The organism is Deltaproteobacteria bacterium RBG_16_64_85, from assembly GCA_001798885.1.
Taxonomy (GTDB): Bacteria; Desulfobacterota; Deferrimicrobia; order Deferrimicrobiales; family Deferrimicrobiaceae; genus FEB-35.
Map to the genome: position 1 here is coordinate 253 of MGQW01000015.1, position 57671 is coordinate 57923.

General features: G+C 64.6%; 48 protein-coding genes and 1 pseudogene (2 of these 49 only partly in view). 7 read left to right on the forward strand and 42 right to left on the reverse strand.

Annotated elements, in window-relative coordinates:
* From A2Z13_04590 to A2Z13_04670, 17 genes and pseudogenes are all read right to left on the reverse strand, one after another.
* A pseudogene (locus A2Z13_04590) lies at positions 1-19 on the reverse strand (hypothetical protein) (it extends 252 nt beyond the left edge of the window).
* The gene (locus A2Z13_04595) at positions 20-1150 is read right to left on the reverse strand and encodes a 2-oxoglutarate synthase subunit alpha (GenBank protein ID OGP80621.1); all 1131 of its coding nucleotides are present in this window, start codon (positions 1148-1150) and stop codon (positions 20-22) included. It abuts the pseudogene before it with no gap.
* 2 nt (positions 1151-1152) lie between these two features.
* Complete coding sequence (locus A2Z13_04600; GenBank protein ID OGP80622.1) at positions 1153-1455, reverse strand: hypothetical protein; 303 nt, start codon at positions 1453-1455, stop codon at positions 1153-1155.
* 19 nt (positions 1456-1474) lie between these two features.
* Positions 1475-2356, reverse strand: coding sequence for a succinate--CoA ligase subunit alpha (locus A2Z13_04605; protein ID OGP80623.1), 882 nt, complete (start codon positions 2354-2356; stop codon positions 1475-1477).
* Between the two features lie 11 nt (positions 2357-2367).
* Entirely contained in the window at positions 2368-3534 is a 1167-nt protein-coding gene (locus A2Z13_04610; GenBank protein ID OGP80624.1) for a succinate--CoA ligase subunit beta, read from the reverse strand.
* A 120-nt stretch (positions 3535-3654) separates the two neighbouring features.
* A complete protein-coding gene (locus tag A2Z13_04615; protein ID OGP80625.1) occupies positions 3655-4596 on the reverse strand; it encodes a malate dehydrogenase in 942 nt (313 codons plus the stop codon).
* A 344-nt stretch (positions 4597-4940) separates the two neighbouring features.
* The gene (locus A2Z13_04620) at positions 4941-6017 is read right to left on the reverse strand and encodes a hypothetical protein (protein OGP80626.1); all 1077 of its coding nucleotides are present in this window, start codon (positions 6015-6017) and stop codon (positions 4941-4943) included.
* Positions 6014-8119 carry a hypothetical protein gene (locus A2Z13_04625; GenBank protein OGP80671.1) on the reverse strand — a complete coding sequence of 702 codons (2106 nt, stop codon included), beginning with the start codon at positions 8117-8119 and terminating at the stop codon, positions 6014-6016. Before A2Z13_04625 ends, A2Z13_04620 begins: the two co-directional genes overlap by 4 nt.
* 244 nt (positions 8120-8363) lie before the next feature.
* Positions 8364-10154, reverse strand: a complete 1791-nt coding sequence (locus tag A2Z13_04630) for an aspartate--tRNA ligase (GenBank protein ID OGP80627.1) — start codon at positions 10152-10154, stop codon at positions 8364-8366.
* A 2-nt stretch (positions 10155-10156) separates the two neighbouring features.
* Positions 10157-11419, reverse strand: coding sequence for a histidine--tRNA ligase (locus tag A2Z13_04635; protein ID OGP80628.1), 1263 nt, complete (start codon positions 11417-11419; stop codon positions 10157-10159).
* On the reverse strand, positions 11416-12807 hold the full coding sequence (locus A2Z13_04640; GenBank protein ID OGP80629.1) for a hypothetical protein: 1392 nt from the start codon (positions 12805-12807) through the stop codon (positions 11416-11418). The genes A2Z13_04635 and A2Z13_04640 overlap by 4 nt, the downstream gene beginning before the upstream one ends.
* Before the next feature lie 46 nt (positions 12808-12853).
* Positions 12854-15232, reverse strand: coding sequence for a hypothetical protein (locus tag A2Z13_04645; protein OGP80630.1), 2379 nt, complete (start codon positions 15230-15232; stop codon positions 12854-12856).
* 150 nt (positions 15233-15382) lie between these two features.
* Positions 15383-17062, reverse strand: a complete 1680-nt coding sequence (locus A2Z13_04650; GenBank protein OGP80631.1) for an excinuclease ABC subunit C — start codon at positions 17060-17062, stop codon at positions 15383-15385.
* A gap of 4 nt (positions 17063-17066) precedes the next feature.
* On the reverse strand, positions 17067-19094 hold the full coding sequence (locus tag A2Z13_04655; protein ID OGP80672.1) for an excinuclease ABC subunit B: 2028 nt from the start codon (positions 19092-19094) through the stop codon (positions 17067-17069).
* Between the two features lie 406 nt (positions 19095-19500).
* Positions 19501-21012 (reverse strand): cysteine--tRNA ligase, encoded by a 1512-nt coding sequence (locus tag A2Z13_04660; protein ID OGP80632.1) that lies wholly within the window; start codon positions 21010-21012, stop codon positions 19501-19503.
* Positions 21013-22203, reverse strand: a complete 1191-nt coding sequence (locus tag A2Z13_04665; protein OGP80633.1) for a hypothetical protein — start codon at positions 22201-22203, stop codon at positions 21013-21015.
* Between the two features lie 144 nt (positions 22204-22347).
* Positions 22348-22836 (reverse strand): CarD family transcriptional regulator, encoded by a 489-nt coding sequence (locus A2Z13_04670; protein OGP80634.1) that lies wholly within the window; start codon positions 22834-22836, stop codon positions 22348-22350.
* A 100-nt stretch (positions 22837-22936) separates the two neighbouring features.
* Between A2Z13_04670 and A2Z13_04675 the strand changes: the two genes are divergently transcribed.
* A complete protein-coding gene (locus tag A2Z13_04675; protein ID OGP80673.1) occupies positions 22937-24004 on the forward strand; it encodes a 4Fe-4S ferredoxin in 1068 nt (355 codons plus the stop codon).
* Complete coding sequence (locus A2Z13_04680; protein ID OGP80635.1) at positions 24001-24801, forward strand: 2-hydroxyglutaryl-CoA dehydratase; 801 nt, start codon at positions 24001-24003, stop codon at positions 24799-24801. Before A2Z13_04675 ends, A2Z13_04680 begins: the two co-directional genes overlap by 4 nt.
* A 12-nt stretch (positions 24802-24813) precedes the next feature.
* On the opposite strand, the gene A2Z13_04685 is transcribed toward A2Z13_04680, so the two are convergent.
* Both A2Z13_04685 and A2Z13_04690 read right to left on the reverse strand, forming a co-directional pair.
* Complete coding sequence (locus A2Z13_04685) at positions 24814-25875, reverse strand: two-component system response regulator (GenBank protein OGP80636.1); 1062 nt, start codon at positions 25873-25875, stop codon at positions 24814-24816.
* Between the two features lie 35 nt (positions 25876-25910).
* Entirely contained in the window at positions 25911-27053 is a 1143-nt protein-coding gene (locus tag A2Z13_04690; protein ID OGP80674.1) for a hypothetical protein, read from the reverse strand.
* Between the two features lie 78 nt (positions 27054-27131).
* Here A2Z13_04690 and A2Z13_04695 point away from each other — a divergent pair, with 78 nt between their 5' ends.
* The 3 genes from A2Z13_04695 to A2Z13_04705 all read left to right on the forward strand — a co-directional run bounded on the left by A2Z13_04695 (position 27132) and on the right by A2Z13_04705 (position 29849).
* A complete protein-coding gene (locus A2Z13_04695) occupies positions 27132-27944 on the forward strand; it encodes an adenylyltransferase (protein OGP80637.1) in 813 nt (270 codons plus the stop codon).
* Positions 27941-28996, forward strand: coding sequence for a hypothetical protein (locus A2Z13_04700; protein OGP80638.1), 1056 nt, complete (start codon positions 27941-27943; stop codon positions 28994-28996). Before A2Z13_04695 ends, A2Z13_04700 begins: the two co-directional genes overlap by 4 nt.
* A gap of 73 nt (positions 28997-29069) precedes the next feature.
* Positions 29070-29849: a TIGR00268 family protein gene (locus A2Z13_04705; protein ID OGP80675.1), complete on the forward strand. Its 780-nt coding sequence runs from the start codon at positions 29070-29072 to the stop codon at positions 29847-29849.
* On the opposite strand, the gene A2Z13_04710 is transcribed toward A2Z13_04705, so the two are convergent.
* The 14 genes from A2Z13_04710 to A2Z13_04775 form a co-directional block, all read right to left on the reverse strand.
* The gene (locus tag A2Z13_04710; protein OGP80639.1) at positions 29839-31278 is read right to left on the reverse strand and encodes a hypothetical protein; all 1440 of its coding nucleotides are present in this window, start codon (positions 31276-31278) and stop codon (positions 29839-29841) included. The genes A2Z13_04705 and A2Z13_04710 overlap by 11 nt on opposite strands.
* 1 nt (position 31279) lies before the next feature.
* Positions 31280-32359 (reverse strand): hypothetical protein, encoded by a 1080-nt coding sequence (locus tag A2Z13_04715; GenBank protein OGP80640.1) that lies wholly within the window; start codon positions 32357-32359, stop codon positions 31280-31282.
* Between the two features lie 21 nt (positions 32360-32380).
* Complete coding sequence (locus tag A2Z13_04720) at positions 32381-32854, reverse strand: hypothetical protein (protein OGP80641.1); 474 nt, start codon at positions 32852-32854, stop codon at positions 32381-32383.
* Positions 32854-34938 (reverse strand): translation elongation factor G, encoded by a 2085-nt coding sequence (locus A2Z13_04725; GenBank protein ID OGP80642.1) that lies wholly within the window; start codon positions 34936-34938, stop codon positions 32854-32856. The genes A2Z13_04720 and A2Z13_04725 overlap by 1 nt, the downstream gene beginning before the upstream one ends.
* 41 nt (positions 34939-34979) lie before the next feature.
* On the reverse strand, positions 34980-35756 hold the full coding sequence (locus tag A2Z13_04730) for a pantothenate kinase (GenBank protein OGP80643.1): 777 nt from the start codon (positions 35754-35756) through the stop codon (positions 34980-34982).
* Between the two features lie 6 nt (positions 35757-35762).
* Positions 35763-36740, reverse strand: coding sequence for a biotin--[acetyl-CoA-carboxylase] ligase (locus A2Z13_04735; GenBank protein OGP80644.1), 978 nt, complete (start codon positions 36738-36740; stop codon positions 35763-35765).
* Between the two features lie 87 nt (positions 36741-36827).
* Complete coding sequence (locus A2Z13_04740) at positions 36828-37295, reverse strand: hypothetical protein (GenBank protein ID OGP80645.1); 468 nt, start codon at positions 37293-37295, stop codon at positions 36828-36830.
* A gap of 190 nt (positions 37296-37485) precedes the next feature.
* Positions 37486-39177, reverse strand: coding sequence for a methylmalonyl-CoA mutase (locus tag A2Z13_04745; GenBank protein ID OGP80646.1), 1692 nt, complete (start codon positions 39175-39177; stop codon positions 37486-37488).
* A 10-nt stretch (positions 39178-39187) separates the two neighbouring features.
* Positions 39188-39691, reverse strand: a complete 504-nt coding sequence (locus A2Z13_04750) for a hypothetical protein (GenBank protein OGP80647.1) — start codon at positions 39689-39691, stop codon at positions 39188-39190.
* A gap of 8 nt (positions 39692-39699) precedes the next feature.
* Positions 39700-41211: an acetyl-CoA carboxylase biotin carboxylase subunit gene (locus A2Z13_04755; protein OGP80648.1), complete on the reverse strand. Its 1512-nt coding sequence runs from the start codon at positions 41209-41211 to the stop codon at positions 39700-39702.
* Between the two features lie 11 nt (positions 41212-41222).
* Positions 41223-42767: a methylmalonyl-CoA carboxyltransferase gene (locus tag A2Z13_04760; GenBank protein ID OGP80649.1), complete on the reverse strand. Its 1545-nt coding sequence runs from the start codon at positions 42765-42767 to the stop codon at positions 41223-41225.
* 64 nt (positions 42768-42831) lie between these two features.
* Entirely contained in the window at positions 42832-44100 is a 1269-nt protein-coding gene (locus tag A2Z13_04765) for a hypothetical protein (protein OGP80650.1), read from the reverse strand.
* A complete protein-coding gene (locus A2Z13_04770; GenBank protein OGP80651.1) occupies positions 44097-45488 on the reverse strand; it encodes a glycolate oxidase subunit GlcD in 1392 nt (463 codons plus the stop codon). The genes A2Z13_04765 and A2Z13_04770 overlap by 4 nt, the downstream gene beginning before the upstream one ends.
* Before the next feature lie 443 nt (positions 45489-45931).
* A complete protein-coding gene (locus A2Z13_04775; GenBank protein ID OGP80652.1) occupies positions 45932-46696 on the reverse strand; it encodes a hypothetical protein in 765 nt (254 codons plus the stop codon).
* A gap of 141 nt (positions 46697-46837) precedes the next feature.
* On the opposite strand from A2Z13_04775, the gene A2Z13_04780 reads away from it, so the two are divergent.
* The gene (locus tag A2Z13_04780) at positions 46838-48856 is read left to right on the forward strand and encodes a hypothetical protein (GenBank protein ID OGP80653.1); all 2019 of its coding nucleotides are present in this window, start codon (positions 46838-46840) and stop codon (positions 48854-48856) included.
* Positions 48857-48995: 139 nt separating this feature from the next.
* Positions 48996-50663, forward strand: a complete 1668-nt coding sequence (locus A2Z13_04785; GenBank protein ID OGP80654.1) for a hypothetical protein — start codon at positions 48996-48998, stop codon at positions 50661-50663.
* On the opposite strand, the gene A2Z13_04790 is transcribed toward A2Z13_04785, so the two are convergent.
* From A2Z13_04790 to A2Z13_04830, 9 genes are all read right to left on the reverse strand, one after another.
* Positions 50650-51792 (reverse strand): acyl-CoA dehydrogenase, encoded by a 1143-nt coding sequence (locus A2Z13_04790; protein ID OGP80655.1) that lies wholly within the window; start codon positions 51790-51792, stop codon positions 50650-50652. The two genes, A2Z13_04785 and A2Z13_04790, sit on opposite strands and share 14 nt — an antisense overlap.
* The gene (locus A2Z13_04795; protein OGP80656.1) at positions 51789-52418 is read right to left on the reverse strand and encodes a hypothetical protein; all 630 of its coding nucleotides are present in this window, start codon (positions 52416-52418) and stop codon (positions 51789-51791) included. Before A2Z13_04795 ends, A2Z13_04790 begins: the two co-directional genes overlap by 4 nt.
* A 110-nt stretch (positions 52419-52528) precedes the next feature.
* Positions 52529-53308: an IclR family transcriptional regulator gene (locus A2Z13_04800; protein ID OGP80657.1), complete on the reverse strand. Its 780-nt coding sequence runs from the start codon at positions 53306-53308 to the stop codon at positions 52529-52531.
* Between the two features lie 211 nt (positions 53309-53519).
* The gene (locus A2Z13_04805; GenBank protein OGP80658.1) at positions 53520-54074 is read right to left on the reverse strand and encodes a hypothetical protein; all 555 of its coding nucleotides are present in this window, start codon (positions 54072-54074) and stop codon (positions 53520-53522) included.
* A 26-nt stretch (positions 54075-54100) separates the two neighbouring features.
* A complete protein-coding gene (locus A2Z13_04810) occupies positions 54101-54592 on the reverse strand; it encodes a 2-amino-4-hydroxy-6-hydroxymethyldihydropteridine diphosphokinase (GenBank protein OGP80676.1) in 492 nt (163 codons plus the stop codon).
* Complete coding sequence (locus tag A2Z13_04815; GenBank protein ID OGP80659.1) at positions 54586-55755, reverse strand: LL-diaminopimelate aminotransferase; 1170 nt, start codon at positions 55753-55755, stop codon at positions 54586-54588. Before A2Z13_04815 ends, A2Z13_04810 begins: the two co-directional genes overlap by 7 nt.
* 24 nt (positions 55756-55779) lie before the next feature.
* Entirely contained in the window at positions 55780-56544 is a 765-nt protein-coding gene (locus A2Z13_04820; GenBank protein ID OGP80660.1) for a 2-hydroxyhepta-2,4-diene-1,7-dioate isomerase, read from the reverse strand.
* Complete coding sequence (locus tag A2Z13_04825; GenBank protein ID OGP80661.1) at positions 56541-57353, reverse strand: 4-hydroxy-tetrahydrodipicolinate reductase; 813 nt, start codon at positions 57351-57353, stop codon at positions 56541-56543. The genes A2Z13_04820 and A2Z13_04825 overlap by 4 nt, the downstream gene beginning before the upstream one ends.
* Positions 57354-57361: 8 nt before the next feature.
* Positions 57362-57671 carry the end of a 4-hydroxy-tetrahydrodipicolinate synthase gene (locus A2Z13_04830; GenBank protein OGP80662.1) on the reverse strand. It continues 563 nt past the right edge of the window, so the window shows 310 of its 873 coding nt (coding positions 564-873); the start codon falls outside the window, past its right edge; its stop codon occupies positions 57362-57364.

A 57671-nucleotide genomic window follows, 5' to 3' on the forward strand; every position in this document is an offset into this window, starting at 1 on the left:
GGTCGTAGTTGAAGGACATCTATTTGACCTCCTTGATCTTATCGAGGATCTGGGTGGGCGTGATGGGGTCGCCGTCGACACGGTAGATCCCCTCCACCTTGCACTTCCCCTTCGCGCACCGGTCCACCTCGTAAATGATCTGGCCCAGCGACAGTTCCGGCACGACGATCGCGCTGACGCGGGAGGCCAGCGCCGCCACTTCCTCCTCCGGGAACGGCCAGATGGTGAGAGGCCGGAAGAGCCCCGCCTTGATCCCCGCAGCCCGCGCGAGCTCCACACCGCTCTTGCCGGAACGCCCGGAGACGCCGTAGGCGAAGACGGCCACCTCGGCGTCGTCGAGCATGACGGTTTCGTACCGGATGATGTCCTTCCTGTTCCCCTCGACCTTCCGGATGAGGCGCAGCTCGTCCGTATGGATCCGCGGGTCGGCGTTCACCGGGAACCCGTCGGAGTGATGGTTCAGGCCCGTGATGTGCTGGCGGTACCCGCTGAAGAAGTCGGCCACCGGAGGGACATCCCCCTTGGTCTCGTCGAACGGTTTGTATTCGGAGGGCGAACAGGTCGGCCGGCGGCGGTTCTCCAGCGGCAGGACCCCCTTGTCCGGAATTTCGATCTTCTCCCGCATGTGGCCCACGACCTCGTCGTAGGCCACGATCACGGGGGTGCGGTACCTCTCCGCGAGGTTGAACGCCCGCACCGTCTCGGAGAAGATCTCCTGTACGTACGCCGGAGTCAGGCAGATGACCGGGTGGTCGCCGTGCGTCCCCCACTTGCACTGCATGATGTCGCTCTGGCTGGGGCCGGTCGGGACCCCGGTCGACGGCCCGCCGCGCATCACGTCGACGATGACGCACGGGACCTCGCAGAGCATCCCGAAACCCATGTTCTCCTGCTTGAGCGAAAACCCGGGCCCGGAGGTGGCGGTCATCGATTTCCTGCCCGCCAGCGACGCGCCGATAATCGCGCCGACGGACGCGATCTCGTCCTCCATCTGCAGGATGACCCCGTCGATGAACGGGAGTTTCCGCGCCAGATACTCCGCCACCTCGGTGGCGGGGGTGATCGGGTACCCGGCGAAGAAGGTGCACCCCGCGTAGAGCGCCCCTTCCGCGCACGCCTCGTTGCCTTGAAGCAGTTTGAACGTGCCCACCGTTATTCTCCTTTTGGGATTTCTTGTTCTTCCGTTGTTTTCTTGTCGACGATTTTCTTGTCGATGATTTTCTTGTCGATGAAGATGGCAAAGTCGGGGCACCGCAGCTCGCACAACATACAGGCATTGCACTTGTCGATGTCGATCACCTTCACGAGGAACATCTCCATGCCCAGCACCAGCGTGGGGCAAAGCTTCACGCAGATCTCGCACCCCTTGCAGTAGCGCGGGATGATGCTGATCTTGACCTCCGGATTCTCTGTTGTCTCGATCTTTTCCGCCGTCGTCGCCTGCACGTTTGCCATTGCCTCCGTCCTTCCTTGATTAATGGACTTTCTTTCCAAGTCGTTTCGCCAGCGTGATCCCGAGGTCCGCCGGTGCCTCGGACACGGAGATCCCGGCCGCCTTGAACGCCTCAATCTTCTCCGCCGCAGTCCCCTTCCCGCCGGAGATGATGGCACCCGCGTGGCCCATCCGTTTCCCCTTCGGGGCGGTCTGGCCCGCGACGAAGCCGACGACCGGCTTGTTCATCTTCGCCTTCACGAACGCGGCGGCCTCTTCCTCCGCGGTCCCGCCGATCTCGCCGATCAGGATGACCGATTCGGTCTTCGGGTCGTTCTGGAAGGCCGACAGGACATCGATGAAGTTCGTCCCGTTGACCGGGTCCCCTCCGATCCCGACGCATGTGGACTGCCCCATCCCTAACATCGTCACCTGGTGCACGGCCTCGTAGGTGAGCGTTCCGGAGCGGGAGACGATCCCGACCGTCCCCGGCTTGTGGATGTAACCCGGCATGATCCCGATCTTGCACTCGCCGGGGGTGATGACGCCGGGGCAGTTGGGGCCGACCAGCCGGGTCTTCTTCCCTTCCATATACCGTTTTACCTTCACCATGTCCAGTATGGGGAGCCCCTCGGTGATGCAGACGGTGAGGTCCACTCCCGCGTCGACCGCCTCGCAGATCGCATCCGCGGCGAAGGCCGGCGGGACGTAGATGACCGTGGCGTTCGCGCCGGTCGCCTTGACGGCATCCGCCACCGTGTTGAATACGGGCACACCCTCCACCTTGGAGCCGGCCTTCCCCGGGGTGACGCCGCCGACGATCTTCGTGCCGTATTCCAGCATCTGTTTGGTGTGGAAAGCCCCCACCGCGCCGGTGATGCCCTGGACGAGAACCTTGGTTTCCTTGTTGATCCAGATGCTCATGTTCGTCCCCCCTACTTCGCCTGGCCGGCGGCGGCCACGACTTTTTGTGCCGCATCCCTCATGTCGGACGCGGAGATGATGTTGAGCTTCGATGCGGCGAGGATCTCCTTGCCCTTCTCTACGTTGGTCCCCTCGAGCCGGACGACCAGCGGCACCTTGAGGCCGAGCGTCTTGACGGCCAGGACGACGCCCTCGGCGATCACGTCGCACCGCATGATGCCCCCGAAGATGTTGACCAGGATCGCCTTGACCTTGGGGTCCGAGAGGATCAGCCGGAAGGCGTTGGTCACCTGCTCCGTGCTGGCGCCGCCGCCGACGTCGAGGAAGTTGGCCGGGGATCCGCCCGACATCTTGATCATGTCCATCGCCGCCATTGCGAGGCCGGCGCCGTTGACCATGCACCCGATGTTGCCGTCGAGGCTGATGTAGGTGATGTCGTACTTGGAGGCCTCCGTCTCCGTGGGGTCCTCCTCGTCGAAGTCGCGCATCGCCTGAATGTCCTTGTGGCGGAAGAGGCTGTTGCCGTCGAAGTTCATCTTCGCGTCCAGCGCGATGACGTCGCCGCCCTCGGTAATCACGAGCGGGTTGATCTCCGCAAGCGAGCAGTCCGTATCGACAAACGCGTTGTAGAGCCCCGTCATGAACTTCACCGCCTTGCCGGTCAGCTCCGGGGGAATGCCGAGGCCGAAGGCCAGCTTTCGCGCCTGGTTCGGCATGAGCCCCATGGCCGGGTCGACGTGCTCCTTCAGGATCTTTTCCGGAGTCCGGGCGGCGACGGTCTCGATCTCCATGCCGCCTTCGGTCGACGCCATCATGACGACCCGCGACACCGCGCGGTCGATGACCATCCCGAGGTAGAGCTCCCTCTTGATCGCGCTCGCCTGCTCGACGAGGACCCTCTTCACCCTCTTCCCCTGGGGGCCGGTCTGGTGGGTCACCAGGTTCATCCCGATGATCTGCTTGGCGAACTCCCGCGCCTCGTCGTGCGACTTGGCGAGCTTGATTCCCCCGCCCTTGCCGCGGCCCCCTGCGTGGATCTGCGCCTTGACTACGACCGGTGTCCCGAACTCCTTGGCGATGTCCTCCGCCTCGGCCGGTGTGTCCGCCACCTTGCCCCTGGGAACGGCCACACCGTACTTCGCCAGTACCGACTTGGCCTGATACTCGTGAATGTTCATGACCCTTCGGTTCCTCCCGGATAGAGTGTTATCGGATGTTCCGCAATGCCTGGATCAGCGCGACGGGGCCCAAATGGGACTTATTATAGCGGAGGGCCGGAATCCGCGCAAAAGACTTCCCTAGAACCCCATCCGGTCCACGGCGTCGCAGAGTTCCTTGACCGCCTCGGCCGATTTCGAAAGCGCCGCGGACTCCTCGGCGGCGAGCTTGAATTTCACCACCTCTTCGATGCCGTCCTGTCCCAGCTTCGCGGGGAGGCCGACGAACAGCCCGTCGCACCCTTCGTACTTGCCATGCGAGAGAACGGCGCACGGCAGGATCATCTTCTTGTCGAGGACGATGGACTCGCACATCTGCGCCACGGCCGCCGACGGGGCGTAGTAGGCCGAGCCGGTCTTCAGCAGCGCGACGATCTCGCCGCCGCCCTTGCGGGTGCGCTCCACGATCGCGTCGAGCTTCGCCTTGGGGATCAGGTCCTCCACCGGGATCCCGGCGACCGTCGTGTATTTCGTGGACGGCACCATCGTGTCGCCGTGCCCGCCGAGCACGAACGCGGTGATGTCCTTCACGGAGACACCGAGCTCCATCGCGATGAAGCAGCGGAACCGGGCGGAGTCCAGGATCCCCGCCATTCCCATCACCTTGTTCGCCGGCAGCCTGCTGTGCTTGTAAGCGACGTAGGTCATCGCGTCGAGGGGGTTCGAGATCACGATGACCATGGCCTTCGGGGACTTCGCGATCGACTTCAGGGTGACGTCCTTCACGATTCCCGCGTTGACCTTGAGGAGTTCGTCACGGCTCATCCCCGGCTTCCGGGGCAGTCCCGAGGTGATCACGACGATGTCGGAGTTCGCCGAATCGTCATAGCCGTTGGTGCCGGTGACCTTGCTGTCGTATCCGTACACCGGGCCGGACTGCATCAGGTCGAGCGCCTTCCCCTGGGGCATCCCCTCCACGATGTCGACCAGCACCACGTCGCAGAAGTCCTTTTCCGCCAACCGCTGCGCGGTGCTCGCCCCGACGTTTCCGGCGCCGATCACGGTGATCTTCTTCCGGCTCATCGGAATCCTCCCTTGAACCTGTCAGACGGATTCACGGCACCGCCTGCGCTACCTGCGGTACTTGCGGGCGGCTAGGGAATATCCCCAGTCCTTGAGGCCCCTTCGGTGAACTTCTTGGTGTTCCCCTTGTGGACCAGGTTGGCGGATCTTCTCTCCATCTTTGGGCGGAACCAAGGTCTTGAACGGGGCCATCTTGCCCTCCGCCGGCAATGGAAATTAAGGGGTGATTTCTAACCGGAATGGGTGATCCTTCCCCCAGACCGAGCATACAGTATACAATGGGGTTGGGGATGTCAAGTAAAACCGAGCGATTTCCCGCTTGGCGAAGCAGCGGCGGTTCGCCGCTATTTTCGCTTCGTTCCGCTCCCCCGAAGGGCCGCGAGAATCCCCGCCGTGTCGACCCGTTCGCCGACGAGGCTGACTCCCCGCTCGATCTTTTCCTTCTCCCGGATCCGAAGCCGGCCCATCAGGCGCTCGAATTTCTCCACCGTGAAGAGCGTGTCTTCCTGAACGACCAGGATCGGAACCCCCGCCTCCTGCGCGCGGGAACGGATGAGCTCGTTCGGGGCGACGCCCCCGGTCAGCACCATGCAGGTGGTGTCGGTTTCCAGGGCGGCGAGCTGGATGTCGGCCCGGTGCCCCCCCGTGATCACGGCCTTCCGGGGGGTGCGCCGGAAGACGCGCAGCGCGCTGTCCACATCCATCGCCCCGATGCAGAACCGCTCGATCATCGTGCCCAGGGCCTCCTCCCCGCAGGCGACGTCCGCGGAAAGGCTCTCGGAAAGCGTCTTCACGCTCACGCTGTCGAGCACCGCATCCGACGGCATCGCGCCGAACACGCGGAGGTTCCTCGCAGCGAAGTACGGGAGGACGGTTTCCCGGAGAAACGCCTCCTGCGCCTTCGCCACGCGGTTGAGCACCACTCCCAGGAGCCTCTCCCTGAGCTCGCCGGCGGCCCAGAGGATCTGATCCATCGACTTCTCGCCGGAGAACCTGTCCACGAGGAGGACCCTGCAGTCGAGCTCGGAAATCAGCGCCAGCGGGGAGATTCCCAGGAAGACACCGTCGCGCAGATTGGCCGCGCCCCCGAGCAGGAGCGCGTCGGTGCGGGAGGCGGCCTTTTCGACGGCGTCCAGGATGCGGTTCTTGAGGCGGAGAGGCTCGCCCCGGTACGCTGCCATAACGAGGTCCTGGGTGATGACGACCGGACAGACGGCTTCCGGCGGACCCGGGAGGCCGAGTTCGGACGCGAGGAAGGAAGCATCTTCATCGACCACCCTTCCCCCCTCCACCACCGGGATTTTCCCGAGAGGCTTGACGTATCCGACGGCAACCCCTTCGCGCGCCCAAAGCTTCGCCAGGGCGAGCGCGACGAGGGTTTTCCCTGCGAACGAAGAGGTCGACGCCACGTACAGTTTCATGTTTTCGCCTCCGCGATGGTCATCCGGCAGTCGATCGCCCGGATGCCGCGCCCTTTCGGCATCACCAGAACCGGATTGAGATCGAGTTCCTGGATCTCGGGGAAATCCAGGGACAGCCGCGAAACCCGGAGCAGTCCGTCGACGATCCCGCCTTCATCGGAGGGGGCACTTCCCCGGAAGGACGAGAGCAGCGGATAGGCCCGGATTTCCCGGACCATCTCCACGGCGTCCCGCCGCGACAACGGCGCAACCCGGAACGACACGTCCTTCAGGACCTCCACGTTGATTCCCCCCAGGCCGAACATGAGAAGGGGGCCGAACTGCGGGTCGCGGCTCATCCCCAGGATCACCTCCCGGCCTCCGGTCACCATCTCCTGGACGGATACGCCGGCGATCCAGGCGGACGGGACCATGCGCCGCGCCGTGGAGGTGATCTCCACGAACGCCCGGGCCACCGATTCCGCGTCCGACAGGTTCAGCCGGACCCCCCCGACGTCCGTCTTGTGCAGGATGTCCGGAGAGACGATCTTCATCGCCACCGGGCGCCGCAGCTCCTCGAACGCCCGGACCGCCTCCTGGCTCGTCTGCGCAAACGCGTGCCTCGGGAACCAGAATCCGTAGGCCTCCAGGATGGAGCGGCCCTCCTCCTCGCCCAGCGTCTTCTTCCCCGCGTCCAGCGCGGCCCGGATCGCCGCGCGCGCTTCCGCCTGCCGGATCCCCGCCAGTTCCGAGGAGTCCGGCGGAACCCCTCCCTGTACGCTGTGGTACCGGAGCATGGCGTGTAACGACCGCACGGCCCTCTCCGGGACGGGATAGTTGGGAATCCCGCCCGTGGAAAGTATCCTTCGGGCCTCCATCACGGAGGCTTCGCCGAGAAACGAGGCGAAGGCGGTCCTGCCGGATCCCGCAAGAGCCTGGACGGTGGCTTGTGCCGTTCCCTCCGGCTCGGTCATCGCCTGCGGGGTCAGAAGAACCAGAACGGCGTCGATCGAGGGATCCTCGCGGATGGCGGACAAGGCCTCCCGGTACCGGTCGGCCCGGGCGTCCCCGATAATATCCACGGGATTTCCCAGGCTCGCCGTGGAAGGGAGCTTCCCGGAAAGCCGCCCCCGCAGTCCCGGGGAGATCTCGGCGAGGGGAATGCCGAGTTTCTCCGCCGTGTCCGCCGCCAGGATCCCGGGCCCCCCGGCATTGGTGAGGATGAGCAGGCGGTCGCCTCGCGGCATGGGCTGCAGGGCAAACCCGAGGGCAAAGTCGAGCAGGTCCTCCACGGTTTCCGCCCGCAGGATTCCCCCCTGGCGGAACGCCGCCGCGTAGGCACGGTCCGAACCGGCCAGGCTTCCCGTGTGAGAGGATGCGGCCCTCGCCCCCGCGGCGGTGGATCCTGCCTTGACGAGGATGACCGGCTTTCTTGCCGTCACCTCCCGCGAGACGCGCAGGAAGCGGATCCCGTCGTCGATGCTTTCGACGTATCCCAGGATGACCCGGGTCTCCGGGTCGCTCGACAGGTATTCCATGACATCCGATTCCGAGATGTCCGCCTTGTTGCCGAGACTGACGAATTTCGAAAAGCCGACGTTCTCGCCGATCGCCCAGTCCAGGATGGCGGTGCACAGGGCGCCGGACTGCGAGAAGAAGGAAATCGCGCCCGTGGGAGGGGTTCCCGCGGCAAAGGATGCGTTGAGCCGGGCGTGCGTGTTGATGAGGCCGAGGCAATTGGGCCCCAGCACCCTGACCTTCGAACTCCGCGCGGTTTCGCGGAGAGCGCGTTCCAGGACCGCCCCCTCCCCGCCGGTTTCCTTGAATCCGGCGGAAATGACGATGGCGGCCCTCATCCCCTTTTCCGCCAGCCGGGGGAGGGCGTCGAGGATGGCCAGGGGAGGAACGACGAAGACCCCCAGATCGACGGGGCCGGGGATCCCTTCGACGGAGGCATGGATGGGCCGTCCGAGCACCTCTCCTCCCCCCGGATTCACCCCGTGGATCTCGCCGGGGAAACCAGCATGGATCAGGTTGGCGAACACGCCGTGGCCGACCTTCTCCGGCTTTCGGGAGGCCCCTACGACGACGACGGATTTCGGGTGAAACAGCTCGTCCGGGATCACAGGAGCAAATGTATTCTTATTTGTTGCTTCATGGTAGGGAAAAACCAAAAGGAGGGCTTTGCGGGAAGGGGCGCGAAATGAGGAATCGACATCTTCTTCTTTTCCTGGCGTTTCTTCTTGCGGTTTCCCAGGCCTCCGGGTGCGCCAAACGCCAACTGACCAAGAGCCAGGCCGACCGGTTGGACGCCAACGCGACCAAGATCGCGAAGGCGGAATTCGACAGCGGAAGGTGACGATCTCCCTATTTCTTTTCCGGGGCGGTCACCCGGATGTGAAGTTCCCTCAGCTGCCGGTTGTCCACGGGCGACGGGGCGTCGGTCATGAGGCAGGTCGCTTTCTGTGTCTTCGGGAAGGCGATCACGTCCCGGAGCGACCGGGCTCCGGAGAGAATCATCGCCAGGCGGTCCAGGCCGAAGGCGATCCCGCCGTGGGGCGGCGCGCCGAACTCCAGCGCCTCCAGAAGGAAGCCGAATTTCACCTTCGCCTCCTCCGGGCCGATGTTGAGAAGCCGGAACATCTTCGACTGGATGTCCTGCCGGTGGATCCGGATGCTTCCTCCCCCGATCTCGGAGCCGTTCAGCACCAGGTCGTAGGCCTTTGCGCGGGCCTTTCCCGGATCCGTGTCCAGGAGCGGGAGATCCCCGTCCAGCGGAGCGGTGAAGGGGTGGTGCATCGCCGCGTACCGCTTCTCCTCCTTGTCCCACTCCAGGAGCGGAAAATCGACGACCCACAGGAAGTCGTAGCGGGACGTGTCGACGAGGTTCAGTTTTTCGCCCAGGTGAAGCCGCAGACGCCCCAGGGAGTCGCAGGCGATGAGGAATTCATCCGCTACCATGAGGATCAGGTCCCCCGGCTTGGCGCCGCTTCGGGAGAGAAGGCCTTTCTGCTGCTCCTCCTTGTAATGCTTGGCAAGGGGGGAGGAAAGCCCCTGCGCGGTGACCTTCCACCAGGAGAGGCCTCGTGCGCCGCCGATCCTGGCCACCTCCTCCAGCGCCGCCAGCTCGGAGCGGCTCGCCTCGCCCATGCCGGGGACCGTGATCCCGCGGATCACGCCGCCCTTGACCGCCGCCTCTGCGAACACCCGGAATTCGGTGTCCTTGAGCAGGTCCGTGTATTCCGTGATCTCGAGGCCGAACCGGGTGTCCGGCTTGTCGACCCCGAAACGGTCCATCGCTTCCCGGTAGCCCATACGGGGAAACGGCAAAGGGATCCGTACATCCAGGACGTCCCGGAAAATCCTCGCCATCAACCCCTCCATCATCAGGAAGAGATCCTCCCGGTCGATGAACGACATCTCCACGTCGATCTGCGTGAATTCCGGCTGGCGGTCGGCGCGCAGGTCCTCGTCACGGAAGCATTTCACGATCTGGGCGTACCGGTCGTACCCGGCGATCATCAGGATCTGCTTGAATAGCTGCGGGGACTGCGGGAGGGCGAAAAACATCCCGGGGTTGACGCGCGAGGGCACCAGGTAGTCCCGCGCCCCTTCCGGGGTGCTCTTCGTCAGGACCGGCGTTTCGATTTCGAAGAACCCGTTCTCGAAGAAGTACTCCCGGACGGCCCTCGCCAGAACGGCCCGCGACCGGAAGACGCCCTGGATCGAGGGGCGGCGCAGGTCGAGATACCGGTACTTCAGGCGCACGTTCTCGGCGACGTCGGTCTCCTCCTCGAGCGCGAACGGGATCGGCCTGGACTCGTTGAGGATCGCCAGCGATGCGGCCGCCACCTCGACCTCCCCCGTGGGAAGGTTCGGGTTCTCCGTTCCCTTCGGCCGTCTCCGCACCGTCCCACGGATCGAGAGGACGTACTCCACCCGCAGCCCATCGGCTCTCTCGTGCGCCTCCGGGGAATCCCCGGGATTGAACACCACCTGAACCAGTCCTTCCCGGTCGCGCAGGTCGACGAACACGAGGCCGCCGTGGTCCCTGCGGCGGTGAACCCATCCGCAAAGGACGATCTCCTTCCCCACGTGGTCGGGGCGTACCTGCCCGCAGTAGTGGGTCCGTTTATGCTCCGGAAGGAACGCGTCCACCGTCACTCCTCCTTTGTCAGGCGGATGAGCCTGCGCATCGCTTCGTCCTTGGGGATCTCTTCCTGGCTCCCCGCCGCCATGTCGCGGAAACCAACGGCGCCGCGGGCGTCCTCGGAATCGCCAAAGACGACAACGGCACTCGCCCCCGACCGGTCCGCACGCCGGAACTGCGCCTTGACGCTGCGTCCCTCATAGTCCATCTCGGCGCGGACGCCCCTCCCGATCAGCTCCATCTTCCACCGGAACGCCTCGTCGAGAAATCTGGAATTCGACGTCACGAGGAAGACCTCCACGGCACGCCCCTCGCCTTCCCCTTCCCCCAGCAGCATCAGCAGGCGCTCCACGCCGATGGCAAACCCGATGGCCGGGATGCGCTCCTTCCCCCCGACCATTTCCGCCAGCCCGTCGTACCGTCCTCCCGCGGCCACGGTGTTCTGGGCCCCCATCCCGGGGATGACGAATTCGAACGTGGTCCTCCGGTAATAATCGAGCCCGCGAACCATCCGGGGATTCCGGGAAAACGGAATCCCGATCGCCGCGAGCTCCTTCTCGACGGACTCGAAGTGGAGCCGGCAGTCGTCGCAGAGGGAATCCAGGATCGACGGCGCGCCGGCCGTGGCCTGCATGCACCGGTCGGACTTGCAGTCGATCACCCGGAGCGGGTTCTGGACGCGGCGGCGCCGGCAGTCCTCGCACAGGGTTCCTTCCCGGGAGGCAAGGAAGGCGGAAAGCTTCCGATGGTATTGCGGGCGGCACGCGGGGTCCCCGAGGGAGTTGATCTCCAGGGAAACGGTGGTCAACCCTGTTTCCGCGAGAAACCCGGAGAGGAAGGTCAGCACCTCGACGTCCGCGTACGGCGAGTCGGTGCCGAACAGCTCCGCTCCGAACTGGTGGAACTGGCGCAGGCGCCCCTTCTGGGGACGTTCGTGGCGGAACATCGGGCCCGCGTAGCACAGGCGAACCGGCCATTCCGCAAGCCCGGCCCGATGCTCGAGGAGGGCGCGAACCACCGGCGCAGTCCCTTCCGGCCGCATCGTGAGGCCCTCTCCGGAGCGGTCGGTGAAGGAATACATCTCTTTCTCGACGATGTCGGTGCTCTCCCCCACGGCCCGGGCGAACAGCTCGGTTCTCTCCAGGATGGGGGTCCGGATCTGACGAAAGCCGAAACGCGCGGCATGCGCGAGATACGCGGCCTCAAGGGCGGCCCACCTTGCCGACTCGGGGGGAAGAATGTCCTTCATCCCCCGCACGGAGGGGACGGTCATGACACGTTTTGCGGGGTCGCGAGATAGACCACGTTGCGCGTGGAATCTTTTCCCCTGTACATCGCCTGATCGGCCATGCTGAGGAGGTTCTGCTTGGTGGACGCGTGCTCGGGAAAGGCCGCGATCCCGATGGAGAGGGTGAGGCGGATGGCGAGGCCGAAATCCTGTCCGAACGTCTTCCCTTCGACCATTTTGCGCATCCTTTCCGCGACGAGCAGCGCATCCTCGGCGTTCGTCTCCACGAGCAGGACCACGAACTCGTCCCCCCCGTAGCGAACAACGGTGTCCGTCTCGCGGACGCAGGAGCGCAATACCGCTCCGACCTCCACCAGGACCCGGCTGCCCACCAGGTGGCCGTAGGCGTCGTTCACGCGCTTGAAGAAGTCCAGGTCCATAAAAAGGACCGAAAAAAAGTTCCGGTACCGCTCGGACCGCTTCAGCTCCCTGTCCAGAACGACGTTCAGGTAGCGGCTATTGTACTGTTTCGTGAGATCGTCGATGTAGATCAGGTTCTGCGTCTCGACGCTGCGCTCGGCGTTCAGCAGAGCGAACCGGGCCTGGCGGTAGAAGAAGTTCAGGAACGGGCTGTCGAGGACGTCGATACCGGGGGTGCCTCGCATGGTGAGGACGACATACATCTGCGAGCCCGGGGACAGGTCGAACCGGATCGTGAAGAACGTCCGGTTCTCTCCCAACACGGCATCATCCTCCGGCCGGAGGGACCCCAGCAGGTCGGCCGAAAAAACCGCCGGAACCGGGCCGCTCTTCCGGACCAGGGCCCCGCCGAAGCGGAGCAGGAAGATTCCCGCGAGCGAATCGTCGGGGAAGCCCGCAGCGGCGACGATGGAATAGCCCTGCCCGCTCCCTTCCTGCTCGCGGAACAGGACGCCGAAGGACCCCCCGAGTGACTCCTTGAACATCTCGATGACGGTCAGGGACAGCAGGTCCATGTCGGTGGTGGTGATGACCGGAAAGCAGTAGTCGAACAGCTCGTCGTAGGAAGTCTTGCGCAGCAGGCCATACCCCTGAAAGAGATACTTCTCCAACGTGGAAATCAGCCCCCCGTCCAGGTCCTCATCGAAGAGGATTTCCGAGGCCCCCCCCCGCAAGGCCCCCAGAACGGACGGCCCGCCTTTCTTGGGCAGGATCAGGATCAGGGGGGTCTTGGGGGCAAGCCGGAGAATGCCGCGGACGAATTCCTCGGCGCTTTGCCGCTTGGAGAACTTCCGTGAGACGATCACCGAGAAGTTTTCCTTGGCGAGAACAGCCACTCCCTTGTCCCAATCGGAGAGAACCGTCAATGGGATGTCGGCGAAGGCGGACTTCCGTACCTTTAATGCGATGGCCCCCGGATCAGGAGCCATGATCAGTATGCGCTGTTTTGCCATTTCCTCATTCGGACAAGGTAGTTAGGTAAGCTTTTTCCTGTCGCTATCAAGGCAGGCGCCACAAAAGTTTCCAGGTCCGCGGTCCGCCCTCCTGTCCGCAGTATACCGCAACACCGTCCGAGAGCACAGTCAATGCCCCGTTTTCCAAGAGAAAACATCCCATCGAGGCTAGCAGATTTTCCCTGCCGAAACAAATTCTATTTTGGGAAATGACGACGGAGGGCCTGGCTGCGGCGATCCAGGATGCCGGGGCCGCGCCCGGAGAACCGTGGTGAGGAAGGAAGAGAATCCTTTCTTCATCGCATTTCCCCTCCACCCTTCCCCAGACAACGGGCCCCGTTTCCACATCGCCGGGCAGCCACACGGAAAGCCGGCCATGGCGGATTTCGAGGACGAGGCTTAGCTCATTGATGCCGGTGGAGTTCCCGCTTCTCCCGGCGCTGCGCACGGAGACTTCCGCCCTGCCAGCGGAGAAGACTTCCCCTCCGTATTTCCGCCGCACGAGGCAGGCCTTGCGCACGACCGCATCCCCGAAGGACGAGAGCGGAACCTCTCCGGGAATCCAGATCTCGTCGACGGGAAACCCGTCGAGGAGGGACGCAGCTCCACCGAAATGGTCCTCGTGGGGGTGGGTGAGGACCAGCACGTCCACTCTCCGCACCCCTCGGCTTCTCAGGAAGGGCGAGACGATTCTTCTCCCCGCATCCCCGTGCGCCGCACTGCCGCAATCGACGACCATGTGGCGCCCGTCGGGGAAGGAAATGACGTGCGCGGCCCCTTTTCCCACGTTGAGCGCAGTGACGCTCAGTCGGGGATCGGGGAGAGCCGCATACGGCAGGTGAATCCACACCAGAAAGGCCGAAGCCGCGGCCAGCGGAGCAGGCCACGAATTTCTTCCGAGTTTCCTGAGGGTAATCGTCCCCCATACGGCGGCCATCATGCAGCAAAACGGAGCGGCCGTTCCCGCCGGAGGAAGGGGAAAGTATCCCCACCCTTCGCCGGAGAGGCTAGCCAGCAAGGAAAGGGACGCGGTGAGGCCTTGCGCCACGAGGCGGACGGGCACCCCCAGGGCATCGATCGAGAGCGACCCGGCCACCGCGGCGAGGAATGCACCCATGACCCCCGCCGTCCCGAGGAGCGGTCCGAATGCCAGGTTCCAGAGAACGGCGCCGGCGGGGAAGGCCCCGAAAAAGGCGGCGCTGATCGGCAGCGTTCCCAGGAACGCGACCGCGGAGGCAACGAGAGCGTCCTTTCCCCACTCCGCCAGCCAGCGCGTCGGTGAGCGGGAGCGGGCCTTTTGCGGTCTTGCGGCAAAGGCGGCGATCAGGAAAAAGGTCGCCCCGTAGGACAGGAGGAAGGAGGGGGAAACGATCTGGAAGGGAGATGCGATGATCGTCAGGAAGAAAAGGAGCGACCACCCCAGGTCCGCTCTCCGGATGCCGCAGACGTTCCAGAGAAGCACGGCCAGCGTGATCATCCCTGCGGATCGGACGGCCGGGACCGGTGCACCCGCCATGAAAACGTACGCCCAGCAGACGGGGACGGAGAGAAGCGTCGAAATCCGATTGAGGTCCGGCGTTCCCTGCCTTCGCCGGAAGGCCCAGATCACGCCCCGCACCAGGAACGAATGGGTGATGAAGAAGATCGCGACGTTGATCCCGGAAATGGCCAGCAGGTGCGCCAGACCCGTCTTTCTCAGCAAGGTCACCATGGGATGCGAGGAGGGGGGAACTTCCCCAGTCGTCAGGGAGAGGAGGTAGAGGGCCCCGTCGGACCGTCCTGCGTGCCGACCCATCCAGCGCGACGTCCTTTCGCGGGCGCTCCGGAAAACGCTCCATACGCCGCCCCATCCTTCTTTCTGCCGCAGGAACACCGCTCGCGAGGCCTCCGTCGAAAACACGTACTGGATACCCATCGCCATCGCGCTCCACTCCCTGGGAAGCTCTTCGGGGTTGCCGAGGCTTCTCATCGCATGAAGGCGGCCAGTGGCCCGGACTTCGAACGGCAATCCGTCGGCACCGTACGGAGTCCGGACGGAAAGAAGCACCTTTCCCAGGACGACCGAGCCGGAGCCGTCCAGGCGGGAGACCGAGGCGTTCCCGGCCACGCCGCTCCAGCCGGCATCGTTGGGCCTCACCTCCTCCACGTCCGCCCGCAGGACCACCTCATTGTCCAGGAACCCTCGCAGCTGCGCCGGCTCCACGAGGGGGATCCTGCCGGCTGCCAGGGAGCCGCACAGGGCCATGACCGACAGGGCGGCGGCCAGGGGGAACTTTCCGAACGGCAGGCACAGGAAGGCGAGGAGAATGCCGCCCGCCGCCAGGGAGGGCCAGGCGGGCCCGGAGGCAAGCCCGAGGAACAGCCCGGCCATGTAGGCCAGAAGGAGAAGGAAGATGGGGCCGTGTCCCCGGAACGGATAATCCATCCCCGGGGGAGTGCAACCCCCGTTCCGGCTGGCGACGACTTAATCCGGCGACGTTCAAAATAACTTTGTCTGGGGGACGTTCTTAAACTTTTTAAATCGCTGTCGCCATCGCGAAAAAAGTTTAAGAACGTCCCCGAACTTCAGACAAAGTTATTTTGAAAATCCATGCGTTGAAGTCGTCGCCAGCCGGAACGCCCTCTTCGTCCTGCGGGCGCGGTGGAACGCGAGGGCGAACCGGTGTGCCTCGTCCCGCACGCGCATCAGCAGGAGCAGTACGGGATCGTTGGGGGGTAGGACAATGGGGTTCTTCCTGCCCGGCAGGAAGATCCTGTCGCGGAAGACTTTCGTACCGCCGCGCATCCGCTCCTTGGCCAAGGCGATGACGGGGAGGAAACCCACGCCGGCACCCCTCATCGCCGCCATCGCCGAGGAAAGCTGTCCCTTTCCCCCATCGATGAGGATCAGGTCCGGCATCCCCGCGAAGTCCTCGTCGTGCGCGAACCTGCGTCGGACCACCTGCTCCATCATCGCGAAGTCGTCCTGTCCCTCCATCCCCCGTACCGCGAACTTCCGGTACCACTTCTTCGCCGCCTTGCCTCCGACGAAAGCCACCATAGACCCGACCGGTTCCGTGCCGGAGAGGTTCGAGATGTCGAACCCATCGATCCGCAGGGGAGGCTTCGGAAGGTGGCACAAGGATGCCAGGCGGGAGGACAGCTCCTCGTAGGCTGCCTCCTTTTCTTTCCGCATCCGGTGCGCTTCCAAGGCGTTTGTATTGGCCAGGGCGGCCAGGCGGGCACGCTCCCCCGCGCCGGGAACCTTGATCCGGACCCGGTTCCCGGCCCTGTCGGAAAGAAGCGAGGCCAGGGGTTCGCGGTCCGGGATTTCCATCGGAAGGAGAATCTCCCCGGGGAAGTACGCCCCCTCGGCGTAATGCTGGAGGAGAAAGGAGGAGAGGGCCTCGTCCTCGGCCCCCTCCACTCGGAACGAGTAGCTGTGGGCGTCGGAGAGCCGCCCGGAGCGCACGTGGAGGACCGCCCCGGTCGCCTCGGGACCCTCGCGGTGCCAGCCGATCGCGTCCACGTCCCCGGGCACGGTGCGGACCACCCTCTGCCGGACAAGCGTCCCCTCCACGGTCGCGATCCGGTCGCGGATCTTCGCCGCCTCTTCGAACCTCCTCTCCCGCGCCATCCGCAACATCTCCTCCTTCCAGATTTTCGCGACGTCGCGGTAGTTTCCTTTCAGAAAGCGGATGGCGTTGTCCACAACGGGGAGATACTCCTCCCGGGTGATTTTCCCCGCGCACGCGCCGCCGCACCGCCCCATCTGGTAGTTGAGGCACGGCCTGCGCCGGGAGGCGAACTTCTTCGGGGAGCACGAGCAGAGAGGGAAGAGCCGGAACAGCAGGCGCAGCGTCTCCCGGATCCCCCGGGCGGAAGAATACGGCCCGAAGTAGGCGGTGCCGTCCTTCGCGACCCGCCGGACGAGCTCTGGTCGGGGGAACTCCTCCTTCCGGTCGATCCGCAGCAGGAGGTACTCCTTATCGTCCCTTAAAAAGACGTTGAACGGGGGGCGATGCTCCTTGATGAGAGTGTTTTCGAGGAGCAGCGCCTCCTTCTCCGTGGCCGTGACGATGCATCGTACGTCGGCAATGCGGCGCACTAGGTGCGGAATCTGGGGGCGGCCGTCGCCACCTGGCACCGTGTAGTTGTGGAGCCTCGCGCGCAACTCCTTCGCCTTCCCCACGTAGAGGACTTTCCCTCGGGCGTCCGACATGAGATAGACGCCGGGGGCGCGGGGAAACGTCTTCCAGTCGGAAAGGGCCGCCATCCCGCTACCTCGCCGAAAGCTCCAGCTTTTCCAGCGCCAGTAGACGGTCTCGGATCTCGGCCGCCAGCTCGAAGTCCAGCTTCTTCGCCGCCCGCTCCATCTCACGGCGCAGTTTCTTGAGTGTCTTCGCCAATTCCTCGTAGGAGGCGTACTTCCACATCTCCCCGGTTTCCACGGTGACGTAATCCGCCTCGCATACCTGGCCGATCGGTGCCGCGATGTTCTTCTTCACCGTCTCCGGCGTGATGCCGTGCCGCTCGTTGAACGCTCTCTGCTTCTCCCGTCGCCGCCCGGTCTCCGAGATCGCCTCCCGCATCGAATCCGTCACATGGTCGGCGTAGAGGATCACCTTTCCCAAGACGTTGCGGGACGCGCGGCCGAACGTCTGGATGAGCGAACGCGCCGACCGCAGGAACCCTTCCTTGTCGGCGTCCAGGATGGCGACGAGCGACACCTCCGGGAGGTCCAGCCCCTCCCGCAGGAGGTTGATCCCGATGAGGACGTCGAACTTCCCCAGGCGCAGGTTGCGGATGATGTTCACCCGCTCCAGAGTGTCGATGTCGGAGTGAAGGTACTCGACGCGAACGCCCTGCCCTTCGTAGTGCTCGGTAAGGTCCTCGGCCATCCGCTTGGTGAGCGTCGTCACCAGGACGCGCTCCCCCGCCGCCGCCCGCGTGCGGATTTCCTGGAGCAGATCGTCCACCTGCCTGCCGGCGGGCCGGACCTCAACCTCGGGGTCGACCAGACCCGTCGGCCGGATGATTTGTTCCGCGACCACCCCGCCGCTCTCCTGCAGCTCGTACGTCCCCGGCGTTGCCGAGACGAAGATCGTCTGGCCCGTGATCCGGTTGAACTCCTCGAACCGCAGCGGCCGGTTGTCGAGCGCCGAGGGGAGCCGGAACCCGAACTCGACGAGTGTCTCCTTTCTGGAGCGGTCGCCGTTGTACATCCCGTTGAGCTGGGGGACGGTGATGTGGGACTCGTCGATGAAGGTCAGGTGGCCGCTGGGGAAGTAGTCCAGGAGCGTGTGCGGCGGCTGTCCGGGCTTCCGGCCGTCGAGGTGGCGCGAGTAGTTTTCGATTCCGCTGCAGAACCCCATCTGCCGGATCATCTCCAGGTCGTAGGTGGTCCGCTGTCCGAGGCGCTCGACCTCCAAGATCTTGCCTTGAACCGAAAGCGCCTCCAGGCGCTCCGCGAGCTCCCCCTCGATTCCCTTGACGGCCCGTTCGAGGTGGTCCTCCGGGGTCACGTAATGGCTGGCCGGAAAGATGACTGTCTCCCGGACATCGACCAGCCGCGTCCCCCGAAGCGGCTCCACGTAACGGACCCGCGCGACCGTGTCCTCCTCGTATTCGATACGCAGGACCCGGTCCTCTTCGTACGCGGGGAACAGCTCCACCGCGTCGCCGCGTACCCGGAAGGTACCGCGGTGAAAGTCGATGTCGTTCCGTTCGTACTGGATTTCGACCAGCCGGCGCAGCAACGCGTTTCTCGGGAAGGGAGCCCCCTCCGAGACACGCACGGTCAGCCGGTTGTAGAACTCCGGGGAGCCCAGCCCGTAGATGCAGGACACGGACGCCACGACCACCACGTCGGTCCGCGTCATCACGGAGCGGGTGGCGCTGTGACGCATCTTGTCGATCTGCTCGTTGATCGACGAGTCCTTCTCGATGAAGGTGTCGGTCTGGGGAATGTACGCCTCGGGCTGGTAGTAGTCGTAGTAGGAGACGAAATACTCGACGGCGTTATCGGGGAACAGCTCCTTGAACTCGGCGAAGAGCTGGGCGGCGAGCGTTTTGTTGGGGGCGATGACCAGTGCAGGCCGGTTCGTCTCCGCGATGACGTTCGCCATCGTGAACGTCTTGCCGGAACCGGTCACGCCGAGCAGGACCTGGCGCGGCATGCCCTGCGAAAGGCCGGCCACGAGCGTACGGATCGCCTCCGGCTGGTCCCCCGACGGGGCGAACGGCGAATTCAGGCGGAACCGGTTCTCCAACGCGTAAACCCCCTCGTCACATTTACGGTGACCCATCGAGGCGCGCAGAAAGGCGCAGTGCCCAGCCTTCACGGAAGGCGCTGCGCCGCCGGGTGCGTCTTCGATACCGCAGCAGTGAGGTCTGAACGAGGCCTGCCGGCGGAGCCGCCGCAGGAGGGGGGCGCAGTGAGACCGGCCTTCAGGGTTCCGTTCCCGCAGAGGCCGTGCACCGAGAGGGTCGATGCGCCGCGTCCGGCGAGGCGCCCGACCGAAGCGTACCCGCTGCGGTACGGTGAGGGAGGGCAACGATGCCGGAGCGGATGCAGCGGCCCTCGAATGCCGGGATCTGAGGGAATGGAGCCCTGGAGGCCGGTGCGCAGCCGTGGGGGTCCACCGCACGGCGAGCCACGACCGGAGTCCCCCTCCGAGGCGGCGCAGCTGATCGCGGCGACTGGGCGGAACGCTATGTCTTGTACTTCCACGTCGTTCCGCCCTTGGAGTCCTCGAGCAGGATTCCCGACGCCTCGAGCTCCTTCCGGATCCGGTCGGCCTCCGCGAAGTCCTTCCTGGCGCGGGCGACCTTGCGGGCCTCGATGCGCCGGAGGATCTCCGCTTCACTGAGACGGTCTCCCGTACGTGAGCCGGGCGAATATCCGACTTCCGATTGCACGCTAATTTCGACGCTTATATTTCCAACGTGCGTGTAATCAAGCCGGAAGTAGTCCTTCGCCGACATCTGGAGGAGCCCCAGCACCCCGAACAGCGGCTCGAGGATCGCGTAACCCGCTAGGAATTGCCCGGCCTTCTCCTTCTCCGCGGCCGTGTCGGCGGGAGCCAGCCGGTTGAGCGCCCGCGCGGCGTCGAAGAGATACCCCAGGGCCGCGGCCGTGTTGAAGTCATCGTCCATCGCCTCTTCGAACTTCGCCGGCGCGTCCCGCAGAGGAGAGAACTCGCTCCCCTCCGGAAAGGAGGAGGCCCCGGCGGACGAGCAGCTCTCCGCCTTCTCCTTCACCCGGTAGAGGCGGTCCAGCCCCGCCTTCGCCTCGGCGAGGCTCCGGTCGGAATGGTCGATCGGGCTCCGGTAATGGCTCGACGCGAAGAAGAACCGGAGCACCTCGGGTTTTACCTTCTTCAGCACCTCGCGGAGGGTGAAGAAGTTCCCGAGCGACTTGCTCATCTTCTCCTGGTTGATGTTGACGAACCCGTTATGGATCCAGTAGCGGGCGAAAGGCTTTCCCGTCACTCCTTCCGACTGGGCGATCTCGTTCTCGTGATGGGGGAACACAAGGTCCTTCCCCCCCCCGTGGATATCGAACGTCTCCCCCAGGTGCTTCATCGCCATCGCGGAGCACTCGATGTGCCACCCCGGGCGCCCCGCCCCCCAGGGGCTGTCCCAGGAGGGCTCTCCAGGCTTCGACGACTTCCAGAGCGCGAAGTCGAGCGGGTCCCGTTTCCGCTCGTCCACGTCCACGCGCGCCCCGGCCAGCAGGTCTTCCGTGTTCTTCCCCGACAGCCTGCCGTATGCCGGGAATCCCTTGACGGAATAATAAACGTCCCTCCCGACAACATACGCCTTCTCCGTCGCGACCAGCCGATCCACGAGCCCGATGATCTCCGCAATATGCTTTGTCGCTCGCGGCTCGACATCAGGGCGCAGAAGCCCCATCCGGTCGAAGTCCTCGTAGAAGGCCTTGATATAGCGTTCCGCAATTTCTTCGGTCTTCATCCCCTCCTGGTTCGCCCGCCGGATGATCTTGTCGTCGATATCGGTGAAGTTGCGCACGAAGGTGACATCGTACCCGCGGTGCCGCAGATAGCGCACGAAGATGTCGAAAACCACGTTCGCGCGGGCATGCCCGACGTGGCAGAGATCATAGACCGTCACCCCGCAGACGTACATCTTCACTTTCCCCGGGGCGATCGGGACGAACGGCTCCTTCCGGTTTCCCAAGGTGTTGAAAACGGTCAACGCCATTCAGGAGGTACCCCTTTCGATCGTGGAGATCGGCCGGAACCCCGCAAGCAGAGCCACGGCCCATGCCGAGATGCCTTCCCCTCTCCCCTCGAAGCCCATCCCCTCCGTTGTCTTCCCCTTCAGACTTACGCGCTCGGCGCCCACGGACAGGATCTCCGCGATGGAGGCGCGCAGCGCCTGGGCGATCGGCGCGATCCGGGGCTCCTCGCAAACGACCACGGCGTCGAGCCCAACGAGAGCGTAGCCCAGCTCCTCCATCCTCCCGCGTGTGTGCTCGAGGATTTTCCGGCCGGGGATCCCCCGGGTCTCCTCCAGGTCGGGGGGAAAGTGGTGCCCGATGTCACGGTCGCCCATCGCCCCGTAAAGGGCGTCGGCGATCGCGTGGAGAAGGACGTCTCCGTCGGAGTGCCCCAAGAGCCCTTTCGCGTGCTCCACTTTGACTCCTCCGAGCCAAAGCTCCCTACCCTCGACGAGCCGGTGGGCGTCGCCCCCCAGGCCGATCCGGAATTCGGCCTCCTCGCGGAGCAGTCCCTCCGCCATCCGAAGCTCCTCCGGAATCGTGATCTTGATGTTCGCCTCTTCCCCGGGGATCGGGGTCACCGGGTATCCGGCCGCTTCCACGAGCGACGCGTCATCGGTCCCCCGACGTCCTGCGGCGCCCGCCTTCTCGTAGGCCCTCCGGAGAATCCCGGCGCGGAAAGCCTGCGGAGTCTGTGCGCGGTACAGCAGGGACCGGTCGACGGTGGAAAGCGTCTTCCCCTTCCGGTCCCACTCCTTCACGGTTTCCCGGACGGGAAGGACGGGCACGACGGCGCCGTGCTCCCTGGCCAGCTCCACGCATCGCGCCAGAAGATCGCAGGAAACAAACGGCCGCACAGCATCATGGACGAGGATCACCTCCGCCTCTCCCGGCACGGCCGCGAGGGCAATGCGGACGGAGTCCTGCCGCTCGGCTCCGCCGTCGACCACCTGCAGCACCTTCGGCCGGCCGCGGTACGACACCTTGACGTCCCCTGGAAAGTGGGGGGGAAGAGCCAGGAGGATCCCGTCGATCTGCGGCGAGGCCGCGAGCGTGGAAATCGTCCGATCGACGATCGGGCGTCCGCCGAGGAGGAGGAACTGCTTCGGAACAGTTGCCCCCATCCGCATTCCCGCCCCGCCGGCGACCACAATGGCGACGACCCTAGCCATTTCCCCTCCGTGCGGAAACGTTGCCCCGACCCGTGCAGCAACTCCTCATCGTGCACGGACGCATCATCTTCATGTTCTTCGACAGGCCCGGCGGTTGCGGGCAGACGTTGGGAAAAATGCCGAACGCCAACGTGCGGAGGAGGCTTACAGGTTCAGGAAGCGGCGCAGGTCCTCCTCGACGGCTTCCTCCGTTACGGCCTTGGCGAGAGAGATTTCCTTGACGAGGAGGGAACGGGCCGTGTCCAGCATCTTCCGCTCCCCGAAGGACAGGGCCTTCTCCCCCTTCAGCAGGAGCAGGTTGCGCAGGACCTCGGCGATTTCGAACGGGGATCCGGATTTGAGCTTGTCCATGTACTGGCGGTAGCGGCGGTTCCACGGCTTGGGCTCGACATCCATCTCCCGCGCCCGGAGGATCTTGTAGACCGAGGTGACGGCCCGGCTATCCATGATGCGGCGCAGGCCTACCTGGTTCGTATTGTTGACCGGAACCATGATCGTGATCCCCGTGTCCAGGATGCGTAAAACGTAAAACGATTCCCGCCTCCCCCCCGAGATCGACTTCGTTTCGATCGCCTGGATGATTCCGACGCCGTGAGCCGGATAGACTGCCATATCCCCAACCTTGAAGCTCATTGGACTCTGACCTCCGAGGAGTTTCGGGAAGTGTCTTGGAGCTGCTCCGAATAATGTATTATAATTGCCGAATTCCCATCCGTCAATGCGGGGTTTCTGCATGCAGTCGACAGTTTGGTTCACGGACCTGTCCGCGCCGCCCGGGAAAAGCCTCCTCGACAAGACGGGGAATCTCCTGCGCGCCGCCGGGCTCTCCGAAAGGATCGAGCCTGGCGACCTGACGGCGGTGAAGCTTCACTTCGGGGAGACGGGAAATACCGCCTTCCTCCGCCCCATTTTCGTCCGCAAGGTCGTCGAGGAGGTCGCTGCCGCGGGCGGAAAACCCTTCCTCACCGACACCAACACGCTTTACCTGGGCGGACGGAGCAACGCCGTCGATCACCTCCGGACGGCCGTCACGAACGGATTCGCATACGCCGTGGCGGATGCTCCCATCGTCATCGCGGACGGACTGCGGGGCGAGAGCGCCGTCCCGGTTCCCGTCGGAGGGAGGATCTTCCGCGAGGTCTCCATCGGTGCCGAGATCGTCAACGCCGATGCCATGGTCGTGCTCACGCACTTCAAGGGGCACGAGCTTTCCGGGTTCGGCGGCGCCATCAAGAACCTCGGAATGGGGTGCGCTTCCCGGGCGGGAAAACTCGCCCAGCACTCGACCGTATCGCCGTTCGTCGACCCGGCGAACTGCACGGGCTGCGGAACGTGCGCAGCCCACTGCCCCTCGGGCGCCATCTCGGTCCTCTCGGTCAAGGCGCTCATCGATTCGAAAACCTGCATCGGCTGCGCGGACTGCATTGTGGTCTGCCCCGAGCACACGGTGAAGATCGACTGGAACGAGGCAGCGCCCATGGTGCAGAAAAAGATGGTGGAGCATGCCCTTGGTGCTCTCGAGGGGAAGAGGGACTCCATCCTGTTCCTCACCTTCGTCATGCAGATCTCCCCCTACTGCGACTGCTACGGCAACAGCGACCGGCCGATCGCGCCGGACGTCGGGATCCTCGCTTCCTGCGATCCGGTCGCCATCGACCAGGCATCCGCGGATCTCGTGATCCGGGCGGCGGGTTCGGATCCCTTCCGGAAAACCCACCCCTCCATCGACTGGACGACCCAGCTGTCCTACGGCGAGGAAATGGGACTCGGCTCACGGAAGTACGAGCTCACGACGCTGTGACTCCGCGCCGGGTTCTCTTCGCCGGGATCGACGTCGGGTCCCTCACCACCGACGTGGTCCTCCTCGACGGGAAGGGAACGGTGGCCGGGCACGCCATCGTCGCCACCGGCGTCTCCACGCAAAAAGCATCCGGGGAGGCCCTTTCCCGTGCTCTCGCGATCTCCGGGGGAACCGCGACCGACATCGCAATCACCGTTTCGACGGGCTACGGACGCGAGAGGGTGCCCGCTGCCGACCTGAATGTCACCGAGATCACCTGCCACGCGCGGGGGGCCCGCCACCTGTTCCCCTTCGCTGCGACGGTGCTCGACATCGGGGGGCAGGACAGCAAGGTCATCCGGCTCTCCCCGGATGGCCGGGTGGTCGACTTCGCGATGAACGACAAGTGCGCTGCAGGCACAGGGCGGTTCCTGGAAGTGATGGCGCGGACCCTGGAGATGGACCTGGATCAGATGGGGCCACTCGCCCTGCTCTCCCGAAGGTCGCTGTCCGTCAGTTCGATGTGCACGGTGTTCGCCGAGTCGGAGGTCGTCTCCCTGATCGCGACGGGGGCCTCCGCCGAGGACATCGCATGGGGAGTGCACCTGGCCATAGCGAACCGGATCGCGGCGCTCGCCGAGCGGGTCGGCTGCGAAGCCCCCGCCGTCATGACGGGAGGGGTCGCGAAAAACCCCGCTGCCCGCAAGGCCCTCGAGGACCGGTTCGGCATCCCGCTCCTGGTTCCCGAAGAGCCTCAGCTGGCGGGAGCGCTGGGGGCGGCTCTCATCGCGCGGGAGAAGAGCCGGCCCCGCCACTGACCCCCTTTTCCCCTACCACGATTGGTGGGTTTCGAAGATCTCGCGGAACTTCTCCGCGCTATCCTTGAAGATCTGGAGGATCCGGGGATCGAAATGGCCCGGGTTCGTGCGGTGCCCCCCCCCGGTCAGGATCGCCACGGCGCGCTCGTGGTCGAACGGGGGCTTGTAGGGACGCTTGCTTCTCAGGGCGTCGTACTGGTCAATCAGGTTCATGATCCGCCCCTCGATCGGGATCGCTTCCCCCTTGAGCCCCTGCGGATAGCCAGTGCCGTCCCACCGCTCGTGGTGGCACAGCGCGAACCGCTCCGCCGACTTCAGGTAGGGGCTGCCGGACCCGCGCAGGATCCTCGCCCCGATCGTGGTGTGGGTCTTCATGATCTCGAATTCCTCGTCCGTCAGGATCCCGGGCTTGAGCAGGATGGCGTCCGGAATGCCGACCTTTCCGATGTCGTGCATCGGGCTCGCATAGAACATGATGTCGGCCTCCTCCCCCGAGATGCCGAGGCTCTTCACGACGACTTCGGTGTAGTAGCTGATCCGCTTGACGTGGACATAGGAGTCGACGTCCCGGTACTCCGAGGCGAGCGTCAGCCGCTGGACGGTTTCCAGCAGGGACTCCATGAGCTGCCGGGTCCTCTCCTGGACTTGCCGCTCGAGGATCCTGCCCTGTTCCTCGAGGGAGTCCTGGTACCGCTTCGTCTTCAGGAGGTTGTTCGCCCGGACGACCAGCTCCGTGTTGTCGACCGGCTTCGTGAGGAAGTCGTTCGCGCCCGCCTCCAGCGCCTTGATCCTGGACTCCCGGTCCGTGTCGGCCGTGAGCATGACCACCGGGATCTTGCGGGTAACCGAGTCCTCCCTGAGTCTGCGGCACGTCTGGAAACCGTCCATCCCCGGCATCGAGATGTCGAGGAAGATGAGATCGGGATGCAGGTCCCTGGCCTTCAGCAGCCCCTCGACTCCGTCGGACGCGCTCTCGAACCGGAACCCGTTGCTCCGGAGAACCGCGCCGATGACCTCCGTGACAAGAGCATCGTCATCGACCATCAGGATCTTTTCATGGGGCTCGTGGCTCATCGCCTGGCGCCTACCTCCTCATCCGGTAGTATCCTTCAGAGGCGACCGATTTCCTCGGCGAGAATCTCGAAGAACCGGGCGATCTCTTCGGGCGTGTTGTAGAAGTGCGGGGAGACGCGGATCCCCCCAGAGCGGGGCGAACAGACCACGTTCCTCGCGAGGAGCGCTTTCCAGAGGGGGTGCGGATCGGCGCCCGGAACCCGGAAGGTGACGATGCCCGAGCGGTCCTCCGGGTGCCGCGGCGAAACGACCTCGTACCCCTGCCGCAAGGCGGTCTCGATCGCTCCGTCGGTCAACCGGCGCACCCTTTCCCAGATCCGGTCCACCCCGATCGACAACAGCAGTTCGAGCGACGCGTTGAATGCGGCCAGGCCGACGGTGTTGAAGCTTCCCGGCTCGAAGCGGCGGGCGTCGGGGGAGAGACGAAAATCGTAGTTTTCGAAGTCGAAGCGATTCTGGACCGAGTGCCATCCCAGCTCGACCGGCTCCACCATCTCCATCACCTCCCTGGAGATGTAGAACCCCCCGATCCCTTCCGGCGAGAGCAGCCACTTGTGCCCGTCCGCGGAGAGGGAGTCGATTCCGTACGACCGGACGTCGATCGGCAGGACCCCCAGGCTCTGGATCGCGTCCACGTTGAAGAAGATCCCTTTCTTCTGGCAGAACTCCCCGATTCCGGGGAGGTCGTTGCGGTACCCGTTGGCGAACTCCACCGAGGAGAGCGTGATCAGGCGGGTCTTCCCGTCGCACGCGGCGAAAAGGTCCTCCTTGCGGACCCTGCCCTCGCGGGCCGTCACCATCCGCACCTCGACGTTGCGCGACGCCAGCCGCATCCAGGGGTAGACGTTCGCGGGGAACTCGACGTTGGCGGTGACCAGGTTGTCCCCTTCCTTCCACGGGAACCCTGCGGCGATGAAGGAAAGCCCCTCGGAGGTGTTCTTGATGAAGGCGACCTCCTCGGGGGACGCCCCGATCATGCGGGCGAACCGGCCGCGCGCCTCATCCGCAATGTCCTGCCACTTCCGAAGGTGGAACGCCCCCTCGTCGCGGAACCGGTAGAGCAATCGGGCGCCGGCCTCCGCGGCACGGGCCGGAATCGGAGAGACCCCGGCGTGGTTCAGGTAAAGGAACCGTTCCGTGACCGGAAATTCGGCGGCGCGGATGGGGCCTACGTCGATCGGCAATGGACCTCCAGCGGGCGTCGCTCCCCCCTATGCTATCAGGAGCGCCCGGAAATTCTAGGGTATAATACTTCGATGGAGTGGAACGACCAAGACGTCCTGAGGTACAGCCGGAACCTCCTCCTGCGGGAAATCGGCTCCTCCGGCCAGGAGAAGCTCTTTTCCTCGTCCGCGCTCGTGGTGGGAGCGGGGGGGCTGGGCTCGCCCGCGCTCCTTTATCTCGCCGCTGCGGGAGTGGGCCGGATCGGGATCATCGACGGAGATCGCGTCGACCTGTCCAACCTCAACCGGCAGATGATTCATGGAGAGCATTCGGTGGGCCTCGGCAAGGCGGACTCCGCGGGAGCGGCCCTTCGGGCGTTCCGGTCGGACCTCGTGGTGGAGGTTCACGATACCGCACTCACGACGGACAACGCCCTGGACCTTTTCCGCCGCTACGACGTCATCGTCGACGGGAGCGACAACTTCCCGACGAAATACCTGTGCAACGACGCGTCGATCTTGACGGGCGTCCCGCTGGTCCACGCGGGGGTCCTGCGGTTCGGGGGACAGATCCTCACGGTGATCCCCTGCAAGGGGCCGTGCTTGCGGTGCCTCCTCCCCGAGATCCCCCCCCGCAAGGACGCCCCGACCTGCTCCGAGGCGGGAATTCTGGGTGCATCGGCGGGCGTCGTGGGATCGTGGCAAGCGGTGGAGGCCGTCAAGTTGCTGCTGGGGATCGGCGAACCGCTGAGCGGGAGGCTGATGATGATCGACACGCTGGACGCCTCCGTCTCCACGCTCACGGTCCCGAAGGACCCGGGATGCCCGGCTTGCGGGGGGTCGCCGCGGATCCTCCCGCCGCTCTCTCCCCTCGAATATCACCTGGAACGGAGCTGCCCGCTATGAAACCGGCCGTCTTGCGGCCCCCCGTGCGCGCGGTGATCCTGTTGTCGGGGGGCTTGGACAGCACACTGGCCGCGAAGATGATGCTCGACCAGGGGATCGAGCTCTTCGCCCTCCACTTCACCTCCCCGTTCTGCACCTGCTCGCGCCCGCCGGACGGCGCATCCGGCGGGGGAGGCGGGGCGGGATGCCACTCCCAGGCGCAGATCGTCGCCGGGAGAATGGGGATCCCGATCCGGACCGTTTCCAAGGGAAAGGAGTACGTCGACATCATCCGCGCCCCGAAACATGGCCGGGGATCCGCGATGAACCCCTGTGTGGACTGCCGGATCTTCACGCTCCGGAAAGGGCGGGAGTACATGGAGGAGATCGGCGCCTCGTTCCTGGTCACCGGGGAAGTCGTGGGACAGCGCCCGATGTCCCAGCGCGGCGACGCTTTGCGGGTCATCGAGAAGCACAGCGGATGCGCGGGGTTCGTCCTGCGCCCCCTGTCGGCCCGGAACCTCGAACCGACGATCCCCGAGCGCGAGGGATGGGTCGACCGGGATAGGCTCCTCGACATCGCCGGCCGCTCCCGCAAGGAGCAGATCCGCCTGGCGGAAGAGTGGAACATCGCCGACTACCCTTGCCCGGCCGGCGGCTGCCTTCTCACCGACAAGACCTTTTCGGTCAAAGTGAAGGACCTGCTCGATTATTGCCTTTCGCCGGACATGGCGGACCTTCACCTTCTCAAAGTCGGGAGGCACTTCCGGATGCCGGACGGGAGGAAGGTGATCGTGGGGAGGGACGAAGCGGAAAACCGGAAGCTCGAGGCGCTCGGCAAGGGGAAGCTGCGTATCTATGTCGCGGAAGGGTTCTCCGGGCCTTCCATCGGGATCAACGGGACAAACGGGGAAACGCCCGTGGAACTGCTTGCGCGCTTCTTCACGCGGTACAGCAAACCCGGCACCCGGACGCCCTTCCGCGTGCGCGAGATGACGGACGGAACGGAAAGGGAAATTCATCTCCCGTACGACCCGGATTTCTCCGGGGTGGAATGTGCGCTCCTTTCCTGACCCGTTGGAGAATACGGACCTCTCCGGCCCGGCGAAGGAAAAGTGGGATGCGCTGCTGTCCTCCTTGCGGAAGATGGGTTCGGCCGTGATCGCCTTCAGCGGCGGGGTGGACAGCACCTTCCTCCTGCACGCCGCCCGCGCGGCGCTTCGCGACCGCGTCCTCGCGGTCACCGCCACATCCCCAACCTACCCGAAGTCGGAGCGGGACGAGGCGGAAGCGATCGCCCGGAAGTGGGGCGTTCCTCACCGGTTCATCGAGTCGAACGAGCTGGGCATCCCTGGCTTTTCTTCCAATCCTCCCGACCGGTGCTATCACTGCAAAAAGGAGCTGTTCGGGCTCCTCGCAGGGATTGCCCGCAAGGAGAGGTTCGCCGCGGTCTGCGACGGCACCAACGCCGACGACCTCCACGACTTCCGACCCGGCCGCCGTGCGGCGAAGGAGCTCGGCGTGCGAAGTCCCCTGCTGGAAAACGGGATCACGAAGGAGGAAATCCGCGCGTTGAGCCGGTGCCTTGGCCTGCCGACCGCGGAGAAGGGATCCTTCGCCTGCCTCTCCTCCCGGTTCCCGTATGGGACCGAGATCACGGAGGAGTCCTTGCGGCGCGTGGAGTCCTGCGAGGAGATCTTGCGGGGATTCGGCTTCCGGCAGTTCCGCGTCCGCGTGCACGGCGCCGTGGCGCGCATCGAGGTCGGGCAGGAGGAGATTTCCCGCCTCTTCGACGCGGAGGTCGCGGACGCCGTCCACGAGGGGTTCCGGAGGAACGGCTTCCTCTACGTTTCCGTCGATCTCAAGGGATACCGGACGGGATCGATGAACGAGGGCGGTCCGGCCCGCCCTCCCGTCACATTTTGAGGATGTTCGACTTGAAGATCAGCTTCTCGTGGTCGTCCCCGTCCTCGGGGTAGGAGGCGTGCCCGAACCGGAGGTCGACCCGAACGTCCTTGATGCGCTTGCGGATCTCCTCCACCTCGGTGTGGATCGCCTTTTTGATCCGGGGGATGGCGCTCATCCTTCCGTCCTCCGCCTCGGGCAGGATCATCCCGAACTTCCACTCGCTGATCCGCGCGACAACGTCATACTCCCGCAGGGAGCCTCGGAGCACGGAGGCCAACCGCTTCACGACGATCTCCCCCCGGTCGACGGCGGCGAATTCCCGTCCGGTAAGCTTCGGGGTCACCTCGCAGATCATGAGGACGAGCCTGCGCTTGAAGCGCTTCGCCCGGGAAAGCTCGTGGTGGAGGCGGCCCTGGAAATATTTGAGCGTAGGGAGGCCGGTCGCTTCGTCGAGGTTCTTCAGGCGATCGTTCCTCTCGAACGCGATGGCGTTGCCGATGGCCTTCTCGACGTACCGGATGAACTTCTCGAACGTCCCCCTATCGTCGTTGTTGAACGAGGTGGGGTAGAACGTCTTGTGCGGGAACTTGTCGAAGATCGACACCGTGCCGATGATCTCCCCGTCGCTCTTCAGGGGGAGGCAGAGCAGCGTTCGGGCGATGCCGGCGAACTCCTTCCACCCTTCCTCCTCCGCCACATCGCGGACGAGGATCGAAGACGCCCCCTTCAGGACCTCCGTCACCGCCTTCTTGTCCATCCGGAAGAGGTCCTTCTGGTCGCTTTCCGCCTTCATCCCGTAGAAATCCCGGATGGCGTATTTCCCGGTCGCCGCGTCCAGGAGGCGGATGACGCACGACTCGGCCTCCATGATCAGGCAGGCCGAGGTGGCGACCAGCTTCTGGAGCCTCAGGAGATCCAGCGTGGAGATGATATTGATGCCCGCCTCGTTGATGGCGGCGATTTTCGTCATCCGGAGCGCTGCCGACTCCTCGCGCAGCGACACCCCGATCGAGTCGGACAGGAGCATGGCCGCCTCGTCCAGCGCCGCCACCCGCTCCTGCGGGATCCCGCTGGCCGAAGTCATCTGGATCACCAGCACGCCGAGCGGTTCGTCCGAGGAGAGGAGGGGGAAGAAGACCATGTCGCCGCGGAGCCGGCTGCCGGGTGACCGGTGGATCTCGGAAAGGGTTACGACCCTTCGCTCACGGAGGGCCAGGTCCTCCACCGTCCCCGCCGAAGAGAAGTGGAAGATCTCCGGCGAGGGGGTGTAACGAAGCGTCGTCGATCGCAGGTAAAAATCCTCGGAGTCCCGGTCGAACAGGAGGACCGAGGACACGCCGCCGGAGAGGAAGGCACCGATCGCGGTCGTGAATTCCCGGAGCCGCTCCTCGATCGGCTTCCCCGACCGGAGGATTTCCCCCGCCTGTTTGACGAATTCCCGCGGCATGCTACGCCTGTTCCTCCATCGTGATGCGGATCCGCATCCGGACGATATTCCCCCGGACGTCCAGGAACATCGCGGGGAGCACGGCATAACCTTCCGGAGAGAGGTACGGATTCTCGAACTTCAGGAACGTCAGGCCGCCCTCCTCCGTTTCCAGCGAGACCCCTGTGCGGAACTCCTTCTCTGCGGGTGGCGCGGGCGCCGAAATCTCGATCTCGATCTCGTCCAGGCCCTCCAGCAGTCCCCGCCTAGGCGCGACCGGCTCCTGGACCGCCGGCGGCGCGCCGGGGAGAATCTCGATTTCGTTCGGCACGGAAGCAGCGGTCTGCGGGAAAGCCGGCATCTCCGCGGCGGGAGGCGTTTCCCGGGTTTCCTGGATCTCCTCGATGTCGGAGATCTCTTCGAGGGCCTCCGCTTCCCGCGGGCGGAAGGATTCCCCGATCTTTGCATCCGCCAGCTCCCCGATCTCCTCGTGCTCCGCCGATTCCCCCGGCATGAGGAGCGTCTTCCGGAGGTGGGAGAATACCATCCGGGAGACCGTTACCAGGGTCTCGGAAACCCCCACGCCGTCCTTGGCGATCCCCTCGACGACGGGAACCTTCCTGGGATTGAGCTTCACACTCATTTCCTGGACCGACATGACTTGCTTGAGGTCGCGCTTGTTGTACTGCAGGACGAAGGGGAGATCTTCGAGCTTCTTCCCGTACGTGGCGAGGTTCTCCACCAGGTTCTTGAGACTCTCCACGTTGCTCTGCGCCATGTCCGCCTGGGAGTCGGCGACGAAGACGACGCCGTCCACCCCCTGGAGGACGAGCCTCCGCGTGGCGTTGTAGAACACCTGGCCGGGGACGGTGTAGAGGTGGAACCGGACCTTGAATCCCTTGATCTGCCCGAGGTCGACGGGGAGAAAATCGAAGAACAACGTCCGGTCGGTCTCCGTCGGGAGGGAAATGAGCCTCCCCTTCTGCTCGGGCCGGAGAATGCGGTGGACCATCTCAATGTTGGTCGTCTTTCCGGAGAGCCCCGGCCCGTAGTAGACGATCTTTGCGCTCAGCTCTCTTGTCGCGTAGTTGAATAGGGCCATCCTGTCTCTCCGAACCTCCGATCAGCGTCTGCGAATCGCCAGCCTCTTTGCCTCCCGCCGGACGAGCGCCGATATGCTGCGGTTATGGCTGATGAGATTCAACTCGTTCACATTGAGACGCAAAAGGAATCGCATCGCCGCGGATACCGGGCTCCGCGGGTTCGAGATCACCAACCAGAGCAAATGGTGATTATTCATGTACTCCCGGTTCTCGGCGATGATCCGGAGCACTTCCTCGTTGGTCAATGCCGAGGCGGCGTACGACACGACATCGGCCTCGGAAAGACGGGGACTGTTCATCACCGCGCGGGCGACGATCTTGTTCTGGTCCCGGGAGAGGATCTGCCGTACCTCCTTGTTCCCCTTGGCAGCCAGCTCCACCCTCTCCGGCACCGCGAGCCCCGCGATGAAATTCTGAAGCGATCCCCGGACGCCCTCATCGACCGGTTGGTCCTCCGTCAAGCTTACCTTAATCTTCCGGTTTTCGCCTTCCATTACTCCTCTTCTTCCCCCCCCGACTCCTTCTTTGACTCGGCGATTACTTTTTCAGCGATGGCCGCTGGAATTTCCTCGTACTGGGAGACGGCCATGGTGAACTGGCCCCTTCCCGAAGTGATCGACCGCAGATCGGAGGAATACCGGAGCACTTCCGCCAGCGGGACCTGGACCTGGACGACCTGGTTCTTCCCGTGGGCATCCACTCCCAGCACGCGCCCACGACGCCCGTTGAGGTCCCCGATGATGTCGCCGACGTTCTCCTCGGGGACGACGACCTCCATCTCGACGATGGGCTCCAGAAGGATCGGCTTGGCTTCGAGGGCCGCCTTTTTGAACGCGAGTGACCCGGCGATCTTGAACGCCATTTCCGAGGAGTCGACGGTGTGGAAGGAGCCGTCGAAAACGGTCACCCGTACGTCGACCACGGGGTAGCCCGCGATGACCCCCTTGCCCAGCCGCTCCACGACCCCCTTCTCCACTGCGGGGATGTATTGCCGCGGGATCGACCCGCCGACGATCGCGTCGACGTACTCGAACCCCTTGCCGCGGGGCAGCGGCTCGATCCGGATCCAGCAGTCGCCGTACTGTCCGCGCCCTCCGGTCTGCTTCTTGTGTTTCCCCTGCGCCTCGGCCTTCCCCTTGATGGTCTCCAGGTATGGAATCTTGGGGGTGCGCAGCTCCACCTCGACGCCGTACTGGCGCTTGAGCTTCTCGACGACCACCTCGAGGTGCGTCTCCCCCATCCCGGCCAGGATGAACTCCCTGGTCTGCGCCTCCTTCCGGAACCGGATGGTGGGGTCCTCCTCGATCATCCTCGCCAGGGAAGTGCCCAGCTTATCCTCGTCGTTGCGGGTCTTCGGCCGGATGGCAAAGGAGATGACCGGCTCGACCACGGAGGGCCGCGGGTATACGATCGCACGCTTCGGGTCGCACAGGGTGTCCCCGGTGGAGGTCTCCTTGAACTTCGCCACCGCGACGATCTCGCCCGCGGAAGCCGAGCCGACAGGCTTCTGCTTCTTCCCCTCGAGCTTCAGGATCTGGCCGATCCGCTCCGTGGCCTCCTTGCTGGAGTTCAGGGGCGCCATGTCGGGGGACAGGATTCCCGAGAAGATCTTGAAGATGGAGAGTTTCCCCGCATAGGGATCGGCCAGCGTCTTGAACACCTGGGCGGAGAAGGGGGCCTTTTCGTCGATGGCACGTTTCTCCTCGGCCTTGGTCTTGGGGTTGACCCCCTTGACCTCGTTCCTGTAGGAGGGGTCGGGCAGCGCGAAGCAGATCATGTCCATCAGCGGCTGGATCCCGACGTTTCGGAGGGCGGACCCGCAGAGGACGGGGAGAAACTTCTTCGCCCGCACTCCCGCGGTGAACCCCTTCCGTATCTCCTCCTCGGAGAGCTCGGTCCCCTCGAGGTACTTCTCGATGAGAGCGTCGTCGGATTCGGCCGACGCCTCGATGAGCTTCTCCCGTGCTTTTTTTGCGCCTTCCGCGAGGTCGGGGGGAAGGTCGGCCTGGTCGAACTCCCCGGAGTCGCCCTTGTACACGAGCGCTTTCATCCGGAACAGGTCCACCACGCCCTTGAACCCCGTTTCCCTGCCGATCGGCATCTGCACCGCGACCGCGTTCACCTTGAGGATGCCGGCGATTTCCTCGAGGGCCTTGTCGAAATCCGCCCGCTCCCGGTCCATCTTCGATACGAACGCCAGTACCGGTACGTCGGAATCGGCGGCAAACTTCCACATCTTCTCGGTCTGTACCTCGACGCCGGAAACGGCGTTCACGACGAGCACGGCGCCATCCAGCACCCGCATGCAGGCGCGCGTGTCCGCCTCGAAGTTGATGTAGCCCGGCGTGTCCGCGACGGTCACCTCCACCTTGTTCCAGGTGTAATGATGGAAAGAGGTGCCGATCGTGATCTTCCGGCGGATTTCCTCGGGATCGTAATCGAAGTTGGAGCTTCCGTCGTCCACCCTCCCCATCCGGTCGGTCGCCTTCGCATTGAACAGCAGCGCCTCCGCCAGCGTGGTCTTCCCCGCGCCCCCATGCGCGATGATCCCGACGTTTCTCAGTTGACGGATATCCACGTTCCTTCGTCCCTCCTCAAAGGCGGTCGGCTCCCCCCGATTCAGGGCCCCGGCGCCAGGTTCCTCTCGTATATAATACGCAGTCCGTCGAGAGTCAAATTTTCATCAATTACGTGGACTTTGGAAGACTCCGAGGCGATCGTCCGCGCCAGCCCTCCCGTGGCAATGACGAGAGGGTCCAGGCGGAGCTCCCTCTTCATGCGTTCGATGATCCCCTCCACGAGCGCGACGTAGCCGAAGAAGATGCCCGATTGCATCGCGGCCACGGTGTTCTTCCCGATGACCGTCGGCGGTTTTACGATTTCCACCCGCGGCAGCTTCGAGGCCTGGAGGAAAAGGGCTTCGGCGGAGATGTTCGCTCCCGGGGCGATGATCCCGCCCATGTAGTCGCCGGTTTCCGAAACGTAGTCGAACGTCGTCGCCGTGCCGAAGTCGACGACGATGCAGGCTTTCTTGTGCCGGGAAAAGGCTGCCACGGCGTTGACGACCCGGTCGGCGCCGACCTCCTTGGGGTTGTCCATCTTGATCGAAATGCCGGTCTTGACGCCGGGGCCGACGACCAGGGGAGCGATACCGAAGTAGCGCACGCAGAGATCGACGATCGTCGGGGTGAGCGGGGGGACGACGGAGGCGATGGCGATCGCGTGGATCTCGCGGGAGGAGAAGTGGCTGCCGTCGTACAGGTTCCGGATGAGGATCCCGTACTCGTCGCTTGTTTTTTCCCGGTCCGTCCAGACGCGCCAGTGGTGGACGAGCTTCTCTCCCTCGTAAACTCCCAGGACCGTGTGCGTGTTCCCGACGTCAATGACGAGAAGCAACCGCCGTCACCTCTCGAACTCGAGGATTTCTCCGCTGGCGACCTTCTCCAAACGGGACGCGCCCTCGCGGCGGAAAAGGAGCAGCCCGGATTCATCCACTCCGAGGACCCTTCCACGGGCTTCCTCCCCGCCGTGCCGCAGAAGCACCCTCTTCCCGGACAGAACGTCCCGCCGATTCCAATCGGGGAGAAGCGACTTGAACCCGCCGGACAGAAACGCCCCGTAACATTCGGCGAAGGAGTCGAGGAACCGCGCGAGCACTTCCACCCGCCGGAAGGCCCTCCCCGCCAGAATTTTCAGGGAGGTCGCCTTTTCCCGAAGCTCCCCCGGGAAAGCGGAAGATTCCGCGTTGACGTTGAGGCCCACGCCGATCACCGCGTGGCGCACGCGGTCTGGGTCGGCGGACATCTCCGCCAGGATCCCCGCGGCTTTCCGCCCGTCGAGGTACAGGTCGTTCGGCCATTTCAGCTTCGAACGAAGGCCCGATACGTCCTCGACAGCCGCCGCGAGGGCAACGGCCGTGACCAGCGTGAGCTGCGGGACGCGCAGGGGGGCGATCGGAGGGCGCAGGAGCAGCGACAGGTACAGGTTGACGCCGGGGGGCGATTCCCACTTCCGGCCCAGCCGACCCTGGCCGCCCGTCTGGGCATCGGCGCAGACGACGGTGGCATGGGGGGCGCCCTTCCCGGCAAGCTCCACCGCCCGGGTGTTGGTGCTGTCGGTGACGGGAAAGAAAAGGAAGGCCTTCCAGAATTCGCGGCGGGACAGGCGGGAAAAAAGTTCCGGTTCCTCGATCAGGTCGGGTCGCCCGAGAAGCCGGTAGCCGGCCCCCCGGGCCCCTTCAATGCCGAAGCCTCGTCGTCTCAACCCCTGAACCTGTTTCCATACGGCGGCGCGGGTCGTTCCCAACCGTCTCCCGATTTCCTGGCCGGAAACGAAGTGCCCCTCGCACTCCTCGAGTATCCGCTGGAGCAGTTCCCCCATCCTTCTCCCGTTCTTCTAGAGCCGCAGGTCGACGTTTCTTCCATTTAGCCTTCGACCCTCGCGGAAATCAACCGAAAACGGAGCTCCCTACAGGGGGATCGCGGAATAGGGGTCGGCGCGGCGCGCCCATTCGCTTTGCGGATATGTCGCCTTCAGGGTTTCGTACGCCCGGCGCAGCTCCTTCGGGTCGTGCGTGTGCTTGTATCCGGCCACCCCCAGGAGGAAAACGGCTTCCGGGGTCGCCCCCGCGTTCGGGTGCCGGTCGATGACGGTCTGGAACTGTGCCATCGCCTCCGCCATCCGGTCGGTGTCGAAGAGGATCTTCCCCATCCCGAGCCCGAGGTGGGCGAGGAGGTCATCGGAAGGCACATACCCCACGAACCGGTGGTGCTCCTTGCCCCCGGAATCGTGGACGAGGAATGTGGGGGTCCACTTGATCCCGAACCGCTCCATCAACCCGGTCGGCTTTTCCCAGATACACAGGCTTCTCAGGGGAATGAACTGTTCTTCGAGGAACTTCCGGACCTTCTCGTCGGAATACGGACCCGTATTCATCCTGGCGCAGCCGATTCAGCCATCGAACCAGAAGTCCTGGAACACGGGCTTGCCGCTCTTGCGCGCCTTCTCGAGCGCGGCGTCGAATTCGGTCTCCCACCGGATCTCGGCCATCGTCGCCCTCCCTTTCGAACCGAAGGTTCACCGCAAATCCGCCAAGTAAGATGCGGAAAGGCGCCGGGGGTTTGTTTCAGACGGTGACTTTCCCCCGGTAGGTGCCGAACACCCCGCGCATGACGTCGGAGATCTCCCCGATGGTTGCGTAGGCCCAGACGGCGGAAAGGATCGGCGGCATGACGTTCTCCTTCCCCCGGCACGCCTTCTCGAGTGAAGCGAGAGCCGCCTGGACCGCCCGGCTGCTGCGCTTCCGGCGCAGGTCCGCGAGACGCTTCCGCTGATCCTTCTCGATCTTCGGATTCACCGTCAGGAGCTTCTCCTGCCTCTCCTCCCTGACTTCGAACTCGTTCAAGCCCACGATGATCCGATCCTTCCGCTCGATCTCCTGCTGGTACCGGTAGGCCGCGTCCTGGATCTCCTTCTGCACGTAACCTGAGTCGATCGCCCGGATCACCCCGCCCATCCGGTCGATCTTCCCGATGTACTCGGCAGCCTCCCGCTCCAGCGTCGAGGTGAGTGCTTCGATGCAGTACGAGCCCGCCAGCGGGTCGACCGTGTCGCCGGCACCGCTCTCGTGAGCGATCACCTGCTGGGTGCGGAGGGCGATCCGCACTGAATCCTCGGTGGGGAGGGAGAGCGCCTCGTCGCGCGAGTTGGTGTGAAGCGACTGCGTCCCGCCGAGGACGGCGGAGAGCGCCTGGACGGTTACGCGGACGATGTTGTTGTCCGGCTGCTGGGCGGTGAGCGAGGAGCCGGCGGTCTGCGTATGGAACCGGAGCATCCAGGAGCGCGGGTCTTTCGCCCGGAACCGATCCTTCATGATCCTCGCCCAGAGGCGCCTCGCGGCCCGGAACTTCGCCACCTCCTCGAGGAACCCGTTGTGGGAATTGAAGAAGAACGCCAGGCGCGAGGCGAAGGAGTCCACCGACATCCCCGCGTCGATCGCGGCCTGCACGTACGCAATGCCGTTCGCCAGGGTGAAGGCGATCTCCTGGGCGGCCGTGGAGCCGGCCTCCCGGATGTGGTACCCGGATATGCTGATCGTGTTCCAGCGGGGGACGCGATCCTTGCAGAAGGCGAAAATGTCGGTAATCACCCGCATGGACGGGGCAGGCGGGAAGATGTAGGTCCCCCGGGCAATGTACTCCTTGAGGATGTCGTTCTGGATGGTCCCGTTCAGCCGGTCCGCGGAGACGCCCTGCTTCTCGCCGACCGCCACGTACATCGCCAGCAGGACCGCCGCCGTGGAGTTGATCGTCATCGAGGTGGACACTTTCCCGAGCGGGATCCGGTCGAAAAGCACTTCCATGTCCTCGAGGGAATCGATCGCCACCCCGACCTTGCCGACCTCTCCCGACACCATGGGGCTGTCGGAGTCGTATCCCATCTGCGTGGGCAGGTCGAAGGCCACGGAGAGGCCGGTCTGGCCGTGTTCGAGCAGGTAGCGGTACCGGTGGTTGGACTCGCGGGCGTCGCCGAAGCCGGCGTACTGCCGCATCGTCCACAAGCGCCCGCGGTACATCGTGGGCTGAACGCCTCGGGTGAACGGATACTCGCCGGGGAACCCCAGGTCCCGCAGGTAGTCCAACTCCTCGAGGTGCCCGGGGGTGTAGAGCCGGTCGATCTCCGTCCCCGAGGTGCTCTCGAACCGCTTCCGGCGCTCCGGCGCCTTCGACACCGCGGGGAGGAGGACCTCTTTCTCCCACCGCTCCCTCGCCGTCCGGAACCGGGAGGCTCCCGCCCCCTTCCGCTTCGCCGATGCCATCCCTTCCCCCCTACCCCACCAGGAGCAGCTTCGCCCCGGACTCGACGATCTCGCCTTCCTTCACGAAGATTTCCTTGACCGTCCCCGTGACCGCGGCCTTGAGCTCGTTCTCCATCTTCATCGCCTCGACGACGATGACCCCCTGGTCGGCCTTGACCTTCTCCCCCACGGTGACCAGGAGCTTCACCACCTTCCCCGGCATCGGCGAGGCGACCATCGCCTTTCCGGCCGCCCCCTTTCCCCCGGAACGCACCATCGCCTTGCGCTGCTCGTTCATCAACGTGAACTTGTAGCAGTCGCCGGCGATCAGCACCTCGAACTCCTCGTCCTTCTTTCCCTGGACGTCCACCTCGAACGAGGCGTCCCCGTAAAGGACGGACCAGACGCTGCTCTGCACATGGTGCGCATCCACCAGGTGTTCCTGCCCGTCGATCGTGACCGAATACCGGGCGACCCCCGTCTCCCGGACGGTGACTTTCACTTCCTTCTCGCCGATCGTCCCGATGTAGTTCATGGCCGCTCCTAGCCGGGTTTCCGCATGCCGGGCCGGGTGGAGTACTTCCACATCGAGACCGGTCCGGCGGCCTCCACGGGTTTCTGCGCCATCGCGTGCTTCCTCTCCTCGAGGAACGCCTGGATCGCAGCCGTGATCATCGCGACGTCTCCGTGCTCGAGCCGGCGCTCTCCCTCTTCCTTGAAGAAGACCTTGTCGATGAAGTTCGTATCGAAGTTCCCCTCGATGAAGTGCCGGTTCTTCATCACGCGGATGTGGAACGGGATGGTCGTCTTCACCCCGGTGACGACGTACTCGTTGAGCGCCCGCCTCATCCGGGCGATCGCCTCCGTCCGGTTCTTCCCCCACACGACCAGCTTCGAGATGATCGGGTCGTAGTAGATGGGGATCTCGAACCCCTCGAAGACCCCCGAGTCGTCCCGCACTCCCGGGCCCCCGGGGGTGCGCAGCGAGGTGATGAGTCCCGGGCAGGGGAAGAAGTTCCGGTCGGGGTCCTCCGCGTAGACGCGGCACTCGATGGCGTGGCCGGTCTGGAGGACGTCTTCCTGCCGGATGGAGAGCTTCTCGCCGGCCGCCACGAGGATCTGCTCCTTCACGATGTCGATTCCCGTCACCATCTCGGTGACCGGGTGCTCGACCTGGAGCCTCGTGTTCATCTCGAGGAAGTAGAAGTTGCGTTTCCCGTCGACGAGGAATTCGCACGTCCCGGCCCCTTCATACCGGACCGCGCGGGCCGCTTCGATCGCCACCTTTCCCATCGCCGCCCGCATCTCCGGGGTGACGATCACCGACGGCGACTCCTCGATCACTTTCTGGTGGCGCCGCTGGATCGAGCACTCGCGCTCGCACAGGTGGACGTAGTTCCCGTGGGAATCGCCCAGGATCTGGATCTCGACGTGCCGGGGCTGCTCGATGTACTTCTCGATGTAGACGGAGTCGTCGCCGAAGGCGGACTTCGCCTCGGATTTCGCCATCCGGAGGGAGGAATGGAGTTCCCCCTCCTCCTTGACGAGCCGCAATCCCTTGCCGCCGCCGCCTGCGGTGGCCTTCAGCATCACCGGAAACCCGATCTCCTTCGCAATCCGCAGGACTTCTTCCTCGGTCGAGATCGGCTCAATCGTTCCGGGGACGACCGGCACGCCGGCCGCCTGAACCGTCTTGCGGGCGACGGTCTTGGACCCCATCGTCCGCATCGCGTGGGCGGATGGGCCGATCAGCTTGATCTTCTCCTTCTCGCACCGGTCCGCGAAGCGGGGATTCTCGGCGAGGAAGCCGTACCCGGGGTGGATCGCCTCCGCACCGCTCTTCCTCGCCACGCCGATGATCTTGTCGATGACGAGGTACGATTCCGAGGCGGGGGACGGCCCGATGAGAACCGCCTCGTCGGCGTACCGGACGTGCAGCGCGTGCCGGTCGACCTCGGAGTACACCGCGACGGTCGGGATCCCCATCTCGCGGCAGGCCCGCTCCACGCGGACGGCGATCTCCCCCCGGTTCGCGATCAGGATTTTCTTGAACACGGGATGCCCTCCTATAAGGGGATGTTGCCGTGCTTGCGCGGCGGGTTGGAGTCGCGCTTGTTCGCGAGCATCTCCAGCGCGCTGATCACCTTGGGGCGAGTCTCCTCCGGCATGATGACCTCGTCGATGAAGCCAAGCTCCGCCGCCTTATACGGGGAAGCGAACCGCGAACGGTAGTCGGCCACGAGCTCCGCCTTGGTCTGGTCCGGGTTGGAGGACTTGACCAGTTCCTTCCTGAAGATGATGTTGACCGCCCCGTCCGGCCCCATCACCGCGATCTCGGCGGTGGGGTATGCGAAGTTGATGTCGCCGCGGATGTGTTTGGACGACATGACGTCGTACGCCCCGCCGTACGCCTTGCGGGTGATGACGGTCACCTTCGGGACGGTCGCCTCGGCGAAGGCGTAGAGGAGCTTCGCGCCGTGCTTGATGATGCCGCCGTACTCCTGAGCCGTCCCCGGCAGGAAGCCCGGGACATCGACGAAGGTGAGCAGGGGGATGTTGAAGGCGTCGCAGAACCGGACGAAGCGGGCCCCCTTGATGGCGGAGTTGATGTCGAGGCAGCCGGCCAGCACGGCGGGCTGGTTCGCCGTGATCCCGACCGGCCGCCCGTTCATCCGGGCGAACCCGATGACGATGTTCCTCGCGTAATGCTCCTGGATCTCGAAAAAGTACCCGTCGTCGACGACCTTCTTGATGACATCGCGGATGTCGTACGGCTTGGTCGGGATGTCGGGCACGATCTGGTTCAGGCTCTCCTCCTTCCGGTCGGGGGAGTCCTTGGGGGCCACGGCCGGCGGGTCCTCCATGTTGTTCTGCGGAACGAAGGAAAGCAGCTCGCGGATGAGGAAGAGGCACTCCTTCTCGTCCTCGGCGGCGAAGTGCGCCACCCCGCTGCGCTCGTTGTGGGACATGGCGCCGCCCAGGTTCTCCTTGGTCACCTCCTCGTGCGTCACCGTCTTGATGACGTCGGGGCCGGTGACGAACATGTAGGCGGTATTCTTGACCATCAGGATGAAGTCGGTGATCGCGGGCGAGTAGACGGCGCCTCCCGCGCACGGCCCCATGATGGCAGAGATCTGCGGGACCACGCCCGAGTACATCGTATTCCGGAGGAAGATGTAGGCGTACCCCGCCAGGCTATGAACCCCTTCCTGGATGCGCGCTCCCCCCGAGTCGTTCAGGCCGATGACAGGAGCACCGTTTCGGGCGGCGTGGTCCATGATCTTGCAGATCTTCAGTGCGTAGGTTTCCGAGAGGGAGCCGCCGATGCAGGTGAAGTCCTGCGCGAAGACATAGACGAGGCGCCCGTTGACCTTGCCGTATCCCGTGATGACGCCGTCGCCGAGGATCTTCTCCACCTCGAAATCGACGCACCGGTGCTGGACGAACCGGTCCAGCTCGACGAACGAATTCGGGTCGAGCAGCAGTTCGACCCGCTCCCTCGCGGTGAGTTTTCCCTGCGCGTGCTGCGTCTCGATCCGCTTCCTGCCGCCCCCCTCCATCGCGAGGGCGTTTTTCCTCCTCAGTTCGTCGAACTTTTCCTGGAGTGACATGCCCCCCCTCCTGGCAGTTATTCCAGACGGTGATGGAGTTTCATAACATCCCGCGTGTAGGGTGTCAACGGCGGGGCAGGGCGCCGGCAACGAGCTCGGCGATATGGACCACGCGCAGGGAAGGCCGGGTGCGGGCGGCCATGTCGCGCATCTGAAGAATGCACCCCGAACAGGCGGTGGAGATCACCCGGGCGCCGCCCTTTGCGGCAAGCGAAATCTTGTTCTCCCCGATCCGCGCGGAGGTGGCGTAGTCGCGGATGTTGAACGTCCCTCCGTATCCGCAGCACAGGTCGGCCCCCGGGATCTCCGCGAACGCCGGGCCAACGGCGCTCCGCAGCACCTCCCGCGCCTCCGCCCCCTTTCCGAGGGTGCCGGAGAGATGGCACGGGTCGTGGTAGCCGATCTCCCCGACCATTTCGCCTTCGGGCGACTCCCGCAGGCGGGAGACGACCCCGGAATCCAGGAGGAAGCCCGCGTAATCCTCGCAGCGGCTGGAGACCCAGACAGCGTCCTCCCGCAGCGGGTGCTTTTCCGGGAGGAGGGCGGACAGGTTTCGCTTGAACATCAGCAGGCAGGAGCCGCAGGGAAAAACGATTCTTCCCGGCTCGGCGGCCCGCAGCCGGCGGACATTCTCCTCGGCGCAGCTGCGGGCTGCTTTCCAATCGCCCGACACCATCGCCGGGAGGCCGCAGCAGGCGGCGTCCCGAAAAACGGCGATCGCCTTACCGGAGGCCTTCATGGACTCGTAGGAAGCCCTCCCCACCTGCGGGAAAACGTGGTCGAAGACGCACCCGACGAACAGCATCACATCGCCGGTCGCCGCTTCCCCGGGCGCGAGGGAAGCGATGAACCCCCTTGGGGGGAGCTTGGGGACCGTGCGCCCCGAAAAGCCGAACGCTTCCGGAAACCGGTAATGAAGGCCGCTTCCGGTGGGGATTTTCTTCGCCAGGATTTTCTGAGCGGCGGCGGCAGCGGCTCGCGCGGCGTCCCTTTTCTTCGGGGACGGCATCACCCCGCCGAAGAGAACCTGTTTCCACACGGGGATGCCGACCTCCCGGGCGATGTCGGCTCTCCCTTTCATGAGGATTTCCTCGACCAGAACCTGGTTGGGGCAGGCGCGTTCGCACCGGCCGCACAGAAGACAATCGGCGAGCGCCTCCTGGACCGCCTCCAGATTGTAGTCCCGGCCCGAAAGCGCCGCGTCGACCAGGGCGATCTTCCCCCGCGCGACCGAGATCTCCGCCTTCCGCTCGGGGTAGAGGGTGCAGACCGTCCGGCAGGTCCCGCACTTGGCGCATGCGCCCGTCAGGGCGCGCAGTTCGTCGTCCCTCACGGCCGTACCGACGTCTCGTCGGGGAAGATCTTTCCGGGATTGAGGATCCCGTTGGGGTCGAAGCAGCTTTTCAGCCGCTTCATCACCGAAACGCCCAGGGGACCGACCTCCATCTCGAGGAAGGGGGCCTTCGAAATTCCGACGCCGTGCTCTCCGGAGATCGTCCCGCCCAGTTCCACCGTCTTGCGGAAGACTTCCTCCACCGCCCCGTCGGCGCGTCGCCGCTCCTCCTCGTCCTTCCCGGAAATCATGATATTGACGTGGATGTTCCCGTCCCCCGCGTGCCCGAAGTTGACGATCTTGAGGTTCCTGCGCAATGCCAGGTCGGAGAGAAAGGAAAACATCTCCGCGAGGCGGCTGCGGGGGACGACGATGTCCTCGTTGATCTTCACGGGGTTCACCTTCCGGATCGCCGGGGAGATCGACCGGCGCAGCTCCCACAGCTTTTCCCGCCCGGAGACGTCGGCGGCCCGGCTCACCTCCATCGCACCGAACCGGCGGCACGCCTCCTCGACCCTATCCGCTTCCTGGGCCACGGAGGCCTCCGGCCCGTCGACCTCGATCAGGAGGGCGCACCCGGCCCCTTCGGGGACCGGCAGGTCGATGATCTCCCGCACGCAGTCGATGGCGGTGCGGTCCATCAGTTCCATCGCGCAGGGGGTGATCCGCTCTTCCACCATCCCGGCCACCGCCCGGGCGCCCTGCTCGCTGGCGCGGAAGAAGGCCAGCAGCGTCGCCACGGATTCCGGAAGGGGGATCAGCTTCAGCGTCGCCTTCGTGAGGATTCCCAGCGTCCCCTCGGATCCGACCAGCATCCGGGTGAGGTCGTATCCGACGACCCCCTTTATGGTATAGACGCCCGTGCGCACGAGTTCCCCGGTCCCCAGGACGGCCTCGAGACCCAGGACGTAGTCCCGCGTCACGCCGTACTTGACGGCGCACATCCCGCCGGCGCACTCGGCGAGGTTCCCTCCGATCGTGCAGAACTTCAGCGACGCGGGGTCGGGAGGGTAATAAAGGCCCTTTTTCCTCGCTTCCTCCTTCAACGTCCCGGTCACCACGCCCGGCTCGACGACGGCGACGAGGTTCTCCGTGTCGATCGAGAGAATCCGGTCCATCCGCTCGGTGGACAGGACGACCCCGCCCCGGACCGGCAGGGAGCCGCCGGAGAACCCCGATCCGGCGCCGCGGGGCACCACCGGGAACCGGTGCTCGTTGGCGAGCAGCACGGTCCTGCGGATCTCCTCCGCGCTCAGGGGAAAGACGACCGCGTCTGGGAGATACTCCTTCCCCGTGGCGTCGAACGAATAACAGATGCGGTCCTCGAGTGAGGTCTTGAGCCGCTCCCCGAAGATCGCCCGGAGAGCGGGAATCGCCTTCTCATTCATCCGGATAGTGTACCATGCCGCCGGCTCCCGTCCGCTCTTGCGCCGGACCCTTCTTCGCCTTCGCCGGACCCACCTGCTAAGGGAAAGAAGCTGTAATCGGCAATTTCTCCGCCGCGTTTGCGCGCCCAAACGGAAGGCGCGCCACGCCGATGGTAGGTCCGGCGCAGCGGGTCGCCGAGGCGGAACCGTCCGATTCAGTAATACAAATCTTGTAACAAACCAACTTGGCGGACCGCGCAGGGTGAACGAAGAGCGGGGAAGGGCCGCGGAGCACGTACAGAGGGATGCAGGGGAGCCGAAGGCGAGAGCGAGCACGGAGCTACCGGAGGCGCAGCGCCTTCCGTTGATGGCGCGTACCGCACGGGGCGGCTAAGCTGGCCCCCCTGCGGGGAAACGAAGCCGCTTGCGGAGGCGCAGTGTGAGCGGCGGCCTGGCCGGGGGCGTTATCCCAGGGAGTGGAGGAAGGAGGCGATGACGTTGTTCATCTCGACCGGCTTCTCGAGCATCGCGATGTGCCCGGCGCCGCGGAGGATCTTGAGCACGGCGCCGCGGAGGTTGGTGGCGAGAAATTCGGAGTACTTGAGGGGCGTGAGCCGGTCGTCGTCGCCGACGACGACCAGTGCGGGGACGTTGATCTCTCCCAGCCGGCCGCGCACGTCGAAGGCGTCGCACGCCCGGAAATCGGAAGCGAAGGTCGACGGCTTCGTGGAGAGAACGTCCCTCGTGACGTCTTCCCGGAGGGCCGGGTCGGCCGCCTTCGCCATCATCCATTCGACGAGTTCCGGGGCGAACTCCCTGAACCGGGCGGCGATCCCGTCGAAGATCACCGGGCTGACCTTCAGTTTCGCACCCGTTCCCGCCAGGATCAGCGCCTCCAGGCCCCCGATCCGGCTCAACGCGGCCTGCAGGGCGATGGCCCCTCCCATGGAATGGCCCGCGAGGACGAATTTCGAAAGCCCGGTCTCCTTCACGAAGTTCGCCAGCCAGGCGGCATACCCCTCCACCGTTTCCCGGGGAGGTCCCATGGATTCGGCGTGCCCCGGCAGGTCCGGAACGACCAGCCGCGCGACGCCCTTGAGGCCCGCCCACTGGTCGCGCCACGTGTGATGCGACCCCCCCGACCCGTGGAGGAAGACCACCGTGCGGGGCATGGGCTTGACGGTGTCCTGGAAATGGACATCGAATTCCTGAACGATGACTTCCGGCATGAGGCGACCCCCTCACCGGGGAGAGAAGTGTCCCCGGCCAGTATATCCAATCTGCCGCGGCCGATTCGTGAATATTTGTCTTGAGCCGCCCGGTGCCGGTCTGATAATACTATCCGCTGAATCTCTCCCACGGAGCCCTCCATGAAAACCATCGGCCGCGAGATCCTGTGGAACCTGCCCTCCTCGACGGCGGCGATCATGTATTCCCTCTTCGGAGCGGTCGTCGTCATCTTCGCGTGGGGGATCTATCAGAGAGTCAACGCCTACCGGCGGGGGCGCGCGGAGAGGGAAGACCGCCTGGACGACCTCTGGGGCCGCCTGGTGGACGCCTTCCGGATCGGCCTCGGACAGCAAAAGGTCCTCGAACGGAAGGTCGGCGGGCTGATGCACCTTTCCATCTACTCGGCCTTCATCGTCCTGTTCATCGTCACCTGCCTCGTGGCGCTCGAATTCGACTTCGGCGTTCGCATCCTGGACGGCGATTTCTACATCGTGTTCAAGCTGTTCGCGGAAACCTTCGGCTTGGTGCTCCTCGCGGGGATCTTCGTGGCCCTCGCGCGCCGCTACCTCTTCCGGCCAAAAGGATTGACCCGGGAGGGCGACGATCTCCTCCAGCTCCTTCTCATCGGCGCGATCGGGGTCACCGGCTTCCTGATCGAGACCGTGCGGCTCGCCGCGACCGATCCCGTCGCGGCCCCGGTGTCCTACGTCAGCCACGCCATCGCTCCCCTCTTCTCCGGCGTGGCGATCGAGGACCTCCTCTCGGCGCACCGGGCGCTCTGGTGGACGCACCTGCTGCTCGCCTTCGGCTTCCTCGCCACGATCCCGATGTCCAAGATGTTCCACCTGGGGGCCGGTCCGGTGAATATCTTCCTGCGGACCTCCCGTCCGAAGGGGGCGCTCCAGCCGATTCCCGGCATCGAGGACGAGGAGAAGATCGGCGTCACGGACGTGGAGGACTTCTCCTGGAAGCAGCTTCTCTCCTCTGACGCCTGCACGAAGTGCGGGAGGTGCCAGGACGAGTGCCCCGCTTTCGCCGCGGAGATGCCGTTGTCTCCCCGGGACGTGGTCCTCAAGACCCGCGACCAGATGAGCCGGGAACTCTACTGGAGCCTCGTCCCCTCCGCGGCCGATCTGGACATGAAGACGGGCCGGCCCGTCGTCCCGGCATTCACGTTCGAGGTCCTTTCCCCCGACGAGGTCTGGTCCTGCACCACCTGCCGCGCCTGCATGCAGGCGTGCCCGGTGCTGATCGAACATATCGACATGATCGTCGACGTCCGCCGCGGCTACGTCGCCGGCTCCAGGATCCCCGACGCTGCGCGCACCGCCTTGAAGAAGATGGGCGACACGGGCAACCCGTGGGGGCTTCCCCAGGACGACCGCGTTCAATGGACCGCCGGGCTCGACGTACCCGTAGCGGCGGACAAGAAGAAATTCGAGTACCTCTACTGGCCGGGGTGCGCCGGTGCGTACGATCCGCGCAACCAGAAGGTCACCCGGACCATCGCCTCGCTGCTCTCCCGCGCCGGCGTCGACTACGCCATCCTCGGACTCGAGGAGATGTGCTGCGGGGCCTTCGCGCGCCCGATGGGCGAGGAAGGGCTCTTCCAGCTGGGCATGGTCGAGATGGTGAAGGAGGTCTTCGCCTCCTACAACGTCAAGAAGGTGATCACGCAGTGCCCCCACTGCTTCAACTCGTTCCGGAAGGAATACCCGCAATTCGGTGTAAACGTGGAGGCGATCCATCATTCCGTCCTGCTGCGCGACCTGATCGCCCAGGGGAAGCTCTACCCTTCGAAAGCGGTCAACCGGCTGGTGGCATTCCACGACTCCTGCTACCTGGGCAGGCACAACGAATTTTACGACGCCCCCCGGGAAGCATTGGGAGCGGTTCCCGGAATCACCATCAACGAGATGTCGAAGAACCGCGAGCGGGGATTCTGCTGCGGCGGCGGCGGCGGCGGGATGTGGCTCGAACTGCCCGGGAGGCGGATCAACCACCTGCGCTTCGACCAGGCGATGCGTACCGGGGCCAACGCAATCGGGTCGGCCTGCCCCTACTGCCTCATCATGTTCGATGACGCGGCGAAGTTCCACAACCTGGACGAGTCGGTCCAGACGAAGGACATCGCGGAAATCATAGCCGAATCTTTGTAGTTCAGGAAAACCAATCAAACAATAGTATTTGTAATATAACAACTATACTTTTATTGTTGACATTATATATTGTACGGAAACAATAATAATTGTAGCCAGGCTTTTTGCTGGCAATCTCCATTGCCGGAAGGATCAATCGATGCATAACGTCCCGGAAAGCTTTCTCTCAAAAATCTTGAAGAAACGGATCGAATCTCTCGGGTACGCATCCCTGAAAAAATTCCATTCCGACCGGCCGGAGCTGGGTTGCAGCTACGAGCTCCTCCGGCAGGTGGTCTATGCCGGGAGGGTCCCCAGGAGCGAAACCCTCCTCCGGATCCTCCACGCGATGCGGTTCACCCCTTCCCAGGCCCGGAGGGTCATGGAGTTCCATTACCGCGGTTATGTTCCGCAGGAGGGCGCTCCGCAGTCACCCCCCACCGACACCGGGGAAGAGAATCCGCATGAATCCCGGGAAACCGCCGGAGGCGAACCCTCCGGCCCGGCGTCCGCCGGCCTCGGCGGCGAGGGCGAGCGCCAGGCGGCGCTTTCCCTCCACGATCCTGCGGAAATCGCCTCCTGCCTGTCCCGCTCTCTCCAGAAGATCCCCCTGCAGGGGAACGAGGACTTCTGGGAAATCATCCGCCAGATGGCGGGAATCGCCGAGCGCAAGGTCCAGGAACTCGCGCGCAGGAAGGAGGATCAGCCTCTCCTTTTCGAAAAGGAGCCCGAGGTGATCTACCACTTCCTGGTACGGAGGGCGAAGATCCCTCCCTACCTGTCCAAGGGGGAAAACCTCCCGCTGGAGTTTGCCCGGGGGATCGACTACGCGGACCGTTTCCGGGGGGCGATCCTCGGTGCGGTGATCGGAGAGGTACTCGGCAGGCCCGCCCAGGGGCTTTCCCCCAGGGACATCCGGGAGCTCTACGGGCAGATCGAGGGATATGCTCCCCTGCGCTCCCACGGACGGGGGCCGGCGGCCGGATATCCTTCCCCGCCTGCGTCTCTCCTGCTGGCGCGATCCCTGCTTCGCCAGGGGAGGGTCGATCCGGAGGAGATCGCCTGTCTTTTCGCGACCGCCCCGGGCCGATCCCGCGGAGGCGCGGAGGCGGAGTTCGCGGCGAACCTGGCGGATCGCGGATATCCCTGGTTCGAGTCGGGCGTGAACGCCGCCGACAGCGCCCCCGCTTCCTGGGTCGTGCCGCTGTCGCTGCTCCGGGCGGCGGATTTCCGCCGGATGAAGCTGGAGGCGGGGATCATCGCCTCGATCACGCACCCCAACGCCGCGGCTATCGCAGGAGCCATCGCCCAGGCGACCGCCATCGCCCGGCTGCTCCACACCCCATCCGGTTCCCTCGACGTCCTGGGGTTTGCTCGCGGCATCTCTCCGGCCATCACCGGCATCGAGCCGGACCGGGCGGCCCGCAGCCGGCAGAGCCGGCAATCCCCCACGCTTCTGCGGAAGCTGGGGACCGAACTAGCGGCTCTCCTTCTGCGGCGCGCGGAGATCGAGGAAATGCAGGAATCGCTGGGGAACGGAACCGCCGTACAGGAAGGCCTGCCGTTTGCGTGGGCCTGCTTCCTGCGCTCGCCGGAGAGTTTCTCCGAGGTCGTCCTGCCGGCGGCCAACCTCGGCAACGACGCCGAAGGCACCGCATCCATGGCGGGAAGCCTGTGCGGGGCCTACGTCGGCGCGTCCGCGATCCCGGAACGGTTCCTGTCGGGCCTGCCTTGGAGGAAGGAGCTTGAACAGGCGGCGGAGGATCTGCTCACCCTCGCCCGCCGCGATCCCGAGAAGGGAGGGACGGGCTCCCCTACCGCATCATGATCTCCTTGGCGATCACCAGGCGCTGGATCTGGCTGGTCCCCTCGTAGATCTGGAGAAGCTTCGCGTCGCGCATCAGCTTCTCCACCGGGTAATCCTTCATGTAGCCGTAGCCCCCGAAGATCTGGACCGCGTCGGTGGTCACGCGCATGGCAAGATCCGCGGCGAACGCCTTGGCGAAGGAGGACTCCTTCGTGTTGCGCCGGCCCTGGTCGAGCAGCCAGGCGCTCTTGAGGGTGAGCAGGCGCGCCGCCTCGATGTCCATCGCCATGTCGGCCAGCAGGAAGTGGATCGCCTGGTTCATCGCGATCGGCATCCCGAACTGCACCCGCTCCTTCGAGTACTGCATCGCGTGCTCGAAGGCCGCACGCGCCACGCCGACGGACATCGACGCGACCGTCGGCCTCGCATAGTCCAGCGTCTTCATCGCGATCTTGAATCCGTCCCCTTCCTTGCCCAGGAGGCTCGCTGCCGGCACGCGCACGTCCTCGAACAGGACGTCCGAGGTGTCGGAGGCACGCTGCCCCATCTTGTCCTCCTTCTTGCCGGAGGAGACCCCGGGGAGGAGCCGGGGGACGACGAACGCCGAAAGTCCCTTGTGCCCCTTGGATCGGTCGGTGGAAGCGAACACGGTATACTGCGAGGCGTAGGTCCCGTTGGTGATGAAGCACTTCCTTCCGTTCAGGAGATACCCGTCCCCGTCCTTTTTCGCGGTGGTCGCGATCCCTCCCGCGTCCGAGCCCGCACCCGGCTCCGTGAGGCAGAAGGAGGCGTACATCAATTCCCTCGCGAAGGGGGCGACGAACTCCTTTTTCTGGTCCTCCGTCCCGGCGAGGAGGATCGGCGTCAGGGCCAGCCCGTTGTTGGTCATCGAGGTCGTGATCCCGGAGCACCCCCATCCCAGCTCCTCCTCGATGATGCAGGATTCGATGGATCCCAGGCCCAGTCCCCCGTGCGCCTCGGGGATGAACCCCGTCATCAGCCCCAGGTCGAACGCCTTCTGGAAAATCTCCTTCGGGAAGGTTCCCGTGCGGTCGCATTCCCCGGCCTTCGGACGGATTTCGTTTGCCGCGAACTTGCGCGCCAAGTCCTGCAACGCGACCTGCTCTTCCGTGAGATCGAACCCGATCATCCTCCTCCTCCCTTCATCGATGCGGGCCCTGTCAGCCCCCCGGCAAAAATCCGGTAGATCTCGTCCGCCGCCGCGGCCGGATCGTATTTCCGCTTCCGGGACAGCACATAGGCCAGCGAGATCTCGTCCAGCGCCCCGAAGATCGCCCGGCGCGCCAGCGTGACGTTCAGGTCGGGCCGGAAGACTCCTTCCCGCTTCCCGTCCTCGAGGATTCCGCTGATGACGTCCAGGTACTCCAGAAACTTCACCGGGACATATTCCTTCATGAACTTTTTGCTCTGACGCAGCTCCACCTGGATGACCTCGATGAGGCCCGCCTCCCGCGTGAGAAGATCCATATGGTTCCGGATGAAGATCCGCAACCGGGAGAGCGCGTCGCCCTCGTCTGCGACGCGAACCCGGATCTCCGCCACCACTTCCCCCATCTTCTCCTCGAACAAGGAGATCAGGAGGTCGTCCTTGTTCTTGAAATAAAGGTAGATCGTCCCGTCCGCCACGCCCGCCAGCCGGGCGATCTCGGAGATCTTGGAGTTGAAGTAGCCCTTCTGGGAGAAGATCCGGATCGCCGCGCGCAGAATCCTCTCCCGTTTGGCGACCCCTCCCCCCCGCGGCCCGCGCCTGGCCATAGCACCTCCTGATGAATGAACAATCATTCATAAATTGAGTAACATGTCGCGAAAACCCTGTCAAGAGCCGGCAAACCTTACTGCGCGAATCGGGAAAAAGGGGACCGGCGTTATTCGCGGAAGCCCAGGCGCGTGGACAGTACCTTGGCGCAACGGGACACTTCCGGACCGACCGACTGCTCGATCTTCTCGTCGGAGAGCCGGTGCGCGGGGCCGGAGACGCTCAACGCAGCGATCACCTTCCGCGTGTAGTCGCGGACCGGCGAAGCGATGCAGCGCAGACCGTCCTCGAACTCCTCGCAGTCGGTGGCGTATTCCCGCTCGCTGGCCGTTGCAAGGTTCTTCAGAAGTTCTTCCATGTGGAGGATCGTGTTCTTCGTGTATCGGGAAAGCCCCGAGTGGAAGCGTTTCCGCAGCTCCTCTTCCGATTCGAAGGCGACCAGCGCCTTCCCCGCCGCGGTCGCGTGAATCGGCATGTGGAGTCCGACGCGGGAGATGACCCGCACCGTGGAGGTCGTTTCCACCGCATCGAGGTAGACCACGTCGTTGCCCCGCAGGATGGAGAGATAACTGGTCTCCCCCGACTTTTCGGCAAGTTCGTGCAGGATCGGCTGCGCCTGTTTGAGCAGGCCCCGCTGATGGATGAAGGTCTGCCCGAGCTCCAGGCACTTGATCCCGAGGCGGTAATTGTCGTTCGTTTTGTTCTGCTCGATGTAGTTCCTGGACTGCAGGGTCGCCAGGATACGGAAAACGTTGTTTTTGTGCAGCTTCAGCTTTTTGCTGAGTTCCGTGACTCCCAGTTCGTCCAGGTCTCCGCGGAACTCCTCGAGGACATCGAGGGCATGTGCGACCGACTGAATGATGTAATTCGATTTGTCGCGCCTGACCATCTCCCGCCCTCCGTGCCGTCCGTTTGAAAGAGGATTACAAAACATTGTTACATATATTCCATACGACAGGAGGTGTCAACAGGAAAACATAACGCCTTTATCCGGTTTGGAATTCGGAGATACGGACCTGGAACTAGAGTTGAAACCGATTGGAAAGAAAACAGCTTTTTCGGTATATTACCACTGTGGAATGCCTAAAATAAAATGGGTTTCATTTGAACTTGGGCTTCGCCGGGCCGGCCATCCCCCGCATCCTCTCGATTTCGCTCTTGAGGGAGTCGCGATAGGGATAGTTCGGTACGTTTTCCAGTAGCGCTTCCCAGGTCCGGATCCCCCCCTCGACGTCGTTCTTGTCATGGATGAGGATGATCCCCAGGTTGTAGCGGGACTGTGCGTGCCGCGTGTCCATCGAAATCGCCTTCTTCAGCTCCTCCACGGCCCGGTCCGGGTCCCCGGTCCTGCGGAAACAGACCGCCATGTCGGTCCTCACGTTAACGTTCCTGGGGTCGAGAGCCAGGGCCTTCTGGTAATGTTCGATCGCCAGGAGATCCTGCCTCGTGTCGAAGTAGAGGTTTCCGATGTTGATCAGCGCCTGCAGGTTGTTCGGGTCCCTCTTCAGGATCTCCTTGTAGTTCCCGATCTGGGAGAGGGCATTCATGTGGATCGTCTCCCCCTCCCCCGCCGGCGGCGGCGCCTCCTTCTTGCGGCACCCCGCCTGGAAAAACAGGACTAGCGCCATCGCGACCGCCATCGCCGCCATCCGCATCCGACGAATTCGGTTGCCGTCTTGCCTCATATCGGAAACACCTCGAGAGGATCCCGGCAGGCGGTAAGAAGTTCCCGAACGGTTCTTCCCTCCGGAGGAACGACCGCCCCGGGCGCGATTTCGGAGGCCGGCAACAGGCAGAACCTGCGGAACGGGAGGCCCGGATGGGGGATGACCAGGTGCGGCTCGATTACCACCTTGTCCCCCATCAGGAGAATGTCGATGTCCAGTTCCCGCGGCCCCCATCTTCCTCCGGCGGTTTTCCGCCCGGCCACTGCCTCCACTTCCTTCACGAACCTCAGGAGATCCTCCGGCGGGAGGCTGCTTCTCCCCCGCACCGCCAAGTTCAGGAACCACGGCTGGCCCCGCCTTCCCCAAGGTTCGCCCGCGTAAACTCGGGAAACCTGATCCACATCCACTTCCCCGGAGAGCAAGGTAAGGCCTTCCCGCAGCCGCCTGACCCGCCTCCCGACGTTGCTCCCCAACAGGAGGATGACGTCGCCGCCGGGGGCTAGAATCCGATCCGTTTCATCCTTTCGAGCGCTTCCCGTATCCGTCGCTTCTCCTTGGTCAACGCAATGCGGATGTATCCTTCCCCGCTCCGGCCGAAACCGTTCCCGGGGGTCGTGACGATTCCCGCATTCGTAAGCAGGTGCCCGCAGAACGTGGCCGACGTGTACCCTTTCGGGACGGGGATCCACACGTAGAACGTGGCCGCGGGGGTGACGGGATCCAGTCCCAGGGCGCGCAGGCCCGGGAGGAGCACATCCCTGCGCTCCTGGTACGTCTTCCGGATGGCATCGGTCACCGCCTGCCCGCTTCGCAGCGCAGCGACGGCCGCCCCCTGGATCGCCTGGAAGGCTCCGCTGTCCACGTTGGTCTTGACCTTTCCCAGTCCCCCGACCAGCCCGGGGTTCCCCACCGCGAAGCCGATGCGCCACCCGGTCATGTTGAAGGTCTTCGAGAGGGAGTGGAACTCGATGCAGCGCTTCTTGGCGCCGGGGAGCTCGAGGATGCTCATCGGCCGGAGGCCGTCGAAGTAGATCTCCGTGTACGCCACGTCGTGGGCCACGATGAGGTCGTGCTCCTCCGCGAAAACGAGCACCTTCCTGTAGAACTTCCGATCGGCGATCGCGGAGGTGGGGTTGTTCGGGTAATTGATGAACAGGATTTTCGCCTTCGCCAGGACGCCGGCGGGGATCCGGTCCAGCTCGGGGAGAAACCCGTTTTCCCGTCTCAGCGGCAGGAAGTGGGATTTCCCCCCTGCGAACATCGTGGCGATGTGGTAGACGGGGTACCCGGGGTCCGGGACCAGGACGATGTCGCCGGGGTTGACGAAGGCCAGGGGAAAGTGGGCGATCCCTTCCTTGGACCCGATGAGCGCCACGACCTCGTTCGCCGGGTCGAGCGAAACCCCGAACCGTTTCTTGTACCATCCGGCGGCGGCGGCCCGAAACTGCGGAAGCCCCTCGTACGAGGGATATTGGTGGTTGGCCGGAATCGCCGCTTCCCGCTTCATCCGTTCCACGATGAACTGCGGCGTCGGGCGGTCCGGATCCCCCACCCCGAGGTCGATGATGTCCACGCCCCGCGCCCGGACCTGCTGCTTCTTCCGATCGAGCTCCGCGAACAGGTACGGGGGAAGCGCCTGGATCCGGCGGGACAGAGGGAAGCGGTTCATGGCGGTGGATCCCTTTCGCATGGTTTATGGCGCGACGACCCGGTTGTTCAAAGAGCCGATTCCCTCCACTTCGATCGTCATGACATCCCCCACCTTCACCGGTCCCACTCCCGGGGGCGTTCCGGTGGCGATGACATCGCCCGGGAAAAGGGTCATGATGTGCGAGATGAACTCCACCAGCCGGTAGACGGAAGCTCCCATTTCCCGTGTGTTCCCGTCCTGTCGGATCTCCCCGTTCACCAGGCACCGGACCCGAAGGGTAGAGGGGTCGAGTTCCGTCTCGATCCAGGGGCCGATCGGCGCAAAGGTATCGAACCCCTTTGCGCGGGCGTACAATCCGTCCTTCACCTGAAGGTCGCGGGCGGTCACGTCGTTGATGCAGGTGTACCCGAGGATCGCCGAAGACGCGTCTTTTTCCTTCACGGCCCTGGCAACCCTCCCGATCACCACGGCCAGCTCGGCCTCGTAATCGAGCCGCTGCGTCGCCGGCGGATAGACGACATCTCCTCCCGGATGATTCAGGGCCGAGGGGGCCTTGAGGAAGAGGAGCGGCTCTTCGGGAATCTTCTTCCCCATCTCTCGCGCGTGGTCCTTGTAGTTTAGCCCCACCGCGACGATCTTGGAGGGGACGACGGGGGCAAGCAGGCGGACCTCCCGCAGGCGGTACCGGTTTCCCGTGAAACGGATCCCGTCGAACGGCTGCCCCCCGGTCTCGCAGATCTCTCCGCTTCCCAGGTCCAGCACGCCCCAGGAGATTTTCCCGGCCTTCTCGAACCGCAGGATCTTCATCGGGCCTGGATTCCCAGCACGGCGCGCATGTCATAGAGCCCGTGCGGCTTTCCCACAACCCAAGCCGCCGCGCGTACCGCTCCCCGCGCAAACGTCTCCCGGCTGTGGGCACGGTGGGTGATCTCGAAACGCTCGCCGATCCCCCCGAAGACGAGGGTGTGCTCGCCCACCACATCGCCCGCCCGCACCGCGAAGACGCCGATCTCCTTCCGGGACCGTTCCCCCACCATCCCCTCCCGACCGTAAATCCCCACATCCTTCATCTCGCGGCCGAGCGCTCCCGCCACGACGTCCGCCAACCTCACGGCCGTCCCGGAAGGGGAATCCTTCTTGAACCGGTGATGGACCTCGACGATCTCCACGTCGTACTCGTCGCCCAGGATCCTGGCCACGTCGGCCGCCACCTTGAACATGAGGTTCACCCCCACGCTCATGTTGGGCGACAGGACGCACGGGATCCCCTTCGCCGCGTCCCGGACCTGGGAAAGCTGTTCCGGCGTGAATCCCGTGCTCCCGATGACCATCGCTTTCCCGGCGCCGGCCGTCTGCCGTGCGTTCCCCACGGAGGATGCGGCATGCGTGAAGTCGATCGCCACGTCGGCCGAAGCGATGGCTTTCGGGAAGTCGTCCGTGACCGGAACGCCGGACTTCCCGACACCGGCCGCTTCGAACGCGTCCTGCCCGAGGAGCGGATGTCCCTGGCACTCCACCGCGCCCGAGATTTCGAGCCCGAACGGACGCTCCTTGAGCGCTGCGAGGATCGCCCTCCCCATCCTGCCCATCGCCCCGCAAACGACGACTCTCGCCATGGAATTCCCTACACCAGCCGGAGGTCGGAAAGGACGGCTGCAAGCTTCTTCCGGTTGCCGTCTGACATCGCGCACAAGGGCAGGCGGATCTCCTCCCGGATCATCTTCATCATCGCAAGCGCCGTCTTCGCCGGGATCGGGCTGGTTTCGATGAACAGGACATGGAACAGCGGCCACAGGCGATAGTGTATCTCTCGCGCCTTCGAGAACTCCCCCAGGACGAAGGCGTCGTACAGGTCCGCCATCGCCTTCGGCACGACGTTCGACGCCACGGAGATCACCCCTTTCGCCCCCAGCGCCATCATCGGGAAGAACAGG

What these genes read in the sequence shown, in the direction of transcription:
- A2Z13_04600 (OGP80622.1), bottom strand. Translation starts at nt 1,455, where the DNA reads ATGGCAAACGTGCAGGCGACGACGGCGGAAAAGATCGAGACAACAGAG.
- A2Z13_04605 (OGP80623.1), bottom strand. Translation starts at nt 2,356, where the DNA reads ATGAGCATCTGGATCAACAAGGAAACCAAGGTTCTCGTCCAGGGCATC.
- A2Z13_04610 (OGP80624.1), bottom strand. Translation starts at nt 3,534, where the DNA reads ATGAACATTCACGAGTATCAGGCCAAGTCGGTACTGGCGAAGTACGGT.
- A2Z13_04615 (OGP80625.1), bottom strand. Translation starts at nt 4,596, where the DNA reads ATGAGCCGGAAGAAGATCACCGTGATCGGCGCCGGAAACGTCGGGGCG.
- A2Z13_04620 (OGP80626.1), bottom strand. Translation starts at nt 6,017, where the DNA reads ATGAAACTGTACGTGGCGTCGACCTCTTCGTTCGCAGGGAAAACCCTC.
- A2Z13_04635 (OGP80628.1), bottom strand. Translation starts at nt 11,419, where the DNA reads ATGACCGTCCCCTCCGTGCGGGGGATGAAGGACATTCTTCCCCCCGAG.
- A2Z13_04640 (OGP80629.1), bottom strand. Translation starts at nt 12,807, where the DNA reads ATGGCAAAACAGCGCATACTGATCATGGCTCCTGATCCGGGGGCCATC.
- A2Z13_04645 (OGP80630.1), bottom strand. Translation starts at nt 15,232, where the DNA reads ATGGATTATCCGTTCCGGGGACACGGCCCCATCTTCCTTCTCCTTCTG.
- A2Z13_04650 (OGP80631.1), bottom strand. Translation starts at nt 17,062, where the DNA reads ATGGCGGCCCTTTCCGACTGGAAGACGTTTCCCCGCGCCCCCGGCGTC.
- A2Z13_04655 (OGP80672.1), bottom strand. Translation starts at nt 19,094, where the DNA reads ATGGGTCACCGTAAATGTGACGAGGGGGTTTACGCGTTGGAGAACCGG.
- A2Z13_04660 (OGP80632.1), bottom strand. Translation starts at nt 21,012, where the DNA reads ATGGCGTTGACCGTTTTCAACACCTTGGGAAACCGGAAGGAGCCGTTC.
- A2Z13_04665 (OGP80633.1), bottom strand. Translation starts at nt 22,203, where the DNA reads ATGGCTAGGGTCGTCGCCATTGTGGTCGCCGGCGGGGCGGGAATGCGG.
- A2Z13_04670 (OGP80634.1), bottom strand. Translation starts at nt 22,836, where the DNA reads ATGAGCTTCAAGGTTGGGGATATGGCAGTCTATCCGGCTCACGGCGTC.
- A2Z13_04675 (OGP80673.1), top strand. Translation starts at nt 22,937, where the DNA reads ATGCAGTCGACAGTTTGGTTCACGGACCTGTCCGCGCCGCCCGGGAAA.
- A2Z13_04685 (OGP80636.1), bottom strand. Translation starts at nt 25,875, where the DNA reads ATGAGCCACGAGCCCCATGAAAAGATCCTGATGGTCGATGACGATGCT.
- A2Z13_04695 (OGP80637.1), top strand. Translation starts at nt 27,132, where the DNA reads ATGGAGTGGAACGACCAAGACGTCCTGAGGTACAGCCGGAACCTCCTC.
- A2Z13_04700 (OGP80638.1), top strand. Translation starts at nt 27,941, where the DNA reads ATGAAACCGGCCGTCTTGCGGCCCCCCGTGCGCGCGGTGATCCTGTTG.
- A2Z13_04705 (OGP80675.1), top strand. Translation starts at nt 29,070, where the DNA reads ATGGGTTCGGCCGTGATCGCCTTCAGCGGCGGGGTGGACAGCACCTTC.
- A2Z13_04710 (OGP80639.1), bottom strand. Translation starts at nt 31,278, where the DNA reads ATGCCGCGGGAATTCGTCAAACAGGCGGGGGAAATCCTCCGGTCGGGG.
- A2Z13_04715 (OGP80640.1), bottom strand. Translation starts at nt 32,359, where the DNA reads ATGGCCCTATTCAACTACGCGACAAGAGAGCTGAGCGCAAAGATCGTC.
- A2Z13_04720 (OGP80641.1), bottom strand. Translation starts at nt 32,854, where the DNA reads ATGGAAGGCGAAAACCGGAAGATTAAGGTAAGCTTGACGGAGGACCAA.
- A2Z13_04735 (OGP80644.1), bottom strand. Translation starts at nt 36,740, where the DNA reads ATGGGGGAACTGCTCCAGCGGATACTCGAGGAGTGCGAGGGGCACTTC.
- A2Z13_04740 (OGP80645.1), bottom strand. Translation starts at nt 37,295, where the DNA reads ATGAATACGGGTCCGTATTCCGACGAGAAGGTCCGGAAGTTCCTCGAA.
- A2Z13_04745 (OGP80646.1), bottom strand. Translation starts at nt 39,177, where the DNA reads ATGGCATCGGCGAAGCGGAAGGGGGCGGGAGCCTCCCGGTTCCGGACG.
- A2Z13_04750 (OGP80647.1), bottom strand. Translation starts at nt 39,691, where the DNA reads ATGAACTACATCGGGACGATCGGCGAGAAGGAAGTGAAAGTCACCGTC.
- A2Z13_04760 (OGP80649.1), bottom strand. Translation starts at nt 42,767, where the DNA reads ATGTCACTCCAGGAAAAGTTCGACGAACTGAGGAGGAAAAACGCCCTC.
- A2Z13_04770 (OGP80651.1), bottom strand. Translation starts at nt 45,488, where the DNA reads ATGAATGAGAAGGCGATTCCCGCTCTCCGGGCGATCTTCGGGGAGCGG.
- A2Z13_04775 (OGP80652.1), bottom strand. Translation starts at nt 46,696, where the DNA reads ATGCCGGAAGTCATCGTTCAGGAATTCGATGTCCATTTCCAGGACACC.
- A2Z13_04780 (OGP80653.1), top strand. Translation starts at nt 46,838, where the DNA reads ATGAAAACCATCGGCCGCGAGATCCTGTGGAACCTGCCCTCCTCGACG.
- A2Z13_04785 (OGP80654.1), top strand. Translation starts at nt 48,996, where the DNA reads ATGCATAACGTCCCGGAAAGCTTTCTCTCAAAAATCTTGAAGAAACGG.
- A2Z13_04790 (OGP80655.1), bottom strand. Translation starts at nt 51,792, where the DNA reads ATGATCGGGTTCGATCTCACGGAAGAGCAGGTCGCGTTGCAGGACTTG.
- A2Z13_04795 (OGP80656.1), bottom strand. Translation starts at nt 52,418, where the DNA reads ATGGCCAGGCGCGGGCCGCGGGGGGGAGGGGTCGCCAAACGGGAGAGG.
- A2Z13_04800 (OGP80657.1), bottom strand. Translation starts at nt 53,308, where the DNA reads ATGGTCAGGCGCGACAAATCGAATTACATCATTCAGTCGGTCGCACAT.
- A2Z13_04805 (OGP80658.1), bottom strand. Translation starts at nt 54,074, where the DNA reads ATGCGGATGGCGGCGATGGCGGTCGCGATGGCGCTAGTCCTGTTTTTC.
- A2Z13_04815 (OGP80659.1), bottom strand. Translation starts at nt 55,755, where the DNA reads ATGAACCGCTTCCCTCTGTCCCGCCGGATCCAGGCGCTTCCCCCGTAC.
- A2Z13_04820 (OGP80660.1), bottom strand. Translation starts at nt 56,544, where the DNA reads ATGAAGATCCTGCGGTTCGAGAAGGCCGGGAAAATCTCCTGGGGCGTG.
- A2Z13_04825 (OGP80661.1), bottom strand. Translation starts at nt 57,353, where the DNA reads ATGGCGAGAGTCGTCGTTTGCGGGGCGATGGGCAGGATGGGGAGGGCG.